Genomic DNA, 48,802 nt, shown 5'->3' with positions numbered 1-48,802 from the left:
CGGCTCGGTGCTGGTTTTTCTTCCGCAGATCCTGCTGCTCTTCCTCGTTATCGGAATCCTCGAGGACTCCGGCTACCTCGCGCGCGCGGCGGTGATCGCCGACCGCACCATGGCCCGCATCGGCCTGAACGGCAAGGCCTTCATCCCGCTGCTCTCCGCCTACGCCTGCGCTGTGCCCGCCATCATGGCTACGCGCACCATCGAGAACCGCCGCGACCGCATTGCCACCATACTGATCGCCCCCTTCATGACCTGCTCGGCGCGTCTGCCGGTATACACCATGATCATCGCCGCCTTCGTGCCGGAGCGCCCCCTTGCCGGAGTGTTCCTGGGGACACGCGCCGCCGCGCTGCTTTCGCTCTACGTCCTGGGTTTTCTGGCGGCGATGGGCACGGCGCGAGTCCTGAAGTCCTCCATCCTGCGCAGCGAAGGACACCCCTTCATCCTGGAGCTGCCTGCGTACCGCTGGCCGACCGCGCGCGGACTGGGGCTGCGTCTGTTCGAGCGCGGACAGGCATTCCTGGTGCGGGCCGGGACGGTCATCCTCGCTGTCACCATCGTGCTCTGGGTGCTGACGTACTTGCCGATAAAGAATGGGCAACCGCCCGCGCTCGCCGACAGCGCCATCGCGCGCGCCGGCCAGGCCATCCAGCCGGCCATCGCGCCTCTCGGATTCGACTGGAAGATCGGCGTCGGGCTGCTCACCTCGATCGCGGCCCGGGAAGTCATCGTCTCCACGCTGGGAGCATTGAACGGCATCGATCCGGCCGCTCACAACCTGACCTTCCAGGAAGCTTTGCGCCGCCAGATGACGCCCGGGGCGGCGGCGGCGCTGCTGGTCTTCTTCGCCTTCGCCATGCAATGCACTTCGACTCTGGCCGTGGTACGGCGCGAGACTAACTCCTGGCGCTGGCCGGCGCTGCAGTTCTGCTACATGACCTCCCTGGCTTATGTCTCGGCGTTCGCCGCCAACCGGCTGGTCACCATGTGGCTTGCCTAAGGACCGGGCTCCGGTCTTACGAACTCAGCGCTCTTCCGTTTTCCACTGCCGACTCCCGGATTCGAAGGTGGCTTCCAGGTCGGAGGGAAACATCCCGTAAGGCGCCTTGGGGTAACCGAGGCTGAAGCTCTTGCCGTCCTCCGCCACCTCGTAATGGAAAGGCTTGCCGCTGGTATCGCCCGGATAACCGATGCACGCTGGCACTGGTTTGAGGTAAGCCGGCTGCAGCGCGTCGAGGCTCTCAGGAAATCGCCCGTGGTCACGGCGATAAGCCTCCAGCGCTGGGAGAACGCGCTCGGCATTCTGCCGGTTGGTGCGGTCGGTCTCGCGCCTGCGCGGCGCATTGACGAGGTTGACGAAGAGAAAGAAGCCCAGGACGAGACCGCCGAGCGCGTACGCGATGGTGCGCAGCATCAGAAGCGTGCCCGGTGCTCTTTCAGGATGCAACGGTCCATGATCACGAACAGGCCCGCCTTCTTCGCCTTGTCATAGGCCTGTTGATTCACGACTTCCTCCTGCATCCAGACCGCCGGGATCCTCAGCTTGATGGCCAGGTCCACGATCTCCGGCACGAACTGCGGGCGGCGGAAGATGTCCACCAGGTCGATCTTCTCCTTCACCGCGTCGAGCGAGGGATACGACTTCTCGCCCAGCGCCGACTCGATGGTCGGATTCACCGGGATGATGCGGTATCCATGCTGCTGCAGGTAGAGCGCTACTCCGTGGCTGGGACGCAGCGGGCTGTTGGAAAGCCCGACCACGGCGATGGACTTCGCTTTCTTCAGGAGGTCGTAAATCGGGTCGGAGGCCACGGCAGGGATTATAACGATTGGTGATTTGTGATTGGTGATTTGCGAAGACCTACTCGATCTGCGATCGCCAGTCAGAAATCGCCAATCACAAATCACCAGTGAAAGATCATCCGCTCTGCTTGCTGCCCGCCGGCGCTGACTTCTGCTTGTAGGTCTTCAGCGCCATCTTGCGCAGGGTCTCGGAGATGTTCTTGTTCATGGACAGCACTTTCAGGTCGTTGACCAGCAGGTGGTTCATGAGCGAGAGGCCGAGGTCCAGGGGAAGCCGCGGATTGTTCACCAGGCAGCGTATGACGGCGTAGTTCTTCATGAACTTGCGCTTCATGGTGATGCCGCGCAGCACGCTCTCCTGCACGTTCTTCATGGCGGCAAAGGTCTCGATCTCGGCGTCGCTCACCTTGGGCGATTCCAGCACCGCGCTGGAAACCACCTTGGAGCCGTCGCGGATGAGCACGAATCGCTCGTCCTTGGTGCCCTTCATCGCCAACTGCACGCGTTCGCCGACCGTGAGGCGCGCGATCTTCTGGATGACGGAGATGCGCTCGCGCTCCTCCGGCGGTTTCTGGGCAGCGCCCTTCTGGGTCGCGACCGCGGCCGCAGTTGCGGCGGCATCGCCGGTTGGGGCGGGCGCGGCAGCGACGCTAGCTTCGGGGCCTGCCGGCGCCGCGCCGGCGGCGGCCGCGATGGCCGCCGCCTCCGCATGGTCCTCGTGGGCTCCGACCAGGCTGAAGCCCTTTCCTTCCTCAGCCGCGATCTCGGCGGCATGCTCGGCGAGGTACTTCGCGGTCTCCTCGTCCAGCGCCTCGATCACCGCGGGAAGGACCGCCGGCTCGTCCGCCGGTCCTGCCGCATCTTCTCCCAGGGCGCGCAGCGCCTGGTCCACCTTTTCCGACTCTTCCGGGCTGAGGTGGGGATTGGTGGCCAGGGCATGCAGCACGTTCGGTGATCTGCGCACTCGCTTCGAGGCCAGCAGCATGTCCACCAGCTCGCGCGATTCCGTCTGCGCCATGTCGAGCAGGTGTCTTTCCTCGACCGACGGGTTCTCCAAGAGCGCGGGGATCAGCCGCGGACGCCGGTTCTGCGGGTGCACCATGTACTCCAGCACTTCGTTCGGCGTCCCGGGATCGCTGGCCACCAGCAACGAGGACGGCTCGTCCCACCCCGCCAGGGTCATCTTGGCCTGCTCGGCGAAGACCGGATTGGTGGTGAGATAGACCAGGATCTCGATCATCTCCGGTGGCGGCAACGCCAGCGCACCCCGCGCCGCCGACCGCATGACATTGGCCGGCACCGCGGACTGGCGCATCAACTCGATCATCCGTGGCATGGAGAGCCTCTATCGCACCCGTCCGTCGGCCGTGAACACGACGGTCTTCACCTGGTTATCGGCGCCCAGCGCCGGCTGCGGCTCCCCGTTGAAGGAGAGCTCGATGGCGGCCGCGTTACCGGTGGTGAACACGACTTTCTGCCTGGCGTGGACGGTCTTGTCGCCCTTCAGCACACCTTCCATCAGCAGTTCGTCGTCGGCCTTGATCTTCACCCACGCATCCTGGCGCGCATGCACCTGGAGCACGAATTCACGGCCGGCGGCCGCCATCTCCGGAGCCGCAAAGGCGGATTCGGGGGCGACAGGCTTCGCTGCCTTCGCCGAGGACGGGTCTGCAGGGCCCGCAGCAGCCGGAGCTGCCGGGGCCTTGTCCCCCGCCGCTGCACTGCCCGTGGTCTGAGCGCCTGCGGGCGGAGTAGGTATCGCGCGATTCGGGATGGCGGCCACGGCATTTGGCGCCTGGACGGCAGGCGCACGGCGGAAGCGGTGCGAGAGGCGGCTTGCCGCACCGGAGAGACGGTCATGGAAGCCCCAGATGACGAGGAACAGGGCCAGCACCACGACGGCCCCGCCCACCGCCAGCAGGTTCAGCGACAGCGGCGGCGCCTCCTCCTGCAGCTTGGTCTCTTGCGGCTCCGCCTGCGGCTGCTGTTGCTGGTGGTCGCCATAGGCGGCCATGAAGTCGGTGACCGCCTGCTCTTCGTCGATGCCCAGGTACTTGGCGTAGGCGCGGACGAATCCCTTGTTGAAGATGCCGCCGGGGAGCTTATCGAAGTCCTCGCCCTCCAGCGCACGCAGGGAGCGGGTGCCGATCTTGGTGGATTCGGCAATCTCTTCCAGCGTGATGCCGCGCATCTCGCGCTCACGCTGCATGCGCTCGCCAAACGATCCCATGGTCCTGCACACCTTTCCCGGCCCTGCGGCTGGTGTACGGAGGAGTTACTGATGAATTGCGGCCATCATAGGATTGCACCCCGAGCGTGTCAAACGGAAATCGGGGGCAAAGGCCTTTCTCCACAATGACTTTGGGGAAATGTAAGGGTTGTTACTGAAGCTACTCGCGAGCGTGAAAGGTGCTTGGCGTGGCAGAAAAAGTCCGCATATAATGAGCCGCACTTGGCCCTCGAATCGAGGGTTCTCGCATACTCATGTCTGAGGCCGCCGCAGCCGACCGCCAGAAGCAGGTCCAGGAGCTCAACATCTTCCACGATGTTGCCAAGGCCCTGACCTCCTCGCTCAACCTGGATTCCGTGCTGCAGACCATCATGGACAAGATGGCGGAATACTTCCGCCCCGACACCTGGTCGCTGCTCATGGTGGACGAGGCCAAGGACGAGCTCTACTTCGCCATCGCCGTGGGCGACGCCGCCGAGGCCCTCAAGACCGTCCGCCTAAAGATGGGCGAAGGCATTGCCGGCTGGGTGGCGCGGCACGGCGAGTCGCTGCTGGTGCCCGACGTCCGTACCGACCCCCGTTTCGCCAAGCGCATCGACGAGATGACCAAGTGGCAGACCCGCTCCATCATTTGCGTGCCGCTCAAGTCCAAGCAGCGGGTGCTGGGCGTCATCCAGCTCATCAACTGCGCGGTCGAGACCTTCGTCGAGAAGGAGATGTTCTTCCTGCACGCGCTCTGCGACTACGCCGCCATCGCCATCGATAACGCGCGCGCCGTCGAAAAGATCCAGGAACTCACCATCACCGACGACTGCACCGGCCTGTACAACGCGCGCCACCTGTACAAGACCCTGGAAGCCGAGGTGTACCGCTCCGCTCGCTTCGGCTACGAGTTCAGCGTGGTCTTCATCGACCTCGACCACTTCAAGCAAGTCAACGACACCCACGGCCACCTGGTGGGGAGCAAGCTGCTGGCCGAGGTCGGCTACAACATCAAGAGCCACCTGCGGCTCATCGATTACGCCTTCCGCTACGGCGGCGACGAGTTCGTCATCCTCCTGCCCCAGACCAGCAAGGACGCCGCCCTGGTGGTGGCCAAGCGCATCCTCGACGTCTTCCGCACCGCGGTCATGCTCAAGGAAGACGGCCTCTCGCTCGGCATCCGCGCCAGCATCGGCCTGGCCTCCTACCCCGACGACGCCAAGAGCGCCCACGAGATCATCCGTCAGGCCGACGAGATGATGTACGTGGTCAAGAACTCCACCCGCGACAACATCGCCGTCGCACAACAGGGAATGGTGAAATAACAGCGTTTGTCGGCAGTCTGGGCCCTGTCCCTCTGCGGCGTCCGTCCTCGAGTGGGAGCAAGAACGCTCCCAAAGTAAGGGCCGCTCCGCAGAGCGGCCCGGAAGAACAAACCAAGCGCTTAGCCAATCATCTTGCGGCGGAGCAAGCCGGCAAGCCCGATCAGGCCCGTCCCGAGCAGCATCAGGCCCGAGGGCTCGGGAGTGGTTATGACCAGATCATCGATGCCGACGGTGGCTGGCCAATCCTTGAACGAGAGCTCCGTGACCCCATCCGGGAAATCGAAAGTGACGTCATAGACCAGGAGCTGCGGCGCCAACTCTGTATGGTTGTAATGGCTGTTCGGAGAATGGATGTAGACCGAACCACCATGGGCCGTGTCGCCGGGATTGGCGGCCAGCCAGGTCTGGATCAGCGCATTGTCGGCAAAGAACTCGAAGTCAGGCCAGTTCGCCTTGGTGGCATCGCACGTGGTGCTTTGTTTGGGACAAGTGCCGTCGGGGAAGATCTCCAGATCAAAGCTCACGTGAGTGATGTTCAGGCCGGTGAAGGTCATGGTGATGGTGTCGATGGGAGAGGCATTGATGATGAAGTTTCCCCCTCCGTCAGCAGCCAGGGTGGTGGAGTGGCAGGTGTGGGAACCGTTCGGGTCGCAAGGGCCGACCACGTGGCCGTCTCCGTTATAGTTCAGCCCCGCCTTGGCGCCCGTGACCGTCACATGCTCTCCCGCTTGCAGCTGCCCATTCATGTAGTTCTGCACCGCGGTGTTGTTGGCGCTCGCGCTCAGCGAGTTGAAATTGAAGCTAATCGTGTCAGCGTATGCCGAGGTGATGGCTCCACAGAGCAACACCAATCCGGCGTACAGCGCCGCTTTGCGAATCGTCTTTCCCACAAAGCCTCCCGATGGCACACAAAAACCTTACTCGGGGAAGAGCAACTGTCATACCAAAGTGGAAACTATTGAAAACGAATGAAGTTCCGCAGGATGGAGGAGCCGGAGACGTTCCCTCAGTTTCCCCAAAAACTGCAATCGTTTGCGGTGTTTAGTTCATAGTAAACGAGCTCGGAATCGGCTCCATTTTGGGAAAGGCCGTTGGCTGAGATCAAGCGCGCTACTGCGGGATTGCCTGCGGCCGGGAATTCATCAGCTCGGCGAAGCGCGGGTCCTTGCGCAGGTCCGCGAATTCCTGCTCCTTGTACACGGAGTCCAGGCCGGAATAACCGTCCTCCATCGCCTTCTTCAGGTAATGGAGGGCACGGTCCAGGCTTCCCGCACGGGCATAGACCCTGGCCAGCTCGTAGTCGTAGCGGGCGCGGTCCTCGGCGCCGATGACCTGCGCCTGGATGCCGGTGCTGGAGCGCCGCTCCAGGATCTCGGGATCGAGTTCGAGAGCGCGCGCGAACTCCCGCACCGCGTTGTCGTACTCCTTGCGCGAGAAGTAGGCGTTGGCCAGGTTGTTGTGGAACGAGGCCACGTCGGTGCGCATCTTGATGGCCTTGCGGCACAGCTTGATGGCCTTGCTGTACTCCTTGAGCAGGTAGTGGGTGGCCCCCAGGTTCCCGACCGCGTCCGGGAAGTTGCGGTCGATCTTCACGGCCTTCTCGAAGTGCTTCTTCGCCTCCTCGTAGCGGGACAGGCGCAGTTCGGCCAAGCCGATCTTGTTCCACAGCATGGCCTCTTTGGGACGCTTCGTCAACGCCTCCAGGTAGTAGTCGATGGCGTCGCCGTAGAAGCGCTGGACGCGAAGCTCGTCGCCGCGAGCTTCCAATTGCTCGACGGACATCGACGGATCGGGGGGCTGGACGGGAGGCGCGGGCTGGGCTGCGGGCGCTTGTTGAACCGGGCTCCCCGGAGGCATGGCCTGGGCGAGGGTGAGCGAAGCGCCGAGAAGACCGACGGCGAGCGCGAGGAGGCGGCACATGGAAGACCTCCGATGGCTTACTGTTAAGCCCGGCCAGCCCTCCGGACAAACCGTTTCAGCGCGGGGGCGGAGCGGGCGGCGGCTGCTTATTCTCATCTTTCTTGTCTTTCTTGTCGTCCCCACCCGTAAAGACGCCGAAGATCTTGCCAAAGAAGCCTTTTTTCTTCTCCGGCGGCGGCTGCGCAGACTGGGCTTGCGGTTGCGCCTGGGTCCCGGGCGGTTGTGGAGCATTAGACACCGGGGGCACGGGTTTGGCTCCCAGTCCGAAGATGCGGGAGAAGAACCCGCGCTGATCGCTCTGGTCGCAGGTGTCGTGGGGTTCGGTCCCGGCGATGAACTCCGCCGTGTAGTCGTCCGGGCAGGTGGAGGTGGCCAGGCGGTTGGTTACCTTATCGAGCGTGACTTCGACCACGCCCGGCGGCTGCGGGAAGGCCTGCGCATCGCGGTACTGCGGCATCTGCACCGCCCGCTTCATGAACTCGGCCCAGATGGGGGCGGCGGTCACGGCCCCGCTCAATCGCAGGTCACTGTAGTCGTCGAAGCCGATCCAGACGATGCACAGCAGGTTGGTGGTGTAGCCCGCGAACCAGCCGTCATGCGAGGTGCCGGTCTTGCCCGCTGCGGGAGCGGTGAATCCGCGGGCGCGCACCGGGAAGGCGGTGCCGAAATTGACGACCCCTTCCATCATGTTGGTCATGACCGCGGCCACGCGGGGGTCGAGCACGTCCTTCTTCTCGGGATTGAAATCCTCGATCATGTTGCCCTGCGAGTCCCGCAAGGATTTGACGAGCACGGGGGATATTCGTGTTCCTCCGTTGGCAAAAATCGTGTAGGCGCCAGCCATCTCCAGGGGGCTGGCGTCGTACGCCCCCAGGGCCATGGCGGGCGTGGCCTTCACCGAGGTGATGCCGGCCGCCTTGGCCAGCTCCGCCACACTGTCGTAGCCGACCTGCTCGGCCACCTTCACGGTGGCGTTGTTCAGGGAGAGAGCCAGGGCGTAACGGGCGGACACCGGGCCGTGGTACTCCTCTTTGTAATTGCGCGGCTCGTAGATCTGGTCGCCAAACGCGAAGGTGGTGGGCGAGTCGTCCACCATGGAAGCCGGAGTGAATGCCGCTTGGGGGTTGGTCAGCGCGGTGTTGATGGCGGCGGCGTACACGAACGGCTTGAAGATGGAACCGGTGGGACGCTTGGCGACGGCGTGGTTCAACTGGCTCATGCCGTAGTTGCGTCCGCCCACCAGGGCCAGTATTTCGCCGGTGTGCGGGTCCATGGCCACCAGCGCTACTTGGGCCTGGGGGCCGGGAGCGACCTTGGTCTCGGTCTTGGCGGCCTTGCCGGCGCCCACCTTCAATCTCTTGGTGCGCAGTTTGGTGACCTGCTCGTCCACCAGCTTCATCCCGGCCTGGACCGCCTCCGCGGCTGCGCGCTGCAGGTCGGGATCGAGGGTGCTGTAGATGCGGAGGGCGTTCTCGTTCAGGTCACGCTCGTTGTAGCGCTGGGTGAGCGTGTCCTTGACCAAGTCCACAAAGTACGGCGCGTCGGTGGCGTCCACGTTCGGCGGGGCGAGCTTGAGCGGCGTGGCCTTGGCGCGCTCGGCTTCCTTGCGCTGGATGGCCCCGGTCTCGACCATGGAATCGAGCACCAGGTTGCGGCGCTCGAGGGCGCGCTCCGGGTTCTTGTAAGGATTGTAGGCGTTGGGGAGCTGGATCATGCCCGCCAGCAACGCCGCCTCAGGCAGGGTGAGGGATTTGATGTCCTTGCCGAAGTAGGCCTGAGAGGCTTCGCCGAAGCCGCTGACGGTGAACGAGCCGCGCTGGCCCATGTAGACGGAGTTCGCATACAGCTCGAAGATCTGCTGCTTGCTGAAGCGCTGCTCCAGTTGCACGGCGATGAGCATCTCGGAAAGCTTCCGGGTGATCGTCTTCTGCGGCGTGAGGAAGAAACCGCGGGCGATCTGCATGGTCAGCGTGGAAGCGCCCTGTTGCTTGCGGCCGGAGCGAAGATCGATGAGCGCGGCTTCCGCCAGGCGGAAATAGTTCACGCCGCCGTGCTGGAAGAAGCGGCGGTCCTCGATGGCCAGGACCGCGTCCACCATCACCTTGGGGATATCGTTGTAGCTGATGAGGCGGCGCTTGGAGCGCTGCTCGCCCTCGAACAGCGCAGTCACCAACTGGGGCTCGAGCTCGTAGGCAGAGAGGTCCTGGGTCTTGCCCTCGAGGGTGGCGATGCGGTCCACCTTGCCGTTGGTGATGCGGACCAGCGCGCCTTCGCGGTTGTGATACGACTCGGGGCCCGGCGTGATCTCGATGCCCCCGCTGAGCATCCGGTAGGTGCCGATCCGGGAGTCTCCCTTGTCGGTGTAACCGGCGCGGACCAGCTGGGCGGCGATCTCCTGGCTGGTGACGCTCTGGCCCAGCCGGATCTCCTTGGGCGCGGCGTAGATCTTGGCGGCGTTGCTGAAGATGCGGCCGCTCATGCGGCGGTCCACGATCTTCTGATATTTCACGTAGTACCAGGCAAAGACGCCAAGCGCCAGGGTGGCAACAACGAGAACGGCGGCCACCATGAGCCGGACCGCGGCAGGGGTCAAGCGGGCGCCTTTCCTGGATTTCGACAGCTTCAGCTTGACAGCCATGAATGGATGGAGCGGAGCACCAGGACCGCTACTCACATAAGATGGCGCCAGGCGGAAATCCGTTTCCCGCGGCCATCCTTACCAGAGCGGCACACCTATTTTAGAGGTTTTTGCGGAACTGCGCTTCGTCGCTTTCTGGCCAGAGCCTGCCCGGTCAAATCCGTTTGTTCTTGCTCGATGGAGTGAAATGGAGATCGAAGGGATATACAGGAATATCGATATGAACGGTGTAGTCGGCGGAGATGGTCAGCTCCGACCCCATGCGTTGCACCTTGACCTGCTCGCCGGTCAGAGGGATATCCAGCTCGCGGGCCTTCTTGAGGATGCCTTCGCGGATCTCGTGGTCGCTCTTCTGGTTGTAGGAGTTCATCTTGGTCTCGTTCTCGATGACGTCCTCGAACTGGTAGTTGGCGAAGTAAGGGGGCAACGCCTTGATCCCCACATAAACGATCGCCACCACCACGAATAAACCGAACAGAGCCTTGATGGTCTTCATCGCCGCGTCCTTCAGCGGAGAGCCTGTGCGAGGCCGGAAACCGCCGGTTTACCGCAAGAACTCCGTCACCTGGCCTGCGATGGCGCTGATGTTAGCATCGCGTTTCTCCCCTGTCGAGCGCCGAACCAACTCTACAACGCCCTCCGCGGCCTTCTTGCCGACGATCACGCGCGCCGGGACTCCGATGAGATCGGCGTCGTTGAACTTGACCCCCGGGCGCTCGTCGCGGTCGTCGAGCAGGACGTCCAGCCCGGCCCGCTCCAGTTGGCGGGCGACCGTCTCCGCGGCCTCGGCCTGCGCCTTGTCCCTGCTGTTGATGACCACCACGATCACGTGAAAGGGGGCGATCTCGGGCGGCAGCCAGAAGCCGCGCTCGTCGTGGTTCTGCTCGATGGCGGCGGTCAGGATGCGCTCGATGCCGATACCGTAGCTGCCCATGATGGGGGTGACTTCCTTGCCTTCCTTGTCGAGCACTCGCGCCCCCATGGATTCCGAGTACTTGCATCCCAGCTTGAAGATGTGCCCGATCTCCACCGCTTTCGCGACGACCAGCGGCGTGCCGCAGTTGGGACAGCCTTCGCCGGCCTCGACCGCGCGCAGGTCCGCCCACTGGTCCTCGGCGATGTGGAAGTCGCGCCCCGGCGTGACGTTGCGCAGGTGGTAGTCCTCTTTGTTGGCGCCGCTGATCAGGTTCTTGCGGCCCAGCAGGGCGCGGTCCACCAGCACTTTGGCCTTCACCCCACGGAATTCGAAACCATGCTCGGTGACCGGGCCGAGGAAGCCCGCGGGGGAGCGGAAGATCTCCTGAATCTCCTCCGGATGCATGGGGCGGAGCTCCATGCCGGGCAGGGCGGAAACCAGCTTGGCTTCGTTGAGCTGGTGGTCACCGCGCAGGAAGGCGATGACCGGGCTGTTGCGCGCTTCCTTGGGATCGCCGCCCAGATCCACCGCCATCAGCGCCATGGTCTTCATCTTGTTCTTGGGGGAGACCCCGAGGAAATTCGCCACTTCCTCCACGGTCTTCAGGCCCGGGGTGTGGACAGGCACGGGTTTGCCGTCGCCCACGGCCTCGTAGTCCTCGATCACGTCCAGGCGCGAGGTCGCCTTCTCGATGTTGGCGGCGTATTTGCACTTGGGACAGCTCACCACCAGGTCTTCGCCGGCGTCGGTGTACACCATGAACTCATGCGACTGCGAGCCGCCCATGGCGCCGGAGTGCGCCTCGACGACCACATAATTCAGGCGGCAGCGGTCGAAGATGCGGCAGTAGGCGTCGTAATGTTTCTGGTAGCTGATGTCGAGGCCGGCGGCGTCGAGGTCGAAGGAGTACGAATCCTTCATGGTGAACTGGCGCACGCGCAGCAGGCCCGACTTGGGCCGAGGCTCGTCGCGGAACTTGGCCTGGATCTGGTACCAGATCTGGGGAAGCTGCTTGTAGCTGCGCAGCTCCTTGCGCGCGATCTCGGTCATGACCTCTTCTTCGGTGAAGCCCAGGCAGAACTCCGCGCCCTTGCGGTCTTTGAGGCGGAACATGTTGTCGCCCATGACCGACCAGCGGCCGCTGGCCTCCCAAAGCTCGCGGGGGTGGATGGCGGGCAAGTAGAACTCCTGGCCGATCTTGTCCATCTCCTGGCGGACGATGTCGATGATCTTCAATTCGGCGCGATGCCCAAGAAAGAGGAAGGAGTAGATGCCGGCGGCGAGCTGGCGGACGTAGCCGCCGCGCAGCAGGAATTTATGGCTCGCCACCTCCGCGTCGGCCGGCGCTTCACGCAGGGTGGGGATGAACAACTTTGACCAATAGTGCATTCGGCTTCCTTGTCGTCGAGAGCGGAATCTTCGATTGTACCCAATGGCATAATCACCTGCATGCTGCTCGCCGCTTGGATGCTCTATTCAAGGACCCAGGCCGGTCCGCCGCCGCTCTTGCTCCTGGCTGTGGTCGGCGGGGCCGTCTGCGTCTTCGCGCTGATCCTCTGGTCCGTCGCCCGGGCAAGGCGCAAGCGCCGGGAGGCACTGGAGCAGTTCGCGATGGAGTCCGGCTTCGCATTCAGTGCGGAGGCGGATCCGTCCGTCGCGCAAGAGCTCTCGGAGGTCCAGTTCACCCTGGGCATGGCGACGCCGAGGGTGAGCTACGAGAACGTGCTGCGAGGCAGCCGTCAGGGCCGGGAGGTCATCATCGCCGACCGCACCACCGGCCAGGGCAAGTCGCAGTCGCAGTCCACCGTCGTCGCCATCAGGTTCGAAACACCCTTGCCACCCTTCTACCTGTGCGCCGAAAACTTCCTCTTCCACATCCTGGAAAAAATCGGGTTCAGCGACATCGACCTGGAAGCGGCTCCCGAGTTCTCGCGGCGGTTCTTTCTGCACAGCGATAAGCCGGAGGAGGTGCGTGCCCTCTTCACCGCGGACGTGACGCTCGCGTTCGAGCAGTTGCCGCAGGACGCAGGATTATGCGTACAGGGAGCGGGACGGTGGCTGGCGGTGTACCGCGGGATGCGCCTGACGCCGCCCGATCAATTGCGCGAAGTCCTGGAGACAGCAGTCCGGATCGCGGAGGCCCTGCATCGCGGCCAGACGGCGGGCGCCAAGTGGTGAGGTGAGCAGCGAACGTTGCTGCGCGGAGGCGCCGTTCCCTACCGCGCCAGCTGCTCCAGAATGTCGCGCGCCAGCTTCTGCAGCTCCGCGAAGTCCTTCTGGTAGGCGAGGAACTTGCGGTTCAGCTCCAGCGACTGGTCGGGCCTGGGGTGCTTGCGCAGGATCATGTCACGCACATGCACCGGGTTGGGCAGCTGCGCCTCTTCCTTGAGCTCATCAAGGGCGGTGGTGGGGTCGTAGTGATACATAGGATTTGTGATTGGTGATTTGTGATTTGCGATTCATTTAACTCTGTGGCAATCGCAAATCACAAATCGCAAATCAGACCATTTCCGTCCCCCACAGGTCGTGCAGGTGGACGATACCGACCAGTCGTCCGCCCCCCACCACGGCCAGGGAGGTGATCTTCTTCTCTTCCATGATATTCAGGGCCTTGGTGGCGAATTCATCCGGGGCGATGGTCTTGGGGTTCGCCGTCATGCATTCGCCGGCGCTGAGGTCGAGGACGTCCTTCCCGCGGCGTTCCAGCAGACGGCGCAAGTCGCCATCGCTGATGATGCCCAGCAGCTTCTCGCCCTCGGCCACCGTGGTGATGCCCAGCTTCTTGCGCGACATCTCGTAGATGACATCGGTCATCTTCGTCGCCGGACTGACCCGCGGGATGGCGTCCCCGGTGTGCATCAATTGCGAGACGCGGGCCAGCTTCTTGCCCAGCTTTCCGCCGGGATGGAGCTCCGCGAAGTCTTCCTCGCGAAACCCTCGGCGGTCTGCCAGCGCGACCGCCAGCGCATCGCCCAGCGCCAGCATGGTGGTGGTCGAGGCGGTGGGCGCCAAGCCCAGCGAGCACGCTTCCTGGGCGATGGAGCAATCGAGGGCGATGTCGGCGGCCTGGGCCAGGGTAGAAACGCGGGGCGGCGATTGCGGCGCGTACAGGCTGTCGCCGGTGAACGAGACCACGGGCACGGCCAGGCGCTTGAGCGTAGGCAGCAGGGCGACGATCTCCTCCGTCTCCCCGCTGGCCGAAAGGGCGATCACCACGTCGCCCGCTACGACCATGCCAAGGTCGCCGTGCAGGGCCTCGGCGGGATGCAGGTAGAGCGACGGCGTCCCGGTGGAACTCAGAGTGGCGGCGATCTTGCGAGCGATCAGTCCGCTCTTCCCCATGCCGGTCACGACCACGCGGCCCGAGCAGCCGAACAGCAGGTCCACGGTGCGCTGGAAGGGCCCGGCCATGGGCCCCGCGATGCGGCCGGCCAGTTCGCGCAGAGCTTCCGCCTCGATGCGCACCACGTTCTCACCGGTACGGTTCATGGGGACGCAAGATGTTAACAGACCGCCAGCGAAGGTGCGCTCACCTCTTGAACCCCACGATGTACTGCACCATATTGTGGAAGACGCGGGGGGCGGTGGGGTCGGGCCACATCTGCTGGATGACGGCGGCGCGCGCCTTATCCTGCTGCTCCGGAGCCATGCGCAGGGCGGTCACGCTGGTGAACGTGTCCCAGGCGTGCTGCAGGTTCGGATGTCCCCAGGTGACGACCTCCTGCTGAACTCGAGCGGCCACGCCGTTCCGCGAGAGCAGTTCGAGGAAGAGGGCGGGATCGGCGAGGGCACCGGGACCCACGCCTTTGACCGGAGGCTCGGGGGCGAAGGCGCCCACCAGGCGCTGGAAGCGCACGATGTCGCATTCCTCAGGCGGGCCCCAGACCGAGGCCGCGAAGCGGCCCTCCGACTTGAGCACGCGGGCGATCTCAGCGGCGGCCGCGGCCTTGTCGGCGACGAACATCAGGCTGAGGCTGGCGACCACGGTGTCGAAGGAGCCGTCGAGCGCCGGGATGTGTTCGGCGCGCCCTTCCTCGACGAGGATATCGAAGCCGGCGCGCGCGGCACGGGTGGAGGCGATGCGCCGCATCTGCTCGCTGATGTCGATAGCGTGCACGCGGGCTCCTGCCGCCGCCAGCTTGATGGCCACACTGCCGGTGCCGCAGCCGAGATCGAGGACGTCCATGTTGGCGCGCGGCTTGGCGCGGCGCACCACTCCGTCGGCGATCGGCGACATCCGGGGATCGACTTCCAGAACGTAGACCCGCGACATCGCGTCCCACACGTCCTTCTGCCAGGAGAGGAAGTCGAATTGCGAACCCGGAGCGCTCAAGCGCGCCATCATATCGCGCCGGGAGGGATTTATTGCCTGGCGGAAACGGCCTTGTGCACGGCGAGCAGCTCGGTGAGGACGCCGCGGAGCTTCTTCAGGTCGAGGGCATTGGCGCCGTCGGACTTGGCCTGCGCGGGATCGTCGTGCACTTCCAGGAAGACGCCGTCGACGCCGGCGGCCACGGCGGCGCGCGCCAGCACGGGGATGAATTGCGGCTGGCCGCCGGAAACGGCCGGTCCACTGTCATTGTTGTCGCGGACAGCCGAGGGCGGCTGTCCCACACTTGCCGAAGGCAATTGCACCGAGTGAGTGGCGTCGAAGACCACGGGCGCGAACTCACGCATGATTGCCAGCCCGCGCATGTCCACCACCAGGTTGTTGTAGCCGAACGAGCTGCCGCGCTCGGTGACGAAGACCTGGTCGTTGTCGGAGGCGCGGCATTTCTCGACCGCGTGGCGCATGTCCCAAGGGGAGACGAACTGGCCCTTCTTGATGTTCACCGCCCGCCCGCTGCGCGCCGCGGCCACGATCAGATCGGTCTGCCGCGAGAGCATGGCGGGGATCTGCAGGACGTCGGCGACCTCGGCGACGCGCTGCACGTCCACCGCCTCGTGCACGTCGGTGAGCACCGGGACATTCACGCTGTGCCGCACCTTCTTCAGGATGCGCAGCCCTTCCTTGAGGCCGAGCCCGCGGAAGCTCTTGATGGAGGTGCGGTTGGCCTTGTCGTACGAGGCTTTGAAGATGTAGGGCAGGCGCAGCGCCTTGCAGACCCCGGCGATCGACTCGGCCATCTTGAGGGCGTGGTCCTCGCTTTCGATCACGCACGGCCCGGCGATCAGGAACAGCTCCCGCCCCCCGATGATGATCTTGTCGAGTTGGAAGGACCAGTCGATATGGGTCTTCATAAAGAGCGTTTAACCGCAGAGACCGCGGAGAGCGCAGCGAACCTGAAAGAAAACCTTTGCGATCTCGGCGTTCTCTGCGGCTGAATTCTACCGCCGCGTGGCCCGCTCGGGGCGCAGGAACATCTCGATCTCGGCCGTTTCTTTCATCGAACGCAGCTTCTTCCCGTGCTCGTAGGAAGCTCCGATGAACGCCCGGAAGAGCGGATGGGGCTCCAGCGGCTTACTCTTGAACTCGGGATGGAACTGGCATCCCAGGAAATGGGGATGGTCGGGCAACTCGACGATCTCCACGTACGTCCCGTCGGGTGTGGAGCCGGTGATGCGCAGCCCGGCGCCGGTCATGACCGCCTCGTACTCGCGGTTGAACTCGTAGCGGTGGCGGTGGCGCTCGCTGATCTCGGCGGCGCCGTAGATGCGGCTGGCCAGCGAACCGGGCTCCAGCTTGCAGGTCCACGCCCCAAGGCGCATGGTGCCGCCTAATTCTTCCACCCCGCGCAGTTCCCGCAGCTTGTAGATGACGCGGTGCTCGGTGGCGGGATCGAATTCGCTGGAGTTGGCGTTTTCCAGGTGGCAGACGTTGCGCGCGAACTCGATGCACGCCGTCTGCATGCCCAGGCAGATGCCGAAATACGGGACCTTCCTCTCGCGCGCGTAGCGGATGGCATTCAGCATGCCGGCGATGCCGCGCTTGCCGAAGCCGCCCGGCACCAGGATGCCGTCGAAGCCCTCAAGTTGCGATTCGTAGCTGCGATCTTCCTTGTCCTTGGTCTCGAGCCCCTCGGCTTCCACCCAGGTGGCGTTGAGCTTCAGGTTGTGGGCCAGGGCGCCGTGCACCAGCGCTTCTTTCAGCGACTTGTAGGAATCCTCGTATTCGACGTACTTGCCGACGATGCCGATCTTCACCTCGGCCTTGGGGTTGTAGACCCGGTGCACCAGGTCTTCCCAGGGCGAGAGGTCGGGGGCGGGGGCGTCGATGTGCAGGTACTTGAGGACCAGAGTGTCCACGCCTTCCTTGGAGAAGACCAGCGGGACCTCGTAGATCGAGGCCACGTCCTTGGCGGTGATGACCGCCTGCTCTTCCACGTTGCAGAAGAGCGCGATCTTGCCCTTCAGGTCCTTGGAGAGGAAGCGGTCGGTGCGGCACAGCAGCATGTCGGGCTGGATCCCGATGGAGAGCAGCTCCTTCACCGAATGCTGCGTCGGCTTGGTCTTGAGCTCCTGGGCGGCGCCGATCCAGGGCACCAGAGTCACGTGCACGAACAGCGTGTTCTCGCGGCCCAGCTCCTGGCGCATCTGGCGGATGGCTTCCAGGAAAGGCAGCGATTCGATATCGCCGACGGTGCCGCCGATCTCCACGATGGCCACGTCGACATCGGCCGAGATCTTCTTCATCGCCGACTTGATCTCGTTGGTGACGTGGGGGATGACCTGCACCGTCTTGCCGAGGTAGTCGCCGCGCCGCTCCTTGGTGATGATCTGCTCGTAGATGCGGCCGGTGGTCCAGTTGTTATCGCGGCTGAGCTTGGCGTGGGTGAAGCGCTCGTAGTGGCCGAGGTCGAGGTCGGTCTCGGCGCCGTCATCGGTGACGAAGACCTCCCCGTGCTGGAAGGGCGACATGGTCCCGGGATCGACGTTGAGATACGGGTCGAACTTCTGAAGATTCACCTTCAGTCCGCGGGCCTCCAACAGGCAGCCGATCGACGACGCCGCCAGTCCTTTGCCCAGGGAAGACACCACGCCACCCGTTACGAAAATGTATTTCGCCATCTGCTCCTCGGCTCGTCATTGGATTGTGGGGCTACGAATCCCAGGCATGGGCTGGAAGTCGCCTGGGCGATACTGGGGTGCACGACCAATTATGGCAGAAAACGCGGCGGCAGGAAACTCCCGGATCCGGGGCCGTTCCAGGTTGCCTCAGGAAGGGCTTGCCGCATCTAATCGGAACAGACCATACTGCCCATATGCGCCACGCGCGCCAAGTCGCGGTTGCCATGGCCTTCGCGACCTTGATGTCGCTATGTGTCGTCCTGCCCGCTCACGCGGAGGGCGCCAAGCGCCTCATCTTGAAGGACGGCACCTTCCAGTCGGTGGTGAAGTACGAGGTCAAAGGAGACCGCGTCCGCTACCTGAGCGCGGAACGCTTCGACTGGGAAGAGTTGCCGGCCTCACTGGTGGACTGGGCGGCGACCGAGAGATGGGAGAAAGAGCGGGGGAGCGTCTCCTCCGAAACCAAGGAGATCTCCGAGGAGCTGGAGGCGGAGCGCAAGGAAGAAGAGGCCAAATCGCCGACGGTGGCGCCCGGCCTGCGTCTGCCCTCACAGGGCGGCGTTTTCCTGCTCGACGACTTCGGCGGACAGAAACAGCTGGCGGAACTGGTACAGTCCGGCAGCGAGATCAAGAAGCAGACGGGCAAGAACATCCTGCGCGCCGCCATCAACCCGTTTTCGGTGGCCAAGCAGAGCATCGAGCTGAAGGGTGACCGGGCGCGGGTGCAGGCCCACGAAGACCGCCCCGTCCTCTACGTGAACGTGGACACGGAGCCCGATCCGGGAGCCAGCGCAAGCACCAGCGGCGGGCCCCCTCCGGAAGCGACCCAGCGTTTCCGCATCGTGCGCCTGGAACGCAAGAAGGACGTGCGCGTGGTCGGCAATCTGAAGGTCGCCATCACCGGCAGCGTCAAGCAGCAGCAGAGCTTTGTGGACGCCGAGGCGACAGCCATGTCCGGCGGATGGATGAAGATCGTGCCGGCTGCTCCGCTCCCCACCGGCGAGTACGCCATCGTGGAAATGCTCAGCCTGAACGAGATCAACCTGTACGTGTGGGACTTCGGCGTGGACCCGAAGGCGCCCGCCAACGCCACTGCCTGGAAGCCCGCGCCCGCGCAGGACAACCAAACTGGGACCACGCAGACGCCCGTTCTCCAGGGCCGTCCACAATAAGAAGCTGGCAGGAAGCAGGAGGCAGGAAGCAGAACCCTGCCTCCTGCCTCCTGCCTCCCGCCTCCTGCCTCCTGCGTCCTATTCCTTTTCCTTCTTGTCGGGGGTGCGCTGCGAAAGATAGGCGGCCACAACCTCGTCCCACTTGCCCTGGGCGCGGAGGATGTACTCGACGGCGTCGCGCACCGCCCCGGCGCCGCCGGCGTGGTCGGTGACCATGTGGGACTCGTCCTTCACCTCTTCGCGGGCATTGGCCACGGCCACGGCAAAGCCGCATTTGCGCATCACCGGCAGGTCAATGATGTCGTCCCCGACGTAGCAGGCCTGCTCCGGACGGAGGCGCTCGCGCTCCAGCACCTCGCGGAAGGCCTCGACCTTGTCGGCGCATCCCTGATAGACGTGATCCAGGCGCAGGTCGCGGGCCCGCAGGGCCACCGTCTCCGAGATGCGCTTGGTGATGAGCCCGACCTTGAGCCCGCCCAGCCGGGCCAGCGACATCGCCGTGCCGTCGTGCGCATGGAATCCTTTGACCTCGACGAAACTGTCGCTGGCAATCCCGAAATCACCGGCATCGGCCTTCGCCTTCGCTTGCGCACGGGTGTTGCGCAAGCCACCGGCGGGAGCTGGAATGAACCAGAGACCGCCGTCGGTCATGACCCCGTCCACATCGAGCAGCAACAGCTTGATCTTCCTGGCGCGCTTCTTGGACATAAAGTACTCAGTACTCGGTACTCAGTTAAGGAACACGTGATTGTACATGCCGATCAGAAACTGCCTGGGACGAACTCTTCGATCGCGAGCTTAAGAACAGCCCGGCACTTCCCACAGACCAACAGGACCTCGTCTCCCTCACTGCGCAATACCGCCAGGTTCAGGCTCTCGCAGGCGGCGCAACCGGTGGTGGGGTCGCCCGATCCGGGTTCGGCGAAGGGGAGCTGCGAGGTTCGATCGAATTCCCCGGTCTTGTGGGTGTTGATCTCGAAGGTGCTGCGGCAATCGGCGCAGACGTGGTTGAAGCAGCACTTGGGCTCGCAGGAGTAGACGATCTCCGCCCCGCCGCACTTGGGGCATCGGACCAGGTCTTGGAGGGTCGGCGCCATCCGGGCAGGATTCTACAGGAGACACGACATGCGTCCCGGGCCGCGATAGAGGAGCGACAGCGCCAGCCACACTACCAGCACCAGGATGGCGATGCGGAACCCCAGGGCGGTGGCAAAGACGGCGTACGGCCCGAACTGGCCCACCCAACGCAGCACGAACCCCGCCAGAAAGAGAGTCGCCAAGGCGGCGAGGACCACGCCCGCGAGCGCGTACCTGTACATGCGGCCTCCCGGCGCACTCCAGCATACGCCGTCTATGGGGCGAAGAATTTGCGAAAATGCCGCTCCCGCCGTAGAATGCAAGGATGACACCGGGGGAATCGGAGATTGTAGGCAAGTCCAGGGCCCTGGACTGGGCGCATCCGCTGGTCCGCGAGTGGTTCGAGGGCCGGTTCGGAACCGCCACCGAACCCCAGGAGCAGGGCTGGCCCGAGATCCTGGCTGGCCGCACCACCCTGATCTCCGCCCCCACCGGCTCGGGCAAGACGCTCTCCGCCTTCCTCATCTGCATCGATCGCCTGGTGCGCAAGGCCGTGGCCGGGCACCTGGAAGATCGCACCGAAGTGCTCTACATCTCCCCGCTGAAGGCGCTGGGCAACGACATCCAGAAGAACCTGGAAGTGCCGCTGGGCGAGATCCTGCAAATGGCGGGAGAGCGTGGCCTGCTGATGCCCGAGATCCGCACCGCCGTCCGCACCGGCGACACCCTGATGCACGAGCGCCGGGCCATGCTCAAGCGCCCGCCGCACATCCTGGTCACCACGCCGGAGTCGCTCTACATCCTGCTGACGGCGGAGAAGAGCCGCGCCATCCTGCGCGATGTCGAGACCGTGATTGTGGACGAGATCCATGCCGTGGCCGACGACAAGCGCGGCGCCCACCTCTCGCTCTCGCTGGAGCGGCTGCAGCAGCTCACGGCCAAGCCCCAGGTACGCATCGGGCTTTCCGCCACCCAGAAGCCGATCGAGCTGGTGGCGCATTTCCTGACCGGCGCCGGGCGTCCCGCGCCGGCGGTGGTGAACATCGGGCACAAGCGGCACCTCGACCTTGCAGTCGAGGTGCCGGATTCCGAGCTCGGCTCCGTCGCCTCCAACGAGATGTGGGACGAGATGTATGAGCGCATCGCCGAGCTGGTCCGTCAGCATCGCTCCACCCTGGTCTTCGTCAACACGCGGCGGCTGGCGGAGCGGGTCGCCTTCCACCTCGCCGAACGGCTCGGAGAAGAAGCGGTCGCGGCCCACCACGGTTCGTTGGCCCGCAAGCTGCGCCTGGCGGCGGAGAAAAGGCTGAAGAACGGCGAAGTCAAGGTCCTGGTAGCGACCGCTTCGCTGGAGCTGGGCATCGACGTGGGCACCGTGGACCTGGTGGTGCATCTCAGTTCCCCGCGCTCCATCGCCGTGACCTTGCAGCGCATCGGCCGCGCCGGACACTGGCCCTCACCCCAGCACGCCCAACCCCAGGGCGCGCCGGGGGCCCCGATGCGCGGCGCCGTTCCCAAAGGCCGCATCTTCGCCACTACCCGTGATGAACTGATCGAATGCGCCGCGCTGGTGCGCTCCATCCGTCAGGGCGACCTCGACCGGCTGATCATCCCCGAGGAGCCGCTGGACGTGCTGGCCCAGCAGATCGTGGCCTGCTGCGCGGCTGAAGAGTGGAGGGAAGAAGACCTCTATACCCTGCTGCGCCGGGCCTATCCGTACCGAAACCTTTCGCGCCAGGCCTACGACTCGCTGCTGGTGATGCTGTCCGAAGGACTGGCGGCGCGGCGTGGCCGCTACGGTGCGTATCTATATCGCGACCAAGTGAACGGGCGGCTGCGCGCACGCCGCGGCGCCCGCATGACCGCCATCCTCAACGGCGGCGCTATCCCCGAGACCGCGCTGTTCACCATCGTCGCCGAGCCGGAAGGCACGGTGGTCGGCACCGTGGACGAAGATTTCGCCGTCGAGAGCATGAAGGGCGAGATCTTCCTGCTGGGCAACACCTCGTGGCTGATCCGGCGTATCGAGGGCAACTCGGGAAGGATCCTGGTCGAGGACGCACACGGCGCGCCGCCGGGAATCCCCTTCTGGCGCGGCGAGGCGCCCTCGCGCACCGCGGAGCTGTCGCTGCAGGTGGCGGAACTGCGCGAGCAGATCTCGAAACTGGTGCCCACGACTGTGCCCGGCCAGGTGGACCAGAAATCTCCCGAGCTGGCGAACGCCGTCGCCTGGCTGAAGCAGGAATGCGGCCTCGACGGCGCCGGCGCCGAGCAGGCGGTCCAGTACGTCGTGGAAGGCCGCGCCGTATTGGGCGCGGTGCCCACGCAGCACACGGTCATCGCCGAACGTTTCTTCGACGAAGGCGGCGGGATGCAGCTCATCATCCACGCTCCCTTCGGCGGGCGCATCAACAAGGCCTGGGGACTGGCGCTGCGCAAGCGTTTCTGCCGCTCATTCAATTTCGAATTGCAGGCCGCCGCCACCGACAACGGCCTCAACATCGCGCTGGCCGAGCAGCACAGCTTCCCGCTGGCCGACGTGTTCCAGTTCCTCCACGCCGAAACCGTGCAGCCGGTGCTGGAGCAGGCGGTGCTGACCGGCTCGCCCATCTTTCAGACCCGCTGGCGCTGGGACGCCAACCGCTCCCTGGCGCTGTTGCGCTTCATGGGCGGAAAGAAAGTCCCCCCACAGATCCAGCGCATGCGCGGCGACGACCTGCTGGCTTCGGTCTTTCCCGACGTCTCAGCCTGCCAGGAGAACATCATCGGCGACATCAAGATCCCCGACCACCCGCTGGTGCAGGAGGTCATGAAGGATTGCCTGCACGAGGCCATGGACCTCGAAGGCCTGAAGCAGGTGCTGCGCGGCTTGGAGGACGGCACGATCAAGTTCGTCGCCGTGGACACGCCCATCCCCTCGGCCTTTTCACACGAGATCCTGAACGCCAACCCCTACGCCTATCTCGACGATGCCCCGCTCGAAGAACGCCGCGCGCGCGCCGTCAACATGCGGCGCACCTTGCCGGAGTCGGTGCTGGAGGAGGTCGGGCGCCTGGAGCCGGCGGCCATCGCCGAGGTGCAGGCCGACGCCTGGCCGGAGGTCCGCGATGCCGACGAGTTGCACGACACGCTCCTGACCATGATCGCGTTGCCGGAGATCTTCGAGCATACCCTCGCGGCCGAGAGCGGTCGCGCCACGTGGTCGGCGGAGAGGTGGAGACCGTATTTCGAACTGTTGGTGCGCGATGGACGAGCGGCACTCGCGAGTCTGCATGGCCAGCGCTACTGGGTCGCAGTGGAGCGGGTGAAAGCCTTTCGGGCGATCTATCCGGATGCGTCGTTCGCGCAGGCCGTCCCTGAGCTCGGCAACGGCCAGTCCGCCGACGATGCCCTGCTCTCCGCCGTCACCGGCTGGATGCAACATCTGGGGCCGACCTCGGCGAGCGAGCTGGGCAGCATTCTTTCTCTTCATGCCAGGGAGATTGAAAAAGCGCTGCTGCGGATGGAGGCCGCCGGGACCATCCTGCGGGGAAAATTCGTCCACGGACAGCCGGGGGCGGCTGTCCCACACCATCAGGAAGAGCAGTGGTGCGAGCGCCGGCTGCTGGCCCGCATCCATCGCCTGACCCTGGGCACGTTGCGCAAGCAGATCGAGCCGGTGACCTCGGCGCAGTTCATGCGCTGGCTGCTGCGCTGGCAGCACGTCGCCCCCGGACTGCAGACCCGGGGCGAGCGCGGCGCCCTGGAGGTCCTGCGCCAGCTGCAGGGCTTCGAGATCCCGGCCAACGCCTGGGAGCGGCAGGTGCTGGCGCGGCGCATCGCCGACTACGACCCCGCGGCGCTCGACCAGCTCTGTCTCACGGGCGCGGTAGGCTGGGGACGGCTGTCGCCGCATCCGGCGACCCTGGAAGACTCGGCCAAGAGCATCCGCCGCGTCATCCCCACCAGCGTCGCCCCCATCACCTTCTTCGTGCGCGAGGAATCGGACTGGATGCTGCCCCACCGCACTGGCGACAGCGAACTGCGCGGCCTGAGCCAGGGTGCCCGCGATGTCTTCGATTTCCTGAAGGGCCGCGGCGCCTCGTTCTTTGCCGACATCGTACGCGGCACCGGCAAGCTGAAGGCGGAGATCGAGACCGGGTTGTGGGAGCTGGTCGCGGCCGGGCTGATCACCGCCGACGGCTTCGACAACCTGCGCTCGCTGATCGATCCCCGGCGCCGCGCCGGGCAGGGCTCGCAGCGGGCCGCACGCCCGCGCCACTCCGCCGGGCGCTGGTCACTGCTCTATGCCGGAGAAGCGGCCGAGCGCAACAAGGCGGTCGAGGCCACCTGCTGGATGCTGCTGCGCCGCTACGGAGTGGTCTTCCGCGACTTGCTGGCGCGCGAGTCGGTGCTCCCCAAGTGGCGGGAACTGCTGATCGGCTTCCGCCGCCTGGAAGACCGCGGCGAGGTGCGTGGCGGACGCTTCGTCTCCGGCTTCCTCGGCGAGCAGTTCGCGCTCCCGCTGGCGGTCGATTCCGTGCGCAACATGCGCACCGTGCCGCCCAGCGGCGAGACCATCACCGTCTCTGCCGCCGACCCCCTGAATCTGGTCGGTATTCTGGTGCCCGGAGAGCGTGTGCCGGCAATCTCGGGGAACGTGGTGACCTACCGCGACGGCGTGCCCGCACCCCAGGCCGACATGCGGCAGATCACAGCTAGCGGCTAAGGGCGGCGATACAATGGTGCTTGCTGGAGGCGCGCTATGCGGTCCCTTGCGCTCCTGATCACGTTTGCCCTCATCCTCGCTTCGGCGCCCATGCTCACCGGCTGCGGCGGTGTCACCGCCTTCGGTTTCAAGTCCAACATGCAGGCGGTGAGCGGCACGGTCAGCTCGGTCCAGGTATCTGTCTCGAACAACGGCAGCTTTATCACCTTTGTCACCTTGCAGAGCAACGGCTTCCCCAACCAGTTCGCCTTCTGCGGCGACCATGCCGCGCAATTCCCCATGAACACGTCCGTGACTGTGGACTTCAATCCCGGGCAGGATTGCAATGTGATAACCGTGGTGGTCACGGGATGAAAAGGATAGAATTCGCGCTGTCCACGTGGTTAGACGGGTGTTGACATGAAGAGTTGGCCTCGCGTCGCTGCCGTCCTCCTGGCTTCAGCATTCTGCTGCGCGCAAACCATTGAGACTGGAGCTGTGAGCCGCACGATCCTGAAAGCCAAGCGGGTGCTGGTGACCATCCCGCAGGGACCGGAGGCGGACTCTTCGAAGATTCCATTCGAGCTGCACCGTGCCAAAAGCGCGATCCAGGAAGGACTGCGGCACTGGAAGCGTTATCAGGTCACGAATACAGCCGAGGATGCTGATCTCATCATGGTCGTGCGCAAAGCCTCCGGAGTTGGAGTGAGCTTCGGAAGCAACCGAGGCGGGTTACCGATGCCCCCAGCCGTGAACAATCCTCTCCCCGCCACCGCCGACAGCCTGGCGGTGTTCGACGCCCATGGCCCTGGATTGGAAGGGCCCCCCTTGTGGACGGCGAGCGAGCCGGGTGGCCTCAACGCCCCCGAAATCAAGTTGCTGAAGAAGTTCCAAAAGAGAGTCGAAGAGGCTGAGAAGAAGCCCTAGCAGTCAGCCCAGAAAAAAGAGATGGTGGACCTGGTCGGGATCGAACCGACGACCTCTTCCATGCCATGGAAGCGCGCTCCCAGCTGCGCCACAGGCCCACGTTTGATTTCAACGACTTAGAAAGGGCTTACTCACTTACACCGTACCAAATCGTACCAAATTCTCAGAACTTCAGCCAGCCGCCGTCACGAACCTCGTGGAGCTTGACGTCCCACACCTCCACTGCGTAGTTCGTGCCGGAGCTGTTCTCCGGGTCCAGGACCAGCAGGTTGGTGACGTAGGTCTCCTTGCTGCTGGAGTTGACTTTGCGAGCCGAACACCTCAGGACTGTGCCGGTGAGCTTCATGGCCTGTCATGGCCTCCTCGAATCGGTATTGGTGTGGATCACAGGCTCGTGGGTTTGAACAAGCGGCTTTTGGCTCAAGGCGCGAACTTGTGGGATCGGCGTGGATACCTGATAGACAGTCACGGCTTCGTGTCTGCCTTTCGCGTGCGCTAACACCTTGGGGTGTTTGGCCGTCCGCTCGTACAGTCGTCGGCCAGCACTACAAAAGCCCCCTTACAATTCCTAATGGACATCTCCCCGGACAATTCGAGCGGCATGCTCGAAGGATTTCTTGCGGTGGGTCCTCCATGAGGGAAAGCGCTTCTAAACTAGGCCCCGGCCTGGCCGGGAGAGTTACCACTATGAACCCCAAATGCATGAATCCGCATGCTCGCTCTTGTGGCCCAGGCCCCACAAGGCTCAGCCGCCAATACGGGCAAGCAGCAACTGCGTCCTTGCCGGTTTAACGGTCACATAGAAGTGTGACATCCGCTCTGTTCGTGCGGGAGGACTCAACTGTATTGATAGTGTGGTGTTACACGTGTCCGGAGTCCCTGACCAGAAGACGATGGCCGAGCCCAGTTACGAGAGCTCACCCGTGCGACATGCCTTCCTTTCCGAGAAGAGCATTCTTAGGTTTGGCGTTGCGGGCGGGGGATTGTTGTGCGTCGTGCTAAGCGGCTGTGCCATAGCCATACTCCCGTTCAGTGTCTTTGCCCAGTTGGCTATCGTGCTCCACACCGCCGCAGGCTTGGCTGCCGTACCGATCTTCGCTCTTTGGCAATTGAGCCACTGGCTTGGCGCACGAAAGGTGGCCCGCACAAGTAAGAAGATCTCGGCATATATCGGATTCTGGCTGCTTGCTACCAGTGTTGTGACAGGACTGGTGGTCGGCTGGCAGGCTGCATTCGGACGCTTCATCGGTTCGGTATGGGATTCACTGCACCTCTGGAGTGGGATTCTGGCGCTGCCGTTCCTTGCCTATCACTTGTGGCCGTCTTCGACGTCAGATGACCGGCCGAGCTACGTCCTCGTGCGGCGGCGGATGTGGATTCAGGCCGGAATCCCCACGCTGGCTCTATTTGCCTTTTGTGGTCTCTTGGCGACCCACTTCTCCCGTGAGCAACGCCGACAGTTCTGGGGCCAGCACATCGGCACTTCGGATTTTCAGCCCAGCATGGTGGAAACGGAAACGGGTCGCCCGATTCCGGTGGAAGTGCTCGCCAATTCCGATTCCTGCGGCACCTCGGATTGTCATGCCGCCATTTACCAGGAGTGGAGGTCGAGCGCGCATCGCTGGTCGGCAGAAGACGAATTCTTCCAGGAGGTCCGGGCCGTCACGACCGGGGTGAAGGGCATCCGCGAAACGGAAAAGTGCGGTGCCTGCCACGATCCGGTCTCGATGCTCTCCGGCCACAAGGACCCCTTACTAGGCCGCTCCGCGCCCGGCTACCGGGAGGGCGATAGCTGCGTCGTCTGCCACGCCATTCGCAAGGTGGATGAGCGCGGCATCGGCAGCTACGTGTTGGGTGCGCCGGAGCCCTATCTGTACGAATCCGCCGCCAGTGGCTTCGGCCGCTGGGTAAACCATTTCCTGCTCCGCGCCTATCCCGACCAGCACAATCAGGATTATGACCTGACACTCGTGCGCCGCCCCGAATCCTGCGCCGCCTGCCACAAGGAGTTTGACGTCCTCGACGAGCGTGAGGGCCCGGTGCAGGTCGAGACCCAGTACGACGACTGGAAGCGCGGTAAATGGAACACCGACCCGGACCCATCGCGGCGGCAATATTGCCAGCAGTGCCACATGTACCTTGTGACCACCGCCGTCCATGAGGCGGACCCCTATGACCTAAAGACACGGCTCGGGCGACGCCACCGCAATCATGCATTCGCCGCCGGCAATCAGTACATGCCCGCAGCCATCGGGGTGCACGATTCGGGAGCGCACATCCGCAATGTGGAGCAGTGGCTGCGAGGCGAGCGGGAGGTGCCGGAGATCGCCAACACGTGGCCGCGGGGGCCGATCGTCGAGTTGCAGATCGAGGCTCCACAAGCTTGCCGCGCAACGAGCGAGCTCGCTTTCAAGGTCAGGCTTACCAACAGGAAAGTCGGGCATGGCTTTCCCACCGGACCGCTCAATATCGCGCGCGCGTGGATCGAAGTTGTGGTGGGGGATGCCTCCGGCCACGCCATCTTCCATTCTGGCTTGCTCGACGACGCGAACCACATCGAAGCCGGCTCTTACATCCTCAAGCCGCTGGCCATCAATAGCGCCGGGCAGATGGTGATGAAGCCTGACCTCTGGCATCCGCTCGGACCAAAGTTCCGTCCGGCCATATTGGCGCAGCAATCGGCTAGCTACGATTTCGCTTTCCACGTCCCCGTAACGGTGCGTGGGCCGCTGGGGGTAAGAGCGCGCTTTCGCTACGCCAAGGCGAACCAATTCTTCATGGACGTCGTGTATTCCGGGAAGCACCGGCGACCGCCGGTAACCGACCTGGCCTCGGCGCAGACCTCGATCGAAGTAACGCGCTAGCTTGCCGTCACACGCCTGAGTGCGCTCGGACACGCACAGCAACGGGTGAGCCATATCACAGACGCCATGAAAGTTCCCCGGTTAGTCTGATCTGTTTTGGGAGTGCTTTTTTGGGACTGGGTTGTCATGAGCGATCTCCCGCCTTGTGACGAGTCTCCAGGCAGCTTGACCGACCTGCAAGGCCGGCTAATCAACTACCTCCGGCTCTCCGTCACCGACCGCTGTAACCTGCGCTGCCGCTACTGCATGCCCGCCGAGGGCGTCCCCTGGATTCCACACGAAGACATCTTGCGATTCGAAGAGCTGGAGCGCATCGCGCGACAGGCGGTCGCGCTGGGCCTGTGCAAGATACGGGTCACGGGCGGCGAACCTCTGGTTCGCAGAGGCGTGATCGGATTCCTGGAGAGGCTGGTCGCAATTCCTGGCATGCGTTCGCTTGTGCTGACGACGAACGGCGTGCTCCTGGCTCAGATGGCAGAGGAGTTGCGCCGAGCGGGCGTGGAGCGGCTGAACGTAAGCCTCGATTCTCTCCGCCCCGTGACCTTCGCGCAGATCACCCGCGGGGGAGATCTGCAGGAGGTGCTCGACGGCGTTGCCGCCGCTGAAATCGCCGGCTTCCCGCCGGTGAAGATCAACACCGTGGTCATGCGGGGGATCAACGAGGACGAAGTCTCCGACTTCGCCGAACTCACACTGCGGCAGGCTTACACCGTTCGCTTCATTGAGTACATGCCGACCATGGAACGAGCGGACTGGCATTCCACTTGGGTCTCTGGCGCAGAGATCTTGCGCAAGTTGGAACAGAGGTACCGGCTCGAGGAGCTGACCTCGGCCGATCCGCATGGCCCGGCGCGCTACCTCCGGATCGCGGGGGCCGCTGGAAAGATCGGCATCATTACCCCCGTCTCAAACCATTTCTGTGATTGCTGTAACCGCCTTCGTGTGACCGCTTCGGGCCTGGCGAAAGCCTGCCTGTTCGCCCGCGGCGGCGTCGATCTGAAGCCTTATCTGCGCCAGGGGGACGAGGCACTGCGTGGGGCGTTGCGTCAGATCGCCACCCACAAGCCAGCATGGCACAACCTATTCACTCCACAGACCCAGCATGCGCCGTTCTCCATGGCAGCTATCGGAGGGTAACGGCAACCACCATCAACCGACGAGCGAACCTGGGCTCAAGTAGGTTCCAAATCCAACGAGGTCAAGGAGCAAAGATGGAAAAAACTGACAAGCTATCTCGAAGGGGCTTCATACGCGCCGCGGGGATAGCGGGGGTCGCGCCTGCCATGGCGGCCTTCCCTTTTCAAAACCTCGAGGCCGTCGGCCAGTTTGAGAAGCACCCGCAGGAGCAACCCACCTTCAAGATCAGCAAGAAGGTACCCCAGGTCTGTTCCCGCGCCTGCGAGATCAACTGCGCTGTGAAAGTCGTGGTGGGGACCGACACCAAGACGGGGCTAGAACGGGCCATAACAATCGAAGGCTGGCCAGAAGACCCCGTGTCCAAGGGCAAGTACTGCATCAAGGCCATGGGCTTCGTCGATTCCCTCTATAACCCTGATCGACTGATGGTCGCCCTGAAGCGGACCAATCCGCGGAAAGGGACGGATTCGGACCCAGGCTGGGTGACGCTCAGGTCCGCCGACGCCGTCAACGAGATCATCGACGTGATGCGGAAGTACAAGCCGGAAGAGATCCTGATCGCCTCTCCCGGCAATCCCTTCACCAACAAGCTCTGCAAATCCATGGGCGTGATCCGCAGCGATCAGCGAACGGAATGCTTCGGAACGCACTACTACATCAACTGCCTGACCATCACGAATCCGCCCAACGACGTTTATTCGAGCACTTACACTCCGTCGCATCACCTGCCCGGCTACGACTACGACCTGGCGAAATACCAGATCTGGTTCGGCTTCGACTCATTCACCAAGTCAGCCAAGGCGGGCATGCTGCCCCACTGGCTCGAGGGCAAGAAGAACGGCAGCAAGATCGTGATGTTCAATCCCGTCCGGACACCGATCTCGGACAACTTCGCGGACCAGTACTACTCCATCAAGCCGGGGACCGACTTGGCGGTGGCGCTGGCCATCATCAACACCATCGTTTCCAACAAGAAATACAACACCGAATTCTTGACCAAGTACTCCGATGCTCCGGCGCTGGTGGACCTCGACACTAGGCAGGCGCTGAAGACCGATGACGGTGGCTTCTACGCCTGGTGCACCGAGCACAAGCAGTTGGAGCCGCTGAGCACGTGCCACGCTCCGGCCCTGGACGGCGGCACGTACACGGTGACGGTCGCAGGCAAGGAGATCAAAGCCAAGCCGGTGCTGCAACTGCTGGCCGAGACCACCAAGCCGTTCACGCCGGAATGGGCGGCGCCGATCACGGACGTGAAAGCGTCGGCCATCCGCAAGATCGCGCTCGACTTCGCGGCGGCAGCTCCGTACGCGGTGGTGCCCACCAACAAGCGCGATGCTGCCGGCCCCAACTACGCTAATAGCTGGCGACTGCGGCACTCGCTGAACGTGATCAACACCCTGGTCGGGGCCATCGATCACGAGGGCGGCCTGCTGCTGCTGCACGACGTCAAGATGCCGTGGCTGGAAGACCTCTACAAGCCAGCGGAGCCGTATCCGGCACTGCCCAGCAAGTCGGTCGACTTCCGCCACGAGTTCCCGGTCACCAACGACATCTACCGCCAGAAGGACTTTTCGGCCCCCGGACACTACGGCATGGTCGGTTACGGACTGTACACGACCAATACGGTGAAGGTGGTCATCTATGGCAACCCGCACCGCGGGCTGTTCGCGACCATCCAGCCGCAGATGTTGGAGGCCGGCTTGGCCAAGAAGGACATGGTGGTGGATTGGAACCTGTACCTGGACGATCTCGGGTACTGGTGCGATTACGTGCTGCCTGCCCCGCACAACTTCGAGGAGGGCAAGCTAGACGTGCGCACCTACTACCCCAAGCAGGCCTGCCTGGTAGGAGGCGCTCCGGTGCAGAAGCCGCCGGGCGACCAGATCGGCTGGGGCACGGTGACCCAGAAGATCGGGTTGGCACTGGCACCGAAGTACTGGACCACCGATGGCAGCGGCGATCCCAAGAAAGCGGTCCCCATGGGTATCGGTGACGCCGCGTTGAAGCTGACCGGTGCGGCCGAGAACAGCAAGGAGTTCATGGCCAAGGGCGCGTTCTGGATCGACAACAAGCCGTACGAGAACTACAAGCAGATCCGGCAACAATCGTATGGCCGGCCCAACGGGCGGGTGCGGATATTCATCGACGAATTCTCGAAGGTGGACCATTCGCCTCTCCCCACCTGGGACTCGCGCTGGCAGGAGCCGGACGAGAATTACAAGTTCTCGCTCCTGATCACGCGCGCGCCCTGGTACATGCACGCCGATCCCAACTTCATCAACAACCCCATCCTGAAGCACCTCACGACTATGAATTACATGGACACCGTCTGGATCAGCCCAACGGCTGGTAAAAAGCTCGGGCTCAAGGATGGCGACCAGGTCATCGTCGAGAGCAACCCCAAGTACATGACGCAACTGCCGCGGCCGGTCAAAGCGAAGGTGCACTTATCCAAACGCATCACGCGCGACGACTGCATGCTCGCGTTCCACGGTATCGGGCACCGCGCCAAGAACCTGCGGGTAGCCAAGGATTTCGGCTACCGCGATGGCGACCTCATCCCGCAGAAGGATCCGATGATGAGCAAAAAGAAGGATCCTCTGGGTATGGGCTGGGTGGAAGACGTGTACGTCAGCATCAGGAAGGCGTGAGGAGGCCGGGATGAAAGAACAAGCGATCTTAGTCGACACAACCCACTGCACCGGGTGCAATTCCTGCACCTACCGATGCATCCAGGAATTCGGCGATCAGGAAATCGCGGCCCGGGGGATCTTCCGGAACGTGGTCCAGATCAAGGATGAGGGGATGCTGCGCACGCAGTGCATGAACTGCAAGGACCCGCAGTGTGCGCAAAAGTCGTCGGCTTTCACCAAGACGTCCTACGGGGCGGTGCTGGTGGATCCGGCGAAGCTGACCAATGCCAAGGAGGTCGAGGAGGCCTGCCCCTTCCACGCCATCCGCTATGACGAGGAGACGAAAAAGGTGGCCACCTGCAACCTCTGCGCGCATCGCGTGAGCGAAGGCAAGCAGCCGGCCTGCGTGGACGCCTGCCCCGCGAGCGCTCTTCAGTCCGGAGATTACGAAGCCATGGTGGCGCGGGCCAACGAGCTTGCCACCGCCAAGAAGCTGAAGATCTATGGGCTGAAGGAGAACGGTGGCACCCACGTGATCATCCTCACCAAGGCAGATCCTGCCGTCCTGGGGTATCCCAAGCTCGGCAAGACACGGCTCAAGGCGGAACTGATCACCGACATGACGGCGCTGCCACTGGTCGCCGGGGCCGTCTGCATGGGCCTAAGAAAGTACGGCGAACGGCGCGCGACCGTGGAAAAGGCCGAGAACAAGGAAAAGCACGCGTAATCCGCGTTACGGGTCCGGTGGCGGTCCGTTCCGTCCACTGGACCCGATCCCCCGCCCGCTGTTCGTAGGCGCAGAGGAAGGGTGAACGATGCAAGCGATCGCGACTGAGCTAAGTGAACTGGAAGCCAAGGCCGGCCTGTACTCGCTGTTGGCCCAGGCCTTCAACTATCCCGATAAGGACTTGGTGAATGCCCTGCGCGGAGGCGAGTTCTTGAATGCGCTGGCGCAGTGGGCCGAAGCCCTTGGGCATCCATCGCTGCTCAAGACGATCACCGCCTGCCACAAGGAATATGCCGGAAAGCAGCCCGGCGGCAAAGCCGACCTCCTCCTTGACATGGAGAGGGACTACACGCGGATGTTCTTTGCGTCCAAGCCGCGGCTCGCCTACCTCTTCGAGTCAGTGTACCGGGAAGGCAAGCTGCTGCAGGAATCCACCTTCCAGATTGCGCGTTTATACGCCGATGCCGGCCTGAAGCTGACCGAAGATTTCCGCCTGCCCCCCGATCACATCGCGGTCGAGCTGGAGTTCCTCTCGTTCTTGGTGTTCAAGGAGATCGAGGGCACGAAGAAAGGGAAATCCAAGCAGGCGGACTATGCGCGCGAATTGCAGGCGCAAGTGATCGACGAACATCTGGGCGCGTTCGCAGCAAGCATCGGAGAACGGGTGATGGAGCACGCTCGCACCAACTTTTACCGTACCGTCGCTCTCATCTTGAAGCATTGCTTTTCGGAGGCGGCGCGCTGAGATGTAGCCGCGCTCCCGAATGGAGGCTTTCTTGAAGCATACGATCCTTATCGCACTCGTATTCTCGCTGGGCCTTGCGTTAGCGGCCGCGCCGTGCCAGGCTGCGCCGCACGACATGCACAAGATGCTCGTGAGCACGGACTGGCTCTCCGAGCATCTCAGCCATGCCGACCTTGTACTCCTGCATGTGGGCGCCGATCGGGCGAACTATGATGCCGGCCACATACCCGGCGCCCGTTTCGTCGACTGGGCGCAAGTCACAACCACCCGCAACGGGGTTCCCAACCAGGTCCCCGCAGTCGCTGATCTGAAGGCGGTATTCGAGAAGCTGGGGGTAGGCGACGACTCGCACGTCATCATCTACGGCGACACTCCGCTGCTGGCGGCCGAGGTCTACTTCGAATTCGACTACCTCGGCCACGGCTCGAAGGCGGCGGTGCTCGATGGCCTGCTGGAAAAGTGGAAAGCGGAGAAACGCCCACTCAGCAAGGACGCGCTCCAGGTCAAACCGGCCACGCTGACCGTTACCGAACATCCGGAACTGCTGCTGGACATGGCCGCGATACAGAAAATTGTTGCCGAGAAGAAGATCATCATCCTCGACGGCCGCCCGCCCGACCAATACTCCGGGAAGAATCCCGGCGGCGGCATCAAGCGTGGCGGCCACATTCCCGGCGCGAAGAACGTGTTCTGGACGCAGACGGTGGTCAGCAAGGAGAACCCGTCGCTGAAGCCGCTGCAAGAGATCCGCGCGCTGTACGAAGCCGCGGGCCTCAAGCCGGGTGATCCGGTGGTGGTCTATTGCCGCACCGGCCCCATCGCTACCCACGAGTACTTCACCCTCAAGCTGGCCGGCTTCAAGCCACAGCTTTACAACGGCTCATTCATGGAATGGAGCAACGCCGGTACGACGCCGGTGGAATCGGGACTCTAGGACCGAGCGCGGGTCCGGGCCACGGGCCCGCATTTTCCGCAGGCGCGTGTGGGGCGAAAGGAATGGCGATGGCCGGCAAGGTCACGCGCCGCGAATTCGTCAAACTTACTGCTGGAGCGGGCGCTGCCCTCGGGGCGGTCGGCACCGCCGTGGCCGAAACACCGCGACCAGGCTGGCGCGGTACGCAGCGCGTAACCCAGATCGCAACCAATTGCGAGATGTGCTTCTGGCGCTGTGGGATCCTGGCCGAGGTGGCGGATGGCAAGGTGGTGCGGATCTCCGGCAACCCCGAGCATCCCCTCACCCGCGGACGCCTCTGCGCACGTGGCAATGCCGGCGCCGAGCTCCTTTACGATCCTGACCGGCTGAAGCACCCCATGCTGCGGGCGGGCAAGCGCGGCGAAGGTAAGTTCGAGCGCGTAAGCTGGGACAAGGCGCTGGATGTCTTTGCCCGGCGTCTGAACGACATCAAGGTGCAGTACGGCCCGGAGAGCGTCGCGCTCTTTCCTCACGGCGTTGGGGCCACGTTTTTCGCGACTCTGATGAAGGCGTTCGGCACTCCCAACCGGGCGGAGCCTTCCTTCGCCCAGTGCCGCGGCGCGCGCGACGTCGGCTACGCGCTCACGTTCGGGCGCGATCTTGGTTCGCCCGAGCCGCTCGACCTGGAAGAAGCCAAGCTCATCATCCTCATTGGATCGCATCTCGGCGAAAATGTGTTCACCTCCCAGATCACTGCCTTCGCCGAGGCGCTCTCCCGCGGAGCGAAGCTGGTGGTGGTGGACCCGCGCTTCTCCACCGCCGCGGCGAAGGCCGATTGGTGGCTTCCCATCCGCCCCGGTACGGACATCGCGCTGCTGCTGGCGTGGACGAACGTGCTCATTCAAGAGGGCGGATACGACCAGCCATACATCCAGGCGCATGCCACCGGGTTCACTGAACTGGCGGCTCACGTCGGTGGATGCACGCCGGAGTGGGCGGAATCGATCACCGAGCTCCCGGCGAAGCAGATCCGGGAAACGGCGCGTGCTATGGCCGACGCGAAACCGGCGGTCCTGCTTCATCCCGGGCGGCACACGAGTTGGTACGGCGACGACGCCCAGCGCGCCCGCGCCATGGCCATTCTCACCGCCCTGACCGGCAGTTGGGGGCGCGAGGGCGGGATCTTTCTCCCGACCGCGGTGAAGACCGGAAAGTTCGAGCTTCCGCCATTTCCCAAGTCGCCGCGGGGCCGGGCCGACGGCGCCGGCACTCGCTTCCCTTTCGCTTCCGAGGACCAGGGTGTCACCAATGGCCTGGTCGAGGCCACGCTCACGGGGAAGCCGTATCCCATCAAGGCTTGGATCGTTTACGGCCAAAATGTACTGGAGAGCATCCCCGAACGGCACAAGACGCTGCGCGCCATCGAGCAACTGGACTTCCTCGCCGTCGTGGACGTAATGCCGGTGGAGCAGGTCAATCACGCCGACCTCGTCCTCCCGGAAGCTACCTACCTGGAGCGCTACGACATGCCGCACATCGTCAGTAGCGCTAAGAAACCGTTCATCGCGGTGCGGCAGCCGGTCGTCGAGCCTCTGCATGAGTCGAAGCCGGGATGGTGGATCGTCAGGGAGATGGCGCGGCGCCTCGGCCTGGAAGCCTATTTTCCCTGGAAGACGCCGGAGCAACATCTCCAGGTCCTGATGACCCCGATGCGCGTCAGCGAGAACCAACTCCGGGCGCGCGGCGCGGTCACATTCGAAGGCCGCCCGTACATCGAGGACCGCCTGCCGGAAGACGGGCCGCTATTTCCGACACCCAGCGGCAAGATCGAACTCTATTCCACGACCCTGAAGCAGGCGGGATTCGATCCATTGCCGCGCTACATCCCGGTCGCCGATCCGCCGTTGGGCACGTTCCGGCTGCTAGACGGCCGCACCCCAGTACACTCCTTCGCCCGCACTCAGAACAACGCGCTTCTAGGCTCGCTCGAAGCGGAGAACGTGGTCTGGATCAACGCCGCTTCGGCCCGCACGCTTGGGCTGCGCGAGGCTCAACGGGTCGTGCTCGAGAACCAAGACGGGGTGAAGAGCCTGCCGATCACGCTGCGGGTCACGGAGGGCATCCGTCGCGACTGCGTATTCATGGTGCACGGCTTCGGCCAGCAAGGCGAGCGCATGCGCCGCGCCTACCGCCGTGGCGCTTCCGACACCGGCCTCATGACGCGCGTGCAGGTGGACCCGATCATGGGCGCGACCGGGATGCGGGTGAACTTCGTGCGCATCCTGAAGGTGGAGGGCTAGGGCGATGGCGCGATACGCGATGGTCATCGACCTGACGAAGTGTGTCGGCTGCCAGGCCTGCACCGCGGCCTGCAATAAGGAGTGGGACGTACCGCTGGGGTTCGCCCGCACCCGCGTCCATCCCACCGGCGTGATGGGCACGTTCCCCAACCTCTCCTCGGGGTTCCGGATTGCGCAGTGCAATCAATGCGACCGGCCCGGGTGCGTAGCCGCGTGCCCAACGGGAGCCACCCGCCAGTCGGAGGACGGCATCGTCCACATCGACCGAGGGTTGTGCATCGGCTGCGGCTACTGCGTGGACGCGTGCCCCTACGATGCGCGTTACATCAGCCCTGTGCTGAACCAGGCTGACAAGTGCGATTTCTGCTCCGCCCGCCTGGAGCGCGGGCTGGAACCGGCTTGCGTCGCCACTTGCACCGCCCACGCCAAGTATTTCGGGGACCTGGAGGATTCCCGCAGCGACGTCTTCCGGCTGGTGTACGAGCAAGGTGCAAAGAGGTTGGAGAGCCGCGAGGTCGCCATCGGTCCGAATGTCTTCTACGCCGGCCGGGATCGGGACCTGGAGCCGGTGCTGGCCTCGTTCGCGCCCCATCCACCGCGTCCGGTCCCTTCCCGGGAGTTTTGGGCGCGCGTCCTGCGGCCGCTGGTGATCGCCGGGGTGGGGGCGACATTCCTGGGCCAGGCGGTCGCATTCTTCTACCAGCTCGCGATCGGCGAGCCCGAAGAGAAACACGGGGAGAAGAGTTGATGGCAACGATCGCCCGAGCACCGCGTACCTTGAGCGCCGCCGAGGCCGATGCGCTCTCGCAGCGCCAGGTCAAGAAGCACGACATCGCCATCATGCTGCTCCACTGGTTCAACGCGTTCGTGTGGCTGCTGGAACTGGGCACCGGGCTGGCGATGCTGACCTCCGACTTGCGCGTGATGCCGTGGTGGTACGTGCGCATCGTCCAGGGTTTCTTTGGCTCCAAGGCCAACATGCTGCAGTTCCATCTTGCGGTCGGGATCACGTGGATCGTCGTGTTCCTGGCCTATGGCACCTTTGGGTTCCGCACCTATCTGCAGAAGGAGGTGTTGCGCCGCGAGATCAGCCTGGACGCCGACGACTGGCAATGGCTGCGTATCCGCATTTTGGGTATCCTCCGGCTGAGCGGAGAACAGTTGCCGCAGCAGGGCATCTACAACGCGGGCCAGAAACTGTTCGCGTTGTTGGTGTACCTGATGGTGCCGGTCATCATGATCACCGGGCTGCTCATGACGTTCCACCTGGGGAACGCAGCCCTGATCGGCTGGGCGGCCGCCATCCACTTCGCGGCCGTCGGCGCCGTCGTTTCCGGGCTGATGATTCACGTCTACATGGGCGCGGTGCTTCCGGAAGAAAAGCCCGCATTCTTCTCCATGATCACGGGCAATGTGAACGAGCTGTACGCGTACAGCCACCATTTCAAGTGGTGGAGAGACGTGTCCCGCTGGCGCGGTTTGCCCGCCGGCACGGATGAGAAGCCGGCCTCGCAGGGATCGCACATAGAAGGGGAGAAACAGCGATGAGGCGTTCGGTCGTGTTAACCGGTAACAGGATTGCCGCGGTGACGATCGTGCTGGTCGCCGTACTAGTCGTGGCAGCGGTGGTCATCGGCCGCACGGTAAGGGCGGCGGAGACCGCGGCCGCGGTCGCAACCATGACGCAGGACACCGGGCAGGTGACCGCCGGAGAACTGGCGCAGTGGGTCCTCGAGAAACACCAGGATTACCAATTGGTGGACCTGCGCGATCCCTGGCACTTCGACGACTACCACATCCCGACGGCCATCAACATTCCGCGCAATGCGCTTTTCCAGGCGGAGAACCTGAAGCGCCTCGACCGGCAGAAGAAGGTCGTCGTTTACAGCCTGGGAGCCGGCGAAGCCGCCAAGACGCAATTGCTGCTCACCATGAAGGGATATCGCGCTTACGCGCTGGAAGACGGCATCATCGGCTGGTGGGACGAGATCATGACCCCGACCTCCATCCGCTCCGCCAAGCCTTCTTCTTCCGGGTATCAGCAGGCGCGCCAGCTGCGGGAGTACTTCATGGCCGGGAAAGCGGCTGCGGTCGCACCCACGGGGGCACCCGGGATGCCGGCGCCGGCTGCCAACCCCGTATCGCCGCCGATCAAGAAAGAAGTCACACCCGCCACCAAGAAAGAACTCCCGCCGGCCAAGAAGAAGCCGACAACTCCCTCGGAGCAGGAGAAGCAGAAGCTGAAGCTCGGCACCGGCTGCTCATGAGTCTGCCTTTGCTATCACTGTGCGGCGTTTGTGAAGGCGCGTGGGACGGGCTCTGCGATTGGCTGCAACTGCTGAAGAAGCTCTGAGACGTACAACCGTGACTTTTGCACGCGCGCGCCGAAATGTTCGACCAGCTTTGCTCTCACCAGGGCATCCAGGTTGAGCACCTGCTCGAAGCCGGTGCATTTGTTCCGCCACTGCTGCTGCGGGAAGTGGTAACGAATCACCGAGTTCTTCAACGCGTGCTTGTTCGTGGGGTGGCGGAAGTAATCGGGGTGGTGCAGGACAAAATCCACCAGCGGGATGCGCAGCCAGGCCAGCATGATCTCGGGTGTGCTGAAGTAGAAATACGGCTCGTGCCGAACGCCGTGCCGCCGGCACCATTCGAGCGGTGTCGTATAGGTGATATCCGCTTGTAGGTAGGGATCAGCGGCGGTGAGGACTTCCCTGGAGCCGTCCACGTGATAGAGCTGCTCACCACCGGCCAGCACTGCGAAGCCGCCCATCTCGTCCACGACGGCGACCTCTTTCACCATCAGGTAGCGGAAAAGTTCCCCCGCAACGTATCCCTCCTCGATGTACTGGTCGAGCTCGTTCTTCACGAAGTCGAAGATATCGAACGGATACAGTTCCTGGGCAACGCCATGTTGCTTGCACCATTGTTTCGCATGGACGATGTCGTGGGCGTTCTTCCCATCGACAAATTCGAGTGTCAGTACCTTGAACGAGAGGTTGAGGCGAAGAAAGATCTCGCACAGGGTTTCGCTGTCGACGCCGCCGCTGGAGCAGATCCAGATGGGTCGGCGCGCCGACTTTGCCAAGTCGATGGCCGCCTTTTCCAGCTCTTCGGTCCAGGAAAGCGGCTCGCGGGTGCAGTGGGAGAACGTGAAGCGGGAAGCCGGCGTAGGGAAGCCAAGCTCATCCCAGCGGTACTGCAGGTTGTCCATGCTTCCCATGAGCGGGATTATAGCTTTCGGTCCGCACGCCGGACTGTGCCTCGCGTCACGTGCAGTGTCGTCCCACGTCACAGCGGGCCCGCGGCAGAAGTGATAGCTTTTTGTAATAGAGGATTGCGCCTGCTTCGAACGCATTCTCGGGCGGTATTCCAACATGCGCAAGGTCAAAGGTTTTCTGAGTCGCATTCTTACCCTGGTACTGTTCGCCCTCAGTTGGACGCGGGTGGCGGTCGGGCGCATACTTCCCGTTTTCAGTCCTTCCCCGGAACCCCGCAGCGCCAAGGTCTTCGCCCTTACGGAGGCTGAGTGGTCTGCACTGCGCGCCGACAACTCTGCCGCCACTCAGGAGAAGAGTGCCGATCAGCAACAGGACAAGTCCAACGGCGCCGGCCGTGACAAGGACTCGTCCAAAGGCGAAGACAAGAAGGATCAGGCAAAGAGTCCCGATTGCGAAAAGGCTGCGCCCAAGACCGGTGATGAACAGAAGAGCACAGAGGACAAGAAGAAGGACGCAGCGAAGCCATGCGAGCAGGGGCCGGGCGGCGGCGACGGCGATATGGGCGGCACCGGAGGGTAAGGCAGTTCCGAATTCCGCCGAAGACCTGGTACTCCTACGCGCCCTTCCCCGAATTGGCACATTCTGCCGAAACCATTTAGAGGATGACGCTGCATTGCTTGCCGTTGCGGTGACCAAGCCCGTCACGAACGGCGAGAGAATCGTGGCAGTCGGGAGAGAGGTGATGACATGAGAGAGGGCGCATTCCTTCACGGCAGCGGTGTAAATCCGGAGTGCTCTGCGCGCTTCCGCTCCCTGACCAAAGGAAGGCTTTTTCGCCTCGAACTCGTCCGTGGCAAGAGCCACCATTAAGCATGCCTACTCGCGGGACAGGCTCCGCCAGCTACTCGAATGCCAAGTTGATCGATAGAGGAAAATTGTCAGACGCCGAGACGGCCCCGTAAACGCGAGGATCGCTGCCCGCGGCCGGACCGCCCATCAGGATCCAGTCGATCGGGCGACCGTGATGAAAGAAAGACGATGGCGCCGTCGGCGTGTGCGCACCATCTCCAAATGCGTTTCGGAACCGTGCATTGCGTATGCGCACCGGTGCATCGCCCTGCGACACGTCGAAGTTCATGTCACCCGCGACGACCAGCGGCACCCCTGAGCCGTAGCTACGGCTATCGTCCAGGACTTCCATAAGCTGCGAGCGCCGCAAGTCATCGTTTCCGCGGCTCTCCAGGTGGAGGTTGTATGCGACAAGCGTCTGTCCTGCAACGTTCACATCGCAGAAGAGAGCCATGCGGCCGCCGGCACGCCGCTGAAACGCGTCCATCTGCGGAACAAACCAACGTGGCCGCCAGAACTTTGATTGCTCGTGGAAGCGTATGACACGAGGATTCGGCAGCGGCCAGCGAGACAGTGTCGTCTGCCCATGGTATGCGGGCGATGTGCGCGAGCCCTGCGTCAGCTCCTGAAACGCGCGCCCGAGAACGTAGTTCATATGCAGCTTCTCGGCGATCTCGCGGGCAACATCCAGATGGTGGGTTCGGCGAGCGTTCAGGTCCACTTCCTGCAGCAGGACCAAGTCAGGTTTTGCTTCGACCAGAAAATCGATTACACGTTGCAGTTGTGACCCACGCTCGATGTTCCACACCACGACCCGTATTGGGACCAGAGGGTTTGACGACAGGAGCGGAAGGTGTAAAGCTGCCGGTCTCGATCTCTTGCAGGCCATCGGTCTCCTGTGCCTGCGCCGCAAAGGTGAGTAGCAGCAGCAGCACACCGCAACGCAGGGCGATCCGCGGAAATCGTTTGCTGGTAGACAGGTCCGATGTTGATGTTGAAGTCGAGACGAGCGTGATAGCTGACTTGCTGAGTTGCATCAACGTCCTCACCCGGTGCGAACATCTTAACAATGTTCCTGCAGTTCGAGCGACGACAAGTCGTGTCAGCAGCCTAGATCGGGGCGGCTATGCCAAAACGGGACAACTTTGTGCTTCCGGCATCAGTGTTAGCGATTAAACCGGATGGTTTCGATAACCTAAATCACCAGTGATGCGGGGGCGAGGTAGCTCAGCTGCACCCTCATCGCCTTCGGCTCTCTTCAGGCAACCAGCATCCCAGGAACGACGTTTTTGAGTCACAGCCCCAAGCCCCACCGACGCGCGTGGGCCGCGAAAGTCCCTTTAGGTTGCGACACTTTTGGCAGAGATTGCGATCACCGTGCGCTGTAACGGGCCTGAGCGCTTGATCGGACGCGGTAGGAACACCTGCGAGTTCCCGAAGGCCTGGTGCCCCCTGCAGTATCCTAATTTGGGCATTCGACAACGGGCATCCCTTACAAAGCCATTGAAACTACGGCACTTACCGGCTTGAACTCTTAGTCCGTAGCAGGATTCGGCGCTCGGGATGATGGATTTCGTAATAAATGTAACCGGTTAGGCTAATAAGAAACAGCACAATCAAGATTTCCTTCAGTGTGCCAGACGGCGGGCCTGGCTCCAACACGCTCTCCCTGGGATCGGCAGGATCGTAAGCGACCCGGACCACACGCCCGACCTTGTAGGATTCGGCGATGTGCGTCGCCTCTTCACGACGGTAGATCGGGGGCATGAGGAAGCGCACCCTGCCGGACGTGAAGGTCTGATCGCTGACCTTGTACTGGTAGACCACCGCAGGCTCCCATCGAGGTGGGACGGCCGTGCCGTCGTGATACACCTCTGAATCGACAACTTGCGCTGTTGTGCGAGGCCAGCGCTCGCTCGCGTAGGAATAGACCAGGCCCGAAGCTGTGTTCTTTACGACAACACTGACAAGGATTCCCAGAAGGACGACACCCAGCATCCGCCCTTTTGTGTCCGCACCCATCGCCCACCCCTAAAGAAGCGTAGAGATGCGTGAGACTACCTTAGGGATTCCAGTTCATCGCAACAGAATGCGATTTTTCCAAAACATTGTTCCGAACTGGGACGAGCATCCGACCCGAACCGCGCCATCGTGCGACCATACGCCTAGGGGTTGTTGATCCGCCTCGAAAGCGCCCACTCCACCACTTGCGGGGCTACTCCGTATAGCTTGGCAGCGAACCAGTAGTACCAGGGGCTGTAGATTTCCCGTTTGCCCTTCAAGTATGCCGCGAGAATGTCCGTGGCCACCGATTCGGCCGTGGCGCCGCGGCGCTGATCGTCTAAATGACGCTGGTCGCGCCCGAGGATCCGGTGGGCGCGGAAATCGGTGGCAATGTATCCCGGGCAAACGGTCATCACATGCACGCCGCTCCCCACCAATTCCATCCGCGCCGCTTTGCTGATGGCGTTGAGAGCGAACTTCGTCGCGCTGTACGCACCCTGGAACGGCACCGGAATGTGTCCCGCGACACTGGAAATGTTGATGATCGTGCCCCCGCCTTGGCGCCTCATGACCGGAATTGCCAATTGCATGGCGTCAATGGCGGCGAAGAAGTTGGTCTCGAACATCCGCCGGCAGGCATCGCGGTCCATCGCCTCGACCGAATCGTGCATGCCACAACCGGCATTATTGATCCAGATATCGACGCCACCGAAATTGCGCAACGTCAGCGAGAGCACGCGCTCGATGTCTTCGCGGTTACATACATCGCAGGCCACCGCCAAGGTGCGGTCAACGTGGCCGATACGCGCGCGGGCTGCCTCCAGGCGTGGCTCGTCACGCGAGGCCAGAGCGACGGTCGCACCTTCCTCGACGAACAATCGCGCCAACGCCTCGCCGATCCCCATCGAAGCGCCGGTGATTACGGCAACCTTTTCCCTGAGTCGTGCAGACATGCGTAGTCGGGCATGTGGCCAGTCTTGTTACCTTGGTGGGCCGTGCCAAATGAACCCGTGGCGTGCAGGGTGATCGACTGTTACCTTACTCGCGCTACCGGCCTGGGAGCAATCGCTGATACAGATTTCAGAAAAGTTCCGTCAAGGGCTGGGTGTCACACGACCGGAAAGCGGCGCTATTCGTGCGCATAGTAGCCCTGTTTGGCATGGACGGTAAGCGGGGGAAACCCTCTAGGCGCGGTGAGCTTGACTCTGATCCTATGCCATTTCCCGTCGTTGCGCTTTTCAAGAGGAGCGAAGGCGAGAACATACTGCTGTCGAAGCTGACTGCTGATCTTGGTGGCCACGTCCGGCAGTTCCGCCGGACTCTTCAGGAAAAAAGTGGTTCCGCCAGTGATGTTTGTTAGCCCGCTGAGCAAGGCCGGGCCGTCGCGTTCTTCGGGAGTGAGCGGGGCAGCATCGAATATGCCGATCGCAAAAAGCTGGATGTCTGATTCCTCAACCGCAGATTTGATCTCACTTTCGGTGTAGCGGCTGTGGTTGTCGCCACCATCGGAGATGATGAGCAGAGCCTTGCGTTGGCGGCTAGCATGATTCATGAAGTCCATCCCCATGGCAATCGCATCCAGAAGCGAAGTCATGCCACCGGGCGCGGTGAAAACGAGCTGATTTTGGACTTGGTCGACCGAACTCGTGAAGGCGGCGAGAAGTTTGGGGCGATCGGAAAAGCCGATCACGAAGAATTCGTCCGCGGGATTGGCCGTCTGCATGAACTGGATCACGGCCTCTTTTGCCTTGTCGAACTTATTTTTCATGCTGCGGCTCATATCGAAAATGATGCCGACCGAGACAGGGGCATCCTCGGAAAAAAAATAGCGCAGCACCTGTTTGTGCTTACCCTCATGGACTTCAAAATTTTCCTTGTCCAGCCCGAGGACGAACTGTCCCATCGGATCGGTGACCGTGACCGGCACCATGACCAGCTCGACATCGCGGCGCAATGACTTAGTATGCGTATTGAGCGAAGGATCCGGAGCTGGGTTAGTGTTCTTCGCGGGCACGCTCGGGCTCACATGGACATCGCTGCTGTCTTGAGCGTAGACGGGGAGGGTGCATACCAGCCACACCAGGCCGAGGAGATTGAGCGTCAACGTCACGTTCAACCGCGGCGGGATACGGCGTAAGAAGACCTCCCGCGTTAAACAACACAAGATAGCGCGAATCAACGCGTAGCCAGGCATCTCACCCCCCTATGTCGCTTCAGCAGACCTCAAAAACTGTTGTGTTCAGATGACAATCAGGCGGGCGGCGGGGCAAGAAAATTCGAGCCGAGTTTGCCCATTTTTTAGGTGCAGCCCATTTTGGGAATACCCCGGCCGATCTCGTTAGAGATTGAAGCCGCTGAGGCGATCTGCCTCCCCAGGACACAACGGAATGTGACCCTACTCACATCGGGACTGGCTGCGGAGTGTGACCATAGGTAGAGGGCTTTGTCATGGCGACTGCTCCAGCGACCTCCTCCCGCGTACTGAATCCCACCATTTCCCATCGCATCATGAGCGCTGATGAAGCCGCTGGTCTCATCCAGTCCGGCACGAGCATCGGGATGAGCGGCTTCACCGGCTCGGGGTATCCCAAAGCGGTACCTCTAGCGCTGGCGCGCTGCATTGCCGACGCCAACCTCCGCGGCCATAAGTTTCAGGTGAACATTTTTACCGGAGCATCCACGGGCCCAGAACTCGATGGCGCGCTTGCCATGGCAGGCGGCATCCACCTCCGCCTGCCCTACCAATCGGATCCCGAGACCCGCAAGCGGATCAACGCCGGGGAGATGGATTACATGGACATCCACCTCAGCCACGTGGCGCAGTACGTGGAGTACGGCTTTCTCGGCAAGATGGACTGGGCGTTGATCGAGGCCACTGCCATCCTGGAGGATGGCCGCCTGATCCCGAGCTCATCCGTCGGCAACAACAAGACTTGGATCGAGCAGGCGGAAAAAGTCATTGTCGAGGTCAATGAGTGGCAGCCTGCCGAACTCGAGGGCATGCACGACATTTATTACGGCCTGCAGCCTCCACCGAATCGCCAGCCCATCCCGCTTACCAGCCCTGGCCAGCGCATCGGGATCCCCTATTTCAAGGTTCCTCTCGAAAAGATCGTTGGCGTGGTCATCACCAATTCGCCCGACCGCAATAGCGCCTTCAAGACGCCCGACAAGGCATCGCAACAGATCGCCGGCCACATCCTGGAGTTCCTCGAGCACGAAGTCCAGAAAGGCCGCATACCACCGTCGCTGCTGCCCATTCAGTCGGGCGTAGGCAACATCGCCAACGCGGTGCTGTTCGGGCTACAGCAGGCGCCGTTCGAAAACCTGACTTCCTATACCGAGGTCATCCAGGATGGCATGATCCAACTCTTGCGCAGCGGCAAGCTGACCTGCGCTTCCGCAACCGCGTTCTCTCTCAGCCCCGAGGTGCTGGCCGAAGTGAACCGTGATATGGCCAGCTTCCGCAAACAGATCGTCCTGCGCACGCAGGAGATTTCCAACCACCCGGAGATCATCCGCCGACTCGGAGTGATCGCGATGAACGGGATGATCGAAGCCGATATTTACGGCAACATCAATTCCACGCACATTATGGGATCGCGCATTCAGAACGGCATCGGCGGCTCGGGCGACTTCGCCCGCAACGGCTATCTTTCGATCTTCATGGCGCCGTCGTTGGCGCAGAGCGGACAGATCTCGACCATCGTGCCGATGGTCTCCCACGTCGACCACACCGAGCACGACGTCGCCGTGGTCGTGACCGAGCAGGGTCTGGCCGATCTCCGCGGCCTCTCGCCCCGGCAACGCGCCAAGCTGGTCATCGACAAATGCGCCCATCCCGACTACCGTCCGTTGCTATCGGATTACGTCCAGCGCGCCGAGCGCATGTCGTACGGCAAACACACGCCACACCTACCGTCCGAGAGCCTCGGCTGGCACAACCGCTACCTTCGCAGTGGCCGGATGAAACCGGACACTGAACCGTAGGATGCTGCGTGACTCGCCTGGTAACGGCGGCCTCGCACAGCCGATCCTGATGCGAACGTTCCGTGAAACAAACGTTCGGTACCGAAGCAGCACTCGCCGATGTAGGCACCGCACTGTCCGCATGGCGCCGCGAGCAGCCAGGGAGTGTATCTGCGAGAGCGGCTGCCCTTGACCTGCTGGCGGTCGTCGAGCAACAACTTGCCCCTGAAGCTCCGGACGACACCGGACCCAAAACCTGGCACGACTGGCTTTACTCGACCGGCGTTCCCGATTTCCTTGAGTGTTTGGCGGACCGCCAAAGCCGGGAACACTGGGCAGACCTGGCATTTCGCGCTATCGAGCATTCCGGATACTCGCTGCTGACCATGCTTCAGCAGCGGGTTGCGGTGCACCCGGAGCGCGTCCTTTTCCACGACTCGCGCGAGGCGAACCCAGCATCCACTTACGCCCAGGTAGCCTGGTACACGCGAACTCTCGCCGGTGTCTTTCTCCAATCTACCCTGAAAGAACCACGGGTTGCGATCCTCTGCGATAACAGCATTGACAGCGCTTGTACGGACCTCGCGTGTCTGCTCTACGGTATCCTGGTATCGCCACTGGACGTTCATTTCGACGCTGAGACGCTCGCCTGGATCTTTCGGCGGCTCGCTATCGACATCGTTGTAACTGACAGCGATGAACGGCTCGCGCGACTGTCCGAAGTTCGAGCGATCCTTGGACGCGACTTCAAGGTGTTCCGCACCGGGAATCGGACCACGAACACCACCGTACGAGGGCTTGAGGTGACCCCGCTCCGACACGCTGCCGCGCGCGTCGATCTTACAGCCATCTTCGCGCGGCTTGCCTCGCGCGCCAGCGATCTGTTTGCACCGGCGACTGTGATGTTCACTTCCGGCAGCACAGGACGGCCAAAGGGAGTGGTGTTCAGCCAGTACAGCCTGGTCGCGAAAAGATTCGCGCGGGCGGCCGCGCTGCCGTCGGTTGGGCGGAACGAGGTGTTGTTCTGCTACCTGCCACTGTTCCATACCTTCGGGCGCTTTTTCGAGATGCTCGGCGCTATCTACTGGGGGGGCACGTACGTGTTCGCCAGCAGTCCGAGCGCCGAGAGGTTGGTCACAGCACTGGGACAGGTGCGTCCGACGGGTTTGATCGGCGTGCCGGCGCGCTGGGCGCAGATCCGTGAGCACTGTCTCGAGGCCATGGATTCTGAGGCCGAGGCTGCTGCGCAACGCGCCGCCTTTCGCAAAACCGTCGGTGATCGCCTGCGTTGGGGAGTATCGGCCGCTGGCTTCCTGGATCCCCTGGTCTTCCGGTTTTTTCAGCGGCACGGGGTGGACCTCTGTAGCGGATTCGGGATGACGGAAGCCACCGGCGGGATCACCATGACGCCACCCGGCGAGTATGTCGACGGTAGTGTTGGGGTGCCACTACCGGGCATGCGCCTCCGGTTCACACCCCAGCATGAGCTCCAGATCGCTGGCCCGTACGTGGCTCGTTATCTCGACGAAGATGCTGCCCCTGGCTCGCTGGCTGCCCTCGGTGCCAACCAGGATTACTGGCTGTCTACCGGAGATGTCTTCACCGTGCACTCCGGGGGCCATCTGGAGATCATCGATCGCGTAAAGGACATCTACAAGAACAGCCGCGGCCAGACCATTGCCCCACAGCGCATCGAGCAGCGTTTTGCTTCCGTGCCCGGTATCCGCCGTACCTTTGTGGTCGGCGACCACC

The 48,802-nt window shown here is 63.1% G+C and carries 43 protein-coding genes and 1 tRNA gene; 20 read left to right on the top strand and 24 right to left on the bottom strand.

The features are described from left to right. On the top strand, positions 1-1,000 hold a 1,000-nt coding region (locus VMS96_09510), incomplete at its 5' end, for a ferrous iron transporter B (GenBank protein ID HVP43660.1). A gap of 24 nt (positions 1,001-1,024) precedes the next feature. Here VMS96_09510 and VMS96_09505 read toward each other — a convergent pair. The 4 genes from VMS96_09505 to VMS96_09490 all read right to left on the bottom strand — a co-directional run bounded on the left by VMS96_09505 (position 1,025) and on the right by VMS96_09490 (position 4,033). Then, positions 1,025-1,414, bottom strand: a complete 390-nt coding sequence (locus VMS96_09505; GenBank protein ID HVP43659.1) for a hypothetical protein — start codon at positions 1,412-1,414, stop codon at positions 1,025-1,027. Further along, entirely contained in the window at positions 1,414-1,812 is a 399-nt protein-coding gene (locus VMS96_09500) for a CoA-binding protein (protein ID HVP43658.1), read from the bottom strand. Before VMS96_09500 ends, VMS96_09505 begins: the two co-directional genes overlap by 1 nt. 106 nt (positions 1,813-1,918) lie before the next feature. After that, positions 1,919-3,139, bottom strand: a complete 1,221-nt coding sequence (locus VMS96_09495) for a hypothetical protein (protein HVP43657.1) — start codon at positions 3,137-3,139, stop codon at positions 1,919-1,921. A 9-nt stretch (positions 3,140-3,148) separates the two neighbouring features. Continuing rightward, the gene (locus VMS96_09490) at positions 3,149-4,033 is read right to left on the bottom strand and encodes a RodZ domain-containing protein (GenBank protein HVP43656.1); all 885 of its coding nucleotides are present in this window, start codon (positions 4,031-4,033) and stop codon (positions 3,149-3,151) included. 254 nt (positions 4,034-4,287) lie between these two features. Here VMS96_09490 and VMS96_09485 point away from each other — a divergent pair, with 254 nt between their 5' ends. After that, positions 4,288-5,340 carry a sensor domain-containing diguanylate cyclase gene (locus VMS96_09485; GenBank protein ID HVP43655.1) on the top strand — a complete coding sequence of 351 codons (1,053 nt, stop codon included), beginning with the start codon at positions 4,288-4,290 and terminating at the stop codon, positions 5,338-5,340. Between the two features lie 119 nt (positions 5,341-5,459). Here VMS96_09485 and VMS96_09480 read toward each other — a convergent pair whose 3' ends face one another. The 5 genes from VMS96_09480 to VMS96_09460 all read right to left on the bottom strand — a co-directional run bounded on the left by VMS96_09480 (position 5,460) and on the right by VMS96_09460 (position 12,203). Beyond that, positions 5,460-6,230: a PEP-CTERM sorting domain-containing protein gene (locus VMS96_09480; protein HVP43654.1), complete on the bottom strand. Its 771-nt coding sequence runs from the start codon at positions 6,228-6,230 to the stop codon at positions 5,460-5,462. Positions 6,231-6,450: 220 nt separating this feature from the next. Further along, positions 6,451-7,260 (bottom strand): tetratricopeptide repeat protein, encoded by an 810-nt coding sequence (locus tag VMS96_09475; protein HVP43653.1) that lies wholly within the window; start codon positions 7,258-7,260, stop codon positions 6,451-6,453. 55 nt (positions 7,261-7,315) lie between these two features. Then, a complete protein-coding gene (locus tag VMS96_09470) occupies positions 7,316-9,898 on the bottom strand; it encodes a PBP1A family penicillin-binding protein (GenBank protein HVP43652.1) in 2,583 nt (860 codons plus the stop codon). A 154-nt stretch (positions 9,899-10,052) separates the two neighbouring features. Then, complete coding sequence (locus tag VMS96_09465; GenBank protein HVP43651.1) at positions 10,053-10,394, bottom strand: hypothetical protein; 342 nt, start codon at positions 10,392-10,394, stop codon at positions 10,053-10,055. A gap of 48 nt (positions 10,395-10,442) precedes the next feature. Continuing rightward, positions 10,443-12,203, bottom strand: a complete 1,761-nt coding sequence (locus VMS96_09460) for a proline--tRNA ligase (GenBank protein ID HVP43650.1) — start codon at positions 12,201-12,203, stop codon at positions 10,443-10,445. A gap of 60 nt (positions 12,204-12,263) precedes the next feature. Between VMS96_09460 and VMS96_09455 the strand changes: the two genes are divergently transcribed. Continuing rightward, a complete protein-coding gene (locus VMS96_09455; GenBank protein ID HVP43649.1) occupies positions 12,264-12,992 on the top strand; it encodes a hypothetical protein in 729 nt (242 codons plus the stop codon). 38 nt (positions 12,993-13,030) lie between these two features. On the opposite strand, the gene VMS96_09450 is transcribed toward VMS96_09455, so the two are convergent. From VMS96_09450 to VMS96_09430, 5 genes are all read right to left on the bottom strand, one after another. Next, positions 13,031-13,240, bottom strand: coding sequence for a hypothetical protein (locus tag VMS96_09450; protein HVP43648.1), 210 nt, complete (start codon positions 13,238-13,240; stop codon positions 13,031-13,033). 73 nt (positions 13,241-13,313) lie between these two features. Continuing rightward, positions 13,314-14,303, bottom strand: a complete 990-nt coding sequence (locus VMS96_09445) for a KpsF/GutQ family sugar-phosphate isomerase (GenBank protein ID HVP43647.1) — start codon at positions 14,301-14,303, stop codon at positions 13,314-13,316. 40 nt (positions 14,304-14,343) lie between these two features. Next, positions 14,344-15,147, bottom strand: coding sequence for a class I SAM-dependent methyltransferase (locus VMS96_09440; protein ID HVP43646.1), 804 nt, complete (start codon positions 15,145-15,147; stop codon positions 14,344-14,346). Between the two features lie 29 nt (positions 15,148-15,176). Beyond that, on the bottom strand, positions 15,177-16,055 hold the full coding sequence (kdsA, locus tag VMS96_09435; GenBank protein ID HVP43645.1) for a 3-deoxy-8-phosphooctulonate synthase: 879 nt from the start codon (positions 16,053-16,055) through the stop codon (positions 15,177-15,179). 87 nt (positions 16,056-16,142) lie between these two features. Then, the gene (locus VMS96_09430; GenBank protein HVP43644.1) at positions 16,143-17,822 is read right to left on the bottom strand and encodes a CTP synthase; all 1,680 of its coding nucleotides are present in this window, start codon (positions 17,820-17,822) and stop codon (positions 16,143-16,145) included. Between the two features lie 194 nt (positions 17,823-18,016). On the opposite strand from VMS96_09430, the gene VMS96_09425 reads away from it, so the two are divergent. Next, positions 18,017-18,994, top strand: a complete 978-nt coding sequence (locus VMS96_09425) for a hypothetical protein (GenBank protein ID HVP43643.1) — start codon at positions 18,017-18,019, stop codon at positions 18,992-18,994. Between the two features lie 78 nt (positions 18,995-19,072). Here the strand turns inward: VMS96_09425 and VMS96_09420 are convergent, their stop codons facing one another. From VMS96_09420 to VMS96_09410, 3 genes are read right to left on the bottom strand one after another with little or no spacing between them, the layout of a single operon-like run. Further along, positions 19,073-19,702: an HAD hydrolase family protein gene (locus VMS96_09420; protein ID HVP43642.1), complete on the bottom strand. Its 630-nt coding sequence runs from the start codon at positions 19,700-19,702 to the stop codon at positions 19,073-19,075. 53 nt (positions 19,703-19,755) lie between these two features. Beyond that, positions 19,756-20,091 (bottom strand): hypothetical protein, encoded by a 336-nt coding sequence (locus VMS96_09415; protein HVP43641.1) that lies wholly within the window; start codon positions 20,089-20,091, stop codon positions 19,756-19,758. Between the two features lie 12 nt (positions 20,092-20,103). Then, positions 20,104-20,313, bottom strand: a complete 210-nt coding sequence (locus VMS96_09410; GenBank protein HVP43640.1) for a hypothetical protein — start codon at positions 20,311-20,313, stop codon at positions 20,104-20,106. A gap of 83 nt (positions 20,314-20,396) precedes the next feature. Here VMS96_09410 and VMS96_09405 point away from each other — a divergent pair, with 83 nt between their 5' ends. From VMS96_09405 to VMS96_09395, 3 genes are all read left to right on the top strand, one after another. Continuing rightward, positions 20,397-24,779: a DEAD/DEAH box helicase gene (locus VMS96_09405; GenBank protein ID HVP43639.1), complete on the top strand. Its 4,383-nt coding sequence runs from the start codon at positions 20,397-20,399 to the stop codon at positions 24,777-24,779. 36 nt (positions 24,780-24,815) lie between these two features. After that, complete coding sequence (locus VMS96_09400; protein ID HVP43638.1) at positions 24,816-25,133, top strand: hypothetical protein; 318 nt, start codon at positions 24,816-24,818, stop codon at positions 25,131-25,133. Between the two features lie 123 nt (positions 25,134-25,256). Further along, positions 25,257-25,685 carry a hypothetical protein gene (locus VMS96_09395; GenBank protein ID HVP43637.1) on the top strand — a complete coding sequence of 143 codons (429 nt, stop codon included), beginning with the start codon at positions 25,257-25,259 and terminating at the stop codon, positions 25,683-25,685. Between the two features lie 22 nt (positions 25,686-25,707). Here the strand turns inward: VMS96_09395 and VMS96_09390 are convergent. Next, positions 25,708-25,783: transfer RNA gene (locus tag VMS96_09390), tRNA-Ala, on the bottom strand. A gap of 65 nt (positions 25,784-25,848) precedes the next feature. Next, complete coding sequence (locus tag VMS96_09385; protein ID HVP43636.1) at positions 25,849-26,031, bottom strand: hypothetical protein; 183 nt, start codon at positions 26,029-26,031, stop codon at positions 25,849-25,851. A gap of 547 nt (positions 26,032-26,578) precedes the next feature. Between VMS96_09385 and VMS96_09380 the strand changes: the two genes are divergently transcribed. The 10 genes from VMS96_09380 (at position 26,579) to VMS96_09335 (ending at position 39,274) form a co-directional block, all read left to right on the top strand. Next, a complete protein-coding gene (locus VMS96_09380; protein HVP43635.1) occupies positions 26,579-28,549 on the top strand; it encodes a multiheme c-type cytochrome in 1,971 nt (656 codons plus the stop codon). Positions 28,550-28,714: 165 nt separating this feature from the next. Further along, positions 28,715-29,686 (top strand): GTP 3',8-cyclase MoaA, encoded by a 972-nt coding sequence (moaA, locus tag VMS96_09375; protein HVP43634.1) that lies wholly within the window; start codon positions 28,715-28,717, stop codon positions 29,684-29,686. A gap of 146 nt (positions 29,687-29,832) precedes the next feature. Continuing rightward, complete coding sequence (locus VMS96_09370; GenBank protein HVP43633.1) at positions 29,833-32,340, top strand: hypothetical protein; 2,508 nt, start codon at positions 29,833-29,835, stop codon at positions 32,338-32,340. Between the two features lie 10 nt (positions 32,341-32,350). Then, a complete protein-coding gene (locus VMS96_09365; GenBank protein ID HVP43632.1) occupies positions 32,351-33,049 on the top strand; it encodes a 4Fe-4S dicluster domain-containing protein in 699 nt (232 codons plus the stop codon). An 88-nt stretch (positions 33,050-33,137) separates the two neighbouring features. Continuing rightward, positions 33,138-33,794, top strand: coding sequence for a molecular chaperone TorD family protein (locus tag VMS96_09360; protein HVP43631.1), 657 nt, complete (start codon positions 33,138-33,140; stop codon positions 33,792-33,794). 115 nt (positions 33,795-33,909) lie between these two features. After that, the gene (locus tag VMS96_09355; GenBank protein HVP43630.1) at positions 33,910-34,728 is read left to right on the top strand and encodes a sulfurtransferase; all 819 of its coding nucleotides are present in this window, start codon (positions 33,910-33,912) and stop codon (positions 34,726-34,728) included. A gap of 68 nt (positions 34,729-34,796) precedes the next feature. Then, on the top strand, positions 34,797-37,007 hold the full coding sequence (locus VMS96_09350) for a molybdopterin-dependent oxidoreductase (protein HVP43629.1): 2,211 nt from the start codon (positions 34,797-34,799) through the stop codon (positions 37,005-37,007). Positions 37,008-37,011: 4 nt separating this feature from the next. Continuing rightward, positions 37,012-37,755 carry a 4Fe-4S dicluster domain-containing protein gene (locus VMS96_09345; GenBank protein HVP43628.1) on the top strand — a complete coding sequence of 248 codons (744 nt, stop codon included), beginning with the start codon at positions 37,012-37,014 and terminating at the stop codon, positions 37,753-37,755. Continuing rightward, the gene (locus VMS96_09340) at positions 37,755-38,555 is read left to right on the top strand and encodes a cytochrome b/b6 domain-containing protein (protein ID HVP43627.1); all 801 of its coding nucleotides are present in this window, start codon (positions 37,755-37,757) and stop codon (positions 38,553-38,555) included. The genes VMS96_09345 and VMS96_09340 overlap by 1 nt, the downstream gene beginning before the upstream one ends. Before the next feature lie 38 nt (positions 38,556-38,593). Beyond that, the gene (locus tag VMS96_09335; GenBank protein ID HVP43626.1) at positions 38,594-39,274 is read left to right on the top strand and encodes a rhodanese-like domain-containing protein; all 681 of its coding nucleotides are present in this window, start codon (positions 38,594-38,596) and stop codon (positions 39,272-39,274) included. A 14-nt stretch (positions 39,275-39,288) separates the two neighbouring features. Here the strand turns inward: VMS96_09335 and VMS96_09330 are convergent, their stop codons facing one another. Next, complete coding sequence (locus tag VMS96_09330; protein ID HVP43625.1) at positions 39,289-40,230, bottom strand: hypothetical protein; 942 nt, start codon at positions 40,228-40,230, stop codon at positions 39,289-39,291. Between the two features lie 154 nt (positions 40,231-40,384). On the opposite strand from VMS96_09330, the gene VMS96_09325 reads away from it, so the two are divergent. Continuing rightward, positions 40,385-40,807, top strand: a complete 423-nt coding sequence (locus VMS96_09325) for a hypothetical protein (GenBank protein ID HVP43624.1) — start codon at positions 40,385-40,387, stop codon at positions 40,805-40,807. A 322-nt stretch (positions 40,808-41,129) separates the two neighbouring features. Here the strand turns inward: VMS96_09325 and VMS96_09320 are convergent, their stop codons facing one another. From VMS96_09320 to VMS96_09305, 4 genes are all read right to left on the bottom strand, one after another. Next, positions 41,130-41,888: an endonuclease/exonuclease/phosphatase family protein gene (locus tag VMS96_09320; protein HVP43623.1), complete on the bottom strand. Its 759-nt coding sequence runs from the start codon at positions 41,886-41,888 to the stop codon at positions 41,130-41,132. A 707-nt stretch (positions 41,889-42,595) separates the two neighbouring features. Beyond that, positions 42,596-43,075, bottom strand: a complete 480-nt coding sequence (locus VMS96_09315; protein HVP43622.1) for a DUF3592 domain-containing protein — start codon at positions 43,073-43,075, stop codon at positions 42,596-42,598. Positions 43,076-43,242: 167 nt separating this feature from the next. Next, entirely contained in the window at positions 43,243-44,034 is a 792-nt protein-coding gene (locus VMS96_09310; GenBank protein HVP43621.1) for an SDR family NAD(P)-dependent oxidoreductase, read from the bottom strand. Between the two features lie 176 nt (positions 44,035-44,210). Beyond that, entirely contained in the window at positions 44,211-45,275 is a 1,065-nt protein-coding gene (locus VMS96_09305; GenBank protein ID HVP43620.1) for a VWA domain-containing protein, read from the bottom strand. Between the two features lie 254 nt (positions 45,276-45,529). Here VMS96_09305 and VMS96_09300 point away from each other — a divergent pair, with 254 nt between their 5' ends. Together VMS96_09300 and VMS96_09295 are read left to right on the top strand one after the other, a co-directional pair. Continuing rightward, the gene (locus VMS96_09300; GenBank protein ID HVP43619.1) at positions 45,530-47,071 is read left to right on the top strand and encodes an acetyl-CoA hydrolase/transferase family protein; all 1,542 of its coding nucleotides are present in this window, start codon (positions 45,530-45,532) and stop codon (positions 47,069-47,071) included. A 62-nt stretch (positions 47,072-47,133) separates the two neighbouring features. Beyond that, the coding region (locus tag VMS96_09295) for an AMP-binding protein (protein ID HVP43618.1) at positions 47,134-48,802 on the top strand (1,669 nt) is incomplete at its 3' end.

The organism is Terriglobales bacterium (assembly GCA_035543055.1).
GTDB lineage: Bacteria > Acidobacteriota > Terriglobia > Terriglobales > Acidobacteriaceae > JAIQFD01.
This window is presented reverse-complemented; position numbering and strand designations above follow the sequence as displayed.

Excerpts from the sequence above, each read along its gene's own strand:
- VMS96_09495 (HVP43657.1), bottom strand. The coding sequence starts at position 3,139 with ATGCCACGGATGATCGAGTTGATGCGCCAGTCCGCGGTGCCGGCCAAT.
- VMS96_09300 (HVP43619.1), top strand. The coding sequence starts at position 45,530 with ATGGCGACTGCTCCAGCGACCTCCTCCCGCGTACTGAATCCCACCATT.
- VMS96_09350 (HVP43629.1), top strand. The coding sequence starts at position 34,797 with ATGGCCGGCAAGGTCACGCGCCGCGAATTCGTCAAACTTACTGCTGGA.
- VMS96_09430 (HVP43644.1), bottom strand. The coding sequence starts at position 17,822 with ATGGCGAAATACATTTTCGTAACGGGTGGCGTGGTGTCTTCCCTGGGC.
- VMS96_09465 (HVP43651.1), bottom strand. The coding sequence starts at position 10,394 with ATGAAGACCATCAAGGCTCTGTTCGGTTTATTCGTGGTGGTGGCGATC.
- VMS96_09385 (HVP43636.1), bottom strand. The coding sequence starts at position 26,031 with ATGAAGCTCACCGGCACAGTCCTGAGGTGTTCGGCTCGCAAAGTCAAC.
- VMS96_09410 (HVP43640.1), bottom strand. The coding sequence starts at position 20,313 with ATGTACAGGTACGCGCTCGCGGGCGTGGTCCTCGCCGCCTTGGCGACT.
- VMS96_09505 (HVP43659.1), bottom strand. The coding sequence starts at position 1,414 with ATGCTGCGCACCATCGCGTACGCGCTCGGCGGTCTCGTCCTGGGCTTC.
- VMS96_09455 (HVP43649.1), top strand. The coding sequence starts at position 12,264 with ATGCTGCTCGCCGCTTGGATGCTCTATTCAAGGACCCAGGCCGGTCCG.
- VMS96_09450 (HVP43648.1), bottom strand. The coding sequence starts at position 13,240 with ATGTATCACTACGACCCCACCACCGCCCTTGATGAGCTCAAGGAAGAG.
- VMS96_09325 (HVP43624.1), top strand. The coding sequence starts at position 40,385 with ATGCGCAAGGTCAAAGGTTTTCTGAGTCGCATTCTTACCCTGGTACTG.
- VMS96_09370 (HVP43633.1), top strand. The coding sequence starts at position 29,833 with ATGGCGGCCTTCCCTTTTCAAAACCTCGAGGCCGTCGGCCAGTTTGAG.
- VMS96_09445 (HVP43647.1), bottom strand. The coding sequence starts at position 14,303 with ATGAACCGTACCGGTGAGAACGTGGTGCGCATCGAGGCGGAAGCTCTG.
- VMS96_09380 (HVP43635.1), top strand. The coding sequence starts at position 26,579 with ATGGCCGAGCCCAGTTACGAGAGCTCACCCGTGCGACATGCCTTCCTT.
- VMS96_09400 (HVP43638.1), top strand. The coding sequence starts at position 24,816 with ATGCGGTCCCTTGCGCTCCTGATCACGTTTGCCCTCATCCTCGCTTCG.
- VMS96_09490 (HVP43656.1), bottom strand. The coding sequence starts at position 4,033 with ATGGGATCGTTTGGCGAGCGCATGCAGCGTGAGCGCGAGATGCGCGGC.
- VMS96_09315 (HVP43622.1), bottom strand. The coding sequence starts at position 43,075 with ATGCTGGGTGTCGTCCTTCTGGGAATCCTTGTCAGTGTTGTCGTAAAG.
- VMS96_09345 (HVP43628.1), top strand. The coding sequence starts at position 37,012 with ATGGCGCGATACGCGATGGTCATCGACCTGACGAAGTGTGTCGGCTGC.
- VMS96_09330 (HVP43625.1), bottom strand. The coding sequence starts at position 40,230 with ATGGGAAGCATGGACAACCTGCAGTACCGCTGGGATGAGCTTGGCTTC.
- VMS96_09485 (HVP43655.1), top strand. The coding sequence starts at position 4,288 with ATGTCTGAGGCCGCCGCAGCCGACCGCCAGAAGCAGGTCCAGGAGCTC.
- VMS96_09310 (HVP43621.1), bottom strand. The coding sequence starts at position 44,034 with ATGTCTGCACGACTCAGGGAAAAGGTTGCCGTAATCACCGGCGCTTCG.
- VMS96_09305 (HVP43620.1), bottom strand. The coding sequence starts at position 45,275 with ATGCCTGGCTACGCGTTGATTCGCGCTATCTTGTGTTGTTTAACGCGG.
- VMS96_09475 (HVP43653.1), bottom strand. The coding sequence starts at position 7,260 with ATGTGCCGCCTCCTCGCGCTCGCCGTCGGTCTTCTCGGCGCTTCGCTC.
- VMS96_09365 (HVP43632.1), top strand. The coding sequence starts at position 32,351 with ATGAAAGAACAAGCGATCTTAGTCGACACAACCCACTGCACCGGGTGC.
- VMS96_09470 (HVP43652.1), bottom strand. The coding sequence starts at position 9,898 with ATGGCTGTCAAGCTGAAGCTGTCGAAATCCAGGAAAGGCGCCCGCTTG.
- VMS96_09415 (HVP43641.1), bottom strand. The coding sequence starts at position 20,091 with ATGGCGCCGACCCTCCAAGACCTGGTCCGATGCCCCAAGTGCGGCGGG.
- kdsA (HVP43645.1), bottom strand. The coding sequence starts at position 16,055 with ATGAAGACCCATATCGACTGGTCCTTCCAACTCGACAAGATCATCATC.
- VMS96_09340 (HVP43627.1), top strand. The coding sequence starts at position 37,755 with ATGGCAACGATCGCCCGAGCACCGCGTACCTTGAGCGCCGCCGAGGCC.
- VMS96_09420 (HVP43642.1), bottom strand. The coding sequence starts at position 19,702 with ATGTCCAAGAAGCGCGCCAGGAAGATCAAGCTGTTGCTGCTCGATGTG.
- VMS96_09460 (HVP43650.1), bottom strand. The coding sequence starts at position 12,203 with ATGCACTATTGGTCAAAGTTGTTCATCCCCACCCTGCGTGAAGCGCCG.
- VMS96_09360 (HVP43631.1), top strand. The coding sequence starts at position 33,138 with ATGCAAGCGATCGCGACTGAGCTAAGTGAACTGGAAGCCAAGGCCGGC.
- VMS96_09355 (HVP43630.1), top strand. The coding sequence starts at position 33,910 with ATGCACAAGATGCTCGTGAGCACGGACTGGCTCTCCGAGCATCTCAGC.
- VMS96_09405 (HVP43639.1), top strand. The coding sequence starts at position 20,397 with ATGACACCGGGGGAATCGGAGATTGTAGGCAAGTCCAGGGCCCTGGAC.
- VMS96_09425 (HVP43643.1), top strand. The coding sequence starts at position 18,017 with ATGCGCCACGCGCGCCAAGTCGCGGTTGCCATGGCCTTCGCGACCTTG.